This window comes from Mesorhizobium sp. M0701 (genome assembly GCF_040320365.1).
Taxonomy (GTDB): Bacteria; Pseudomonadota; Alphaproteobacteria; order Rhizobiales; family Rhizobiaceae; genus Mesorhizobium.
The window spans coordinates 173,015-228,959 of record NZ_JAMYPO010000003.1 but is presented as its reverse complement, the minus strand read 5'-3'; the positions used below and the strand labels follow the sequence as shown (position 1 = coordinate 228,959).

Annotated in this window: 56 protein-coding genes (2 of these 56 cut by a window edge); 34 read left to right on the top strand and 22 right to left on the bottom strand. The window is 62.7% G+C overall.

The window, feature by feature from the left end; genetic code table 11:
• The 3 genes from NKI24_RS04980 to NKI24_RS04970 all read left to right on the top strand — a co-directional run.
• Nucleotides 1–417, top strand: the 3' portion of a protein-coding gene (locus NKI24_RS04980; RefSeq protein ID WP_352743711.1) for a glucose 1-dehydrogenase. 333 nt of this gene lie to the left of the window's left edge; only the last 417 of its 750 coding nucleotides appear in the window; the start codon falls outside the window, past its left edge; it ends in the stop codon at nt 415–417.
• A 183-nt stretch (nt 418–600) separates the two neighbouring features.
• Nucleotides 601–1,509: a DUF930 domain-containing protein gene (locus tag NKI24_RS04975; protein WP_352451447.1), complete on the top strand. Its 909-nt coding sequence runs from the start codon at nt 601–603 to the stop codon at nt 1,507–1,509.
• A gap of 152 nt (nt 1,510–1,661) precedes the next feature.
• Entirely contained in the window at nt 1,662–2,462 is an 801-nt protein-coding gene (locus NKI24_RS04970) for a class I SAM-dependent methyltransferase (RefSeq protein ID WP_352451448.1), read from the top strand.
• A gap of 64 nt (nt 2,463–2,526) precedes the next feature.
• On the opposite strand, the gene NKI24_RS04965 is transcribed toward NKI24_RS04970, so the two are convergent.
• The 4 genes from NKI24_RS04965 to NKI24_RS04950 form a co-directional block, all read right to left on the bottom strand.
• On the bottom strand, nt 2,527–3,102 hold the full coding sequence (locus NKI24_RS04965; RefSeq protein ID WP_352451449.1) for a dihydrofolate reductase family protein: 576 nt from the start codon (nt 3,100–3,102) through the stop codon (nt 2,527–2,529).
• 101 nt (nt 3,103–3,203) lie between these two features.
• Nucleotides 3,204–3,734: an SRPBCC family protein gene (locus NKI24_RS04960; RefSeq protein ID WP_352743709.1), complete on the bottom strand. Its 531-nt coding sequence runs from the start codon at nt 3,732–3,734 to the stop codon at nt 3,204–3,206.
• Complete coding sequence (locus NKI24_RS04955; protein ID WP_352451502.1) at nt 3,731–4,120, bottom strand: ArsR/SmtB family transcription factor; 390 nt, start codon at nt 4,118–4,120, stop codon at nt 3,731–3,733. Before NKI24_RS04955 ends, NKI24_RS04960 begins: the two co-directional genes overlap by 4 nt.
• Before the next feature lie 145 nt (nt 4,121–4,265).
• Nucleotides 4,266–4,901 carry an ankyrin repeat domain-containing protein gene (locus tag NKI24_RS04950; RefSeq protein ID WP_352451451.1) on the bottom strand — a complete coding sequence of 212 codons (636 nt, stop codon included), beginning with the start codon at nt 4,899–4,901 and terminating at the stop codon, nt 4,266–4,268.
• 229 nt (nt 4,902–5,130) lie between these two features.
• Between NKI24_RS04950 and NKI24_RS04945 the strand changes: the two genes are divergently transcribed.
• The gene (locus NKI24_RS04945; protein WP_352451452.1) at nt 5,131–5,985 is read left to right on the top strand and encodes an aldo/keto reductase; all 855 of its coding nucleotides are present in this window, start codon (nt 5,131–5,133) and stop codon (nt 5,983–5,985) included.
• Nucleotides 5,986–6,090: 105 nt separating this feature from the next.
• On the opposite strand, the gene NKI24_RS04940 is transcribed toward NKI24_RS04945, so the two are convergent.
• Nucleotides 6,091–6,396: a hypothetical protein gene (locus NKI24_RS04940; protein WP_023677305.1), complete on the bottom strand. Its 306-nt coding sequence runs from the start codon at nt 6,394–6,396 to the stop codon at nt 6,091–6,093.
• Between the two features lie 236 nt (nt 6,397–6,632).
• Here NKI24_RS04940 and NKI24_RS04935 point away from each other — a divergent pair, with 236 nt between their 5' ends.
• From NKI24_RS04935 to NKI24_RS04885, 11 genes are all read left to right on the top strand, one after another.
• Complete coding sequence (locus tag NKI24_RS04935) at nt 6,633–7,925, top strand: Nramp family divalent metal transporter (RefSeq protein ID WP_352451453.1); 1,293 nt, start codon at nt 6,633–6,635, stop codon at nt 7,923–7,925.
• A 732-nt stretch (nt 7,926–8,657) separates the two neighbouring features.
• Complete coding sequence (gene msuE, locus NKI24_RS04930) at nt 8,658–9,215, top strand: FMN reductase (protein ID WP_023677302.1); 558 nt, start codon at nt 8,658–8,660, stop codon at nt 9,213–9,215.
• A gap of 52 nt (nt 9,216–9,267) precedes the next feature.
• Nucleotides 9,268–10,632 (top strand): LLM class flavin-dependent oxidoreductase, encoded by a 1,365-nt coding sequence (locus NKI24_RS04925; protein WP_352451454.1) that lies wholly within the window; start codon nt 9,268–9,270, stop codon nt 10,630–10,632.
• A 40-nt stretch (nt 10,633–10,672) separates the two neighbouring features.
• Entirely contained in the window at nt 10,673–11,521 is an 849-nt protein-coding gene (locus NKI24_RS04920) for an ABC transporter permease (RefSeq protein ID WP_352743705.1), read from the top strand.
• Nucleotides 11,522–11,579: 58 nt separating this feature from the next.
• The gene (locus NKI24_RS04915) at nt 11,580–12,578 is read left to right on the top strand and encodes an ABC transporter substrate-binding protein (RefSeq protein WP_352743703.1); all 999 of its coding nucleotides are present in this window, start codon (nt 11,580–11,582) and stop codon (nt 12,576–12,578) included.
• Between the two features lie 37 nt (nt 12,579–12,615).
• A complete protein-coding gene (locus NKI24_RS04910; protein WP_352451457.1) occupies nt 12,616–13,377 on the top strand; it encodes an ABC transporter ATP-binding protein in 762 nt (253 codons plus the stop codon).
• A gap of 88 nt (nt 13,378–13,465) precedes the next feature.
• Nucleotides 13,466–14,101 (top strand): BA14K family protein, encoded by a 636-nt coding sequence (locus NKI24_RS04905; RefSeq protein ID WP_352451458.1) that lies wholly within the window; start codon nt 13,466–13,468, stop codon nt 14,099–14,101.
• Nucleotides 14,102–14,229: 128 nt separating this feature from the next.
• Nucleotides 14,230–14,559, top strand: a complete 330-nt coding sequence (locus tag NKI24_RS04900) for a DUF2934 domain-containing protein (RefSeq protein WP_352451459.1) — start codon at nt 14,230–14,232, stop codon at nt 14,557–14,559.
• 3 nt (nt 14,560–14,562) lie between these two features.
• On the top strand, nt 14,563–14,712 hold the full coding sequence (locus NKI24_RS04895) for a hypothetical protein (protein WP_023677295.1): 150 nt from the start codon (nt 14,563–14,565) through the stop codon (nt 14,710–14,712).
• Between the two features lie 474 nt (nt 14,713–15,186).
• Nucleotides 15,187–15,984, top strand: a complete 798-nt coding sequence (locus NKI24_RS04890; RefSeq protein WP_352451460.1) for a helix-turn-helix domain-containing protein — start codon at nt 15,187–15,189, stop codon at nt 15,982–15,984.
• Nucleotides 15,959–17,494 (top strand): GNAT family N-acetyltransferase, encoded by a 1,536-nt coding sequence (locus NKI24_RS04885; protein ID WP_352743699.1) that lies wholly within the window; start codon nt 15,959–15,961, stop codon nt 17,492–17,494. The genes NKI24_RS04890 and NKI24_RS04885 overlap by 26 nt, the downstream gene beginning before the upstream one ends.
• 147 nt (nt 17,495–17,641) lie before the next feature.
• On the opposite strand, the gene NKI24_RS04880 is transcribed toward NKI24_RS04885, so the two are convergent.
• Entirely contained in the window at nt 17,642–17,821 is a 180-nt protein-coding gene (locus NKI24_RS04880) for a hypothetical protein (protein ID WP_352451462.1), read from the bottom strand.
• 136 nt (nt 17,822–17,957) lie between these two features.
• Here NKI24_RS04880 and NKI24_RS04875 point away from each other — a divergent pair, with 136 nt between their 5' ends.
• Complete coding sequence (locus NKI24_RS04875; protein WP_352451463.1) at nt 17,958–18,218, top strand: hypothetical protein; 261 nt, start codon at nt 17,958–17,960, stop codon at nt 18,216–18,218.
• Between the two features lie 3 nt (nt 18,219–18,221).
• A complete protein-coding gene (locus NKI24_RS04870; protein WP_352451464.1) occupies nt 18,222–18,482 on the top strand; it encodes a hypothetical protein in 261 nt (86 codons plus the stop codon).
• Here the strand turns inward: NKI24_RS04870 and NKI24_RS04865 are convergent.
• The 7 genes from NKI24_RS04865 to NKI24_RS04835 form a co-directional block, all read right to left on the bottom strand.
• Nucleotides 18,479–19,183 (bottom strand): SOS response-associated peptidase, encoded by a 705-nt coding sequence (locus tag NKI24_RS04865; RefSeq protein WP_352451465.1) that lies wholly within the window; start codon nt 19,181–19,183, stop codon nt 18,479–18,481. The two genes, NKI24_RS04870 and NKI24_RS04865, sit on opposite strands and share 4 nt — an antisense overlap.
• Before the next feature lie 111 nt (nt 19,184–19,294).
• A complete protein-coding gene (locus NKI24_RS04860) occupies nt 19,295–19,513 on the bottom strand; it encodes a hypothetical protein (RefSeq protein WP_292659780.1) in 219 nt (72 codons plus the stop codon).
• Between the two features lie 1,062 nt (nt 19,514–20,575).
• Nucleotides 20,576–22,363 (bottom strand): ABC transporter ATP-binding protein, encoded by a 1,788-nt coding sequence (locus NKI24_RS04855; protein ID WP_502901434.1) that lies wholly within the window; start codon nt 22,361–22,363, stop codon nt 20,576–20,578.
• A gap of 9 nt (nt 22,364–22,372) precedes the next feature.
• Nucleotides 22,373–23,401 carry a glycosyltransferase family 2 protein gene (locus NKI24_RS04850; RefSeq protein ID WP_502901433.1) on the bottom strand — a complete coding sequence of 343 codons (1,029 nt, stop codon included), beginning with the start codon at nt 23,399–23,401 and terminating at the stop codon, nt 22,373–22,375.
• 6 nt (nt 23,402–23,407) lie between these two features.
• On the bottom strand, nt 23,408–24,514 hold the full coding sequence (locus NKI24_RS04845; protein WP_352743696.1) for a glycosyltransferase family 2 protein: 1,107 nt from the start codon (nt 24,512–24,514) through the stop codon (nt 23,408–23,410).
• Nucleotides 24,515–24,516: 2 nt separating this feature from the next.
• Nucleotides 24,517–25,713 (bottom strand): acyltransferase family protein, encoded by a 1,197-nt coding sequence (locus NKI24_RS04840; RefSeq protein ID WP_352743694.1) that lies wholly within the window; start codon nt 25,711–25,713, stop codon nt 24,517–24,519.
• A 433-nt stretch (nt 25,714–26,146) separates the two neighbouring features.
• Complete coding sequence (locus tag NKI24_RS04835; protein ID WP_352451469.1) at nt 26,147–27,553, bottom strand: MFS transporter; 1,407 nt, start codon at nt 27,551–27,553, stop codon at nt 26,147–26,149.
• Nucleotides 27,554–27,754: 201 nt separating this feature from the next.
• On the opposite strand from NKI24_RS04835, the gene NKI24_RS04830 reads away from it, so the two are divergent.
• The gene (locus tag NKI24_RS04830; RefSeq protein ID WP_352743692.1) at nt 27,755–28,657 is read left to right on the top strand and encodes a sigma-70 family RNA polymerase sigma factor; all 903 of its coding nucleotides are present in this window, start codon (nt 27,755–27,757) and stop codon (nt 28,655–28,657) included.
• Between the two features lie 97 nt (nt 28,658–28,754).
• On the opposite strand, the gene NKI24_RS04825 is transcribed toward NKI24_RS04830, so the two are convergent.
• A complete protein-coding gene (locus NKI24_RS04825) occupies nt 28,755–29,957 on the bottom strand; it encodes an MFS transporter (RefSeq protein WP_352743691.1) in 1,203 nt (400 codons plus the stop codon).
• A gap of 216 nt (nt 29,958–30,173) precedes the next feature.
• On the opposite strand from NKI24_RS04825, the gene NKI24_RS04820 reads away from it, so the two are divergent.
• Nucleotides 30,174–30,602 (top strand): VOC family protein, encoded by a 429-nt coding sequence (locus NKI24_RS04820; RefSeq protein WP_352743689.1) that lies wholly within the window; start codon nt 30,174–30,176, stop codon nt 30,600–30,602.
• A gap of 92 nt (nt 30,603–30,694) precedes the next feature.
• Here NKI24_RS04820 and NKI24_RS04815 read toward each other — a convergent pair whose 3' ends face one another.
• Nucleotides 30,695–31,588, bottom strand: a complete 894-nt coding sequence (locus NKI24_RS04815; protein ID WP_352743687.1) for a LysR family transcriptional regulator — start codon at nt 31,586–31,588, stop codon at nt 30,695–30,697.
• Between the two features lie 97 nt (nt 31,589–31,685).
• Between NKI24_RS04815 and NKI24_RS04810 the strand changes: the two genes are divergently transcribed.
• Together NKI24_RS04810 and NKI24_RS04805 are read left to right on the top strand one after the other, a co-directional pair.
• On the top strand, nt 31,686–32,435 hold the full coding sequence (locus NKI24_RS04810) for an SDR family NAD(P)-dependent oxidoreductase (protein WP_352451474.1): 750 nt from the start codon (nt 31,686–31,688) through the stop codon (nt 32,433–32,435).
• 161 nt (nt 32,436–32,596) lie between these two features.
• Nucleotides 32,597–32,980 carry a YybH family protein gene (locus NKI24_RS04805; RefSeq protein WP_352451475.1) on the top strand — a complete coding sequence of 128 codons (384 nt, stop codon included), beginning with the start codon at nt 32,597–32,599 and terminating at the stop codon, nt 32,978–32,980.
• Between the two features lie 69 nt (nt 32,981–33,049).
• On the opposite strand, the gene NKI24_RS04800 is transcribed toward NKI24_RS04805, so the two are convergent.
• Nucleotides 33,050–33,511, bottom strand: coding sequence for an Lrp/AsnC family transcriptional regulator (locus tag NKI24_RS04800; protein WP_126105586.1), 462 nt, complete (start codon nt 33,509–33,511; stop codon nt 33,050–33,052).
• A 155-nt stretch (nt 33,512–33,666) separates the two neighbouring features.
• Here NKI24_RS04800 and NKI24_RS04795 point away from each other — a divergent pair, with 155 nt between their 5' ends.
• Nucleotides 33,667–34,674, top strand: coding sequence for an ornithine cyclodeaminase family protein (locus NKI24_RS04795; protein WP_352743684.1), 1,008 nt, complete (start codon nt 33,667–33,669; stop codon nt 34,672–34,674).
• Between the two features lie 80 nt (nt 34,675–34,754).
• Here NKI24_RS04795 and NKI24_RS04790 read toward each other — a convergent pair whose 3' ends face one another.
• Nucleotides 34,755–35,687, bottom strand: coding sequence for a dimethylarginine dimethylaminohydrolase family protein (locus tag NKI24_RS04790; protein WP_352743682.1), 933 nt, complete (start codon nt 35,685–35,687; stop codon nt 34,755–34,757).
• Between the two features lie 39 nt (nt 35,688–35,726).
• Nucleotides 35,727–37,319, bottom strand: coding sequence for a zinc-binding metallopeptidase family protein (locus NKI24_RS04785; RefSeq protein ID WP_352743796.1), 1,593 nt, complete (start codon nt 37,317–37,319; stop codon nt 35,727–35,729).
• A 75-nt stretch (nt 37,320–37,394) separates the two neighbouring features.
• On the opposite strand from NKI24_RS04785, the gene NKI24_RS04780 reads away from it, so the two are divergent.
• From NKI24_RS04780 to NKI24_RS04755, 6 genes are all read left to right on the top strand, one after another.
• Nucleotides 37,395–38,282: a LysR substrate-binding domain-containing protein gene (locus NKI24_RS04780; RefSeq protein ID WP_023677271.1), complete on the top strand. Its 888-nt coding sequence runs from the start codon at nt 37,395–37,397 to the stop codon at nt 38,280–38,282.
• A gap of 124 nt (nt 38,283–38,406) precedes the next feature.
• Nucleotides 38,407–39,501: an ABC transporter ATP-binding protein gene (locus NKI24_RS04775; protein WP_352743680.1), complete on the top strand. Its 1,095-nt coding sequence runs from the start codon at nt 38,407–38,409 to the stop codon at nt 39,499–39,501.
• A gap of 67 nt (nt 39,502–39,568) precedes the next feature.
• Nucleotides 39,569–40,684, top strand: a complete 1,116-nt coding sequence (locus NKI24_RS04770; RefSeq protein WP_352679059.1) for an ABC transporter substrate-binding protein — start codon at nt 39,569–39,571, stop codon at nt 40,682–40,684.
• Nucleotides 40,685–40,701: 17 nt separating this feature from the next.
• The gene (locus tag NKI24_RS04765; RefSeq protein ID WP_352685249.1) at nt 40,702–41,535 is read left to right on the top strand and encodes an ABC transporter permease; all 834 of its coding nucleotides are present in this window, start codon (nt 40,702–40,704) and stop codon (nt 41,533–41,535) included.
• A gap of 4 nt (nt 41,536–41,539) precedes the next feature.
• Nucleotides 41,540–42,346, top strand: coding sequence for an ABC transporter permease (locus tag NKI24_RS04760; RefSeq protein ID WP_352743677.1), 807 nt, complete (start codon nt 41,540–41,542; stop codon nt 42,344–42,346).
• 89 nt (nt 42,347–42,435) lie between these two features.
• The gene (locus NKI24_RS04755; RefSeq protein ID WP_352451481.1) at nt 42,436–42,723 is read left to right on the top strand and encodes a DUF982 domain-containing protein; all 288 of its coding nucleotides are present in this window, start codon (nt 42,436–42,438) and stop codon (nt 42,721–42,723) included.
• A 43-nt stretch (nt 42,724–42,766) separates the two neighbouring features.
• Here NKI24_RS04755 and NKI24_RS04750 read toward each other — a convergent pair whose 3' ends face one another.
• The 3 genes from NKI24_RS04750 to NKI24_RS04740 all read right to left on the bottom strand — a co-directional run bounded on the left by NKI24_RS04750 (nt 42,767) and on the right by NKI24_RS04740 (nt 46,049).
• Complete coding sequence (locus tag NKI24_RS04750; RefSeq protein ID WP_352451482.1) at nt 42,767–43,075, bottom strand: HigA family addiction module antitoxin; 309 nt, start codon at nt 43,073–43,075, stop codon at nt 42,767–42,769.
• Between the two features lie 115 nt (nt 43,076–43,190).
• Nucleotides 43,191–44,249, bottom strand: coding sequence for a glycosyltransferase family 2 protein (locus NKI24_RS04745; protein ID WP_352743674.1), 1,059 nt, complete (start codon nt 44,247–44,249; stop codon nt 43,191–43,193).
• A 468-nt stretch (nt 44,250–44,717) separates the two neighbouring features.
• The gene (locus tag NKI24_RS04740; protein ID WP_031211944.1) at nt 44,718–46,049 is read right to left on the bottom strand and encodes a dicarboxylate/amino acid:cation symporter; all 1,332 of its coding nucleotides are present in this window, start codon (nt 46,047–46,049) and stop codon (nt 44,718–44,720) included.
• A gap of 223 nt (nt 46,050–46,272) precedes the next feature.
• Here NKI24_RS04740 and NKI24_RS04735 point away from each other — a divergent pair, with 223 nt between their 5' ends.
• The gene (locus tag NKI24_RS04735) at nt 46,273–48,147 is read left to right on the top strand and encodes a sensor histidine kinase (protein WP_352743672.1); all 1,875 of its coding nucleotides are present in this window, start codon (nt 46,273–46,275) and stop codon (nt 48,145–48,147) included.
• Nucleotides 48,148–48,153: 6 nt separating this feature from the next.
• Nucleotides 48,154–49,509 (top strand): sigma-54-dependent transcriptional regulator, encoded by a 1,356-nt coding sequence (locus tag NKI24_RS04730; RefSeq protein WP_352451485.1) that lies wholly within the window; start codon nt 48,154–48,156, stop codon nt 49,507–49,509.
• Between the two features lie 30 nt (nt 49,510–49,539).
• On the opposite strand, the gene NKI24_RS04725 is transcribed toward NKI24_RS04730, so the two are convergent.
• Nucleotides 49,540–50,283, bottom strand: coding sequence for a 2OG-Fe(II) oxygenase (locus NKI24_RS04725; protein WP_352743670.1), 744 nt, complete (start codon nt 50,281–50,283; stop codon nt 49,540–49,542).
• 235 nt (nt 50,284–50,518) lie between these two features.
• Between NKI24_RS04725 and NKI24_RS04720 the strand changes: the two genes are divergently transcribed.
• The 4 genes from NKI24_RS04720 to NKI24_RS04705 all read left to right on the top strand — a co-directional run.
• Nucleotides 50,519–52,510: a tetratricopeptide repeat protein gene (locus tag NKI24_RS04720; protein WP_352743668.1), complete on the top strand. Its 1,992-nt coding sequence runs from the start codon at nt 50,519–50,521 to the stop codon at nt 52,508–52,510.
• A 197-nt stretch (nt 52,511–52,707) separates the two neighbouring features.
• Nucleotides 52,708–54,321 (top strand): tetratricopeptide repeat protein, encoded by a 1,614-nt coding sequence (locus NKI24_RS04715; RefSeq protein WP_352743665.1) that lies wholly within the window; start codon nt 52,708–52,710, stop codon nt 54,319–54,321.
• 163 nt (nt 54,322–54,484) lie between these two features.
• Nucleotides 54,485–55,177 (top strand): acyltransferase family protein, encoded by a 693-nt coding sequence (locus NKI24_RS04710; protein WP_352743663.1) that lies wholly within the window; start codon nt 54,485–54,487, stop codon nt 55,175–55,177.
• A 376-nt stretch (nt 55,178–55,553) separates the two neighbouring features.
• Nucleotides 55,554–55,945 carry the 5' portion of an Lrp/AsnC family transcriptional regulator gene (locus NKI24_RS04705; protein WP_023677254.1) on the top strand. Its footprint extends 112 nt past the window's final position, so only the first 392 of its 504 coding nucleotides appear in the window; its start codon is at nt 55,554–55,556; the stop codon falls past the right edge of the window.

Genomic DNA, 55,945 nt, shown 5'->3' with positions numbered 1-55,945 from the left:
AATCTGTCGGCTTGCTTCCGCATGATGCGCGACGCGGTGCGCCTGATGCTGCCAAGCAAGTTCGGGCGCATAATAAACACCGGATCGGTCGCAGCGATCCTTGGCCGTCCCACCATTCACGCCTATGTGGCGGCAAAGGCGGGGCTGCACGGGCTGACACGCTCCACTGCCGCTGAGCTGGGCCGTCACGGCATCACCGTCAACGCGATCGCCCCCGGCTATTTCGCCACCGAGCTCAACACCGCACTTATGCGCGACGAGGCCTTCACCAAATGGGTCGAGGCACGAACCCCCGCGGGCCGCTGGGCCCAGCCTGAGGAGCTCGGCGGAGCCGTGGTGTTTCTCGCCTCCGACGCTGCCGCTTACGTCAACGGGCACGTGCTCGCGGTTGACGGCGGGCTATCGGTTTCCCTGTGATTTCAACCGGTGACACCGTGCCGGCAGGGCGTGCCTGCTAGCCGCCTGAAATGACGACTTGCTGCATCCGCTGCTGGCCCGGTCCCCTGCACGGACGCCGACGCCAGACGATTGGATGACGCGCCGTATTGCAGCCGCCGACTTTCGATTCGCAACGGGTTATTTCGACGTCCGGCGGCATCGATGCTTGATGCCGCCAATATTTCATTCCACACACCGGTCACGATGAGAGACGACATACGGGATCAGCGCCGGGTATTCGGGTGGGCCTTGCCTGCCTCCGCGGTCGTGCATTTGCTCGCCGCCGCGCTTCTTTTGTCCGCACTGCCGCTGTCGCCCCCGCAGCCGCAGAAGGAGCAGGCCATCGCAGTGGATATCGTGCCGCCGCCTAAACCGCCGGAAAAAACCAAACCTCCTTCCCCCGCTGAACCGCCCAAGCCGGAAAAGCAGCCGGAAGCCAAGGTCGAGACGCCGACGAGCCGTGAGGTCACCGCGCAGAGACCTGTCTTCCAATTCGGTGAGAAGGACGCCGGTCCTCGCAAGTCTCTGGACGGCAACAGTGCGGAGGATGGTTCGGAACAATCGCTAGCGCCGCAAGTTCCCAGTAACCAGGATCTTGCACAGCCACCTGCCGTGACAGCGGTCGAGGGGAAAGACCAGGCTCCGTCGCCTGGCGCATCCGCGCCGCCTAAGCCCAAGCCAGCGAACGTCAAGGAGCAAAAACCCTTGAAGCTTCAGCAAGCCAAGACGTTGTTCTCGGAAGCAGCAACCGGTGATCCGATAGCGACAAGCGCAATGGGCAATATACCCCGCCCCGTGCGGATCGGTCAGCTCTGCCTCACGGAATTGCGCGAACAGTTGCGCCGCGCCTCGCCCCCCTATTTTCCCGACCTCTTGCGTTCATTCAGGCTGAAGGAAGGCACTATCATGCAAGTTCCCAGGACCGCCTTCCGTGCCAACGGGCAGTGGTACGATTTGAGCTATCGTTGCGAGGTCGATCCGGACGCGACGAAAGTCATTTCCTTCGCCTTCCGTGTCGGAGATCCGGTGCCGCGCAGCGAATGGAAGCGCCGCGGGCTACCCGCCGAATAGGTGGTCGAGGCCACGGAGGCTGGCTGGCCGGCGCCATCAAATCCGGCCGGCGATGTCTTCGCGCGCTCCGGGCTGCCGAACCAACACGCGCGAAAAGTGGCTTTCGTCAGCGGCCGCCGAAGTCTAGCATACGGCTTTGGGAGGAGGCTTCGATGACTTCAAGTTTCAACGTTCATCATGCTGCCGGCTATGAGCAGCTCATGGGCCGCTGGAGCCAAAGACTCGCGCCGCTGTTCATCGACTTCGTGGGGCTTGCCGACGGCGAAAACATCCTCGACGTCGGTTGCGGTACCGGCAGCCTGACCTTCGCGCTCGTCAAGGCCGCTGACCTCGGCGAGGTCGCGGCGATCGACTTTTCGGCCGTTTTCGTCGAGGAGGCAATCCGGCGCAACACCGATCCGCGGATAAAAATCCGTCAGGCGGATGCCTGCGCCCTGCCCTTTGAGGATGGCGCGTTCGACCGTGCCCTGGCCCTGCTCGTGCTCCATTTCGTGCCCGAAGCCGGCAAGGCAGTCGCCGAGATGCGCCGCGTCGTGCGGCCGGGCGGCGTCGTCGCGGCGACGGTATGGGACCATCTCGGCGGCATGCCGGGGATGCGCATGATGATCGACACGGTGGCGGTGCTCAGTGAAGGCGGACGCCAGCTGCGTGCCCGCTATTGCACGCAGCCGATGATGCAGCCGGGTGAAATGAAACGGACCTTTGTCGAACAGGGTCTCCGCGACGTTACGGAAACCGAGTTGATGATCCGCATGAACTACCAAAATTTCGATGATTACTGGGCGCCGATTGCCGCCGGCGAAGGGCCGCTCGGCAAATATGTGGCCGCGCTCGACCCGGAAGAGCGGGCGCGCACCGACGCCGCCATGCGCGACGCTTACGAGGCCGGCCGGCCCGACGGCCCGAGGTCCTTTGCCAATGTCGCCTGGGCCTGCCGCGGCGTCGTTGCCTGACGTTGGCGCTAATGCATGCCGCGCAAAAAGCGCATCGCATGAGGCCGATCGAACGCGACGCGCTTTAGCCGATCCCGTAGACCAGCCCGACGCGGCCGTCCGAAAGCTGTTCGACCTTGCGCAGTTCGAGCCCACGACGATTTTTCGCCGTCCCAAACAGCGCCTTTCCGTCACCGGCGAGCAGCGGATAGACGATCAGCCTGAGTTCATCGACCAGCCCGGCATCGATAAGGCTCGCGGTAATTCGGGCGCCGCCCATAAGGTAGATGTCCTTGCCGGGCTGCTGTTTCAGCGCAGCGATATCCTCGAAATTCCGCACGAAGCGCGTCTTTGGCCAGGCCGCCGAAGTCATTGTGTTCGACAGCACATAATGCGGCGTCTGCGCGGCGAAGCTGGCCCATTCGAGCTCGGCCGGCTTCGGTAACTTGCCGGTCATCGGCAGCGGCTTGTCGGGCTCGTTCTGGATGGCGCTCCAGTAGCGCTCGTAGCCGGCATACATGACGCTGCCAAGCAGGCAAGCGTCGATTTGCGGCGTCAGGCCGTATTCGTCCGACCACGCGTCGACCCAATCGGCATAACCCTCGGGCCCCTCCATCTTGCCGTCGACGGAAATTTTCATTCCAGCGATCAATTTGCGCATGACTTCCTCCATCAGGCTTGCCGGATGCAAGCACGTTTCATCGTTTCAGCGTTGCTTCGTGTTGCTGGCGGCGACCTCAGGGATGGCCGCCGCGAGTTACATCAGGCCGGCAGGCGGCGGTCGTATTCTTCCCGCAGGCGGCTCCAGCCGTCCCAGAACGAGGTCGGCGTCTTGCCCGCCAGGCGGGCGGCCAGCAGGTCGAGGTGTATGTGCCAGCCGGCCGTGATGTTGAGCTGGATTGCACGTTCCGGCAGGCGGCGATGAACGACGGTGAGCAGCACATCGTTACCCTTCGCCTCCAGCAAGAAGGAGACGCCGGTGTTTCCCCATGTGATGGAAAGCTTGCGCGGCGGATCGAGTTCGGTGATCCGGCCCTCCATCCGATGCTCTTCGGGAAAGCCCGCGGGGCGCTGGCCAGGCGGGTCCGTCAGCTCGTCGTTACGCCAGACCAATTCGAACGAGCTGCCGGCCTTCATTTCCATCTGGCCCGCGGCCATCCATTGCCGGCGCAAGTCACTCTCGGTGAGATAGGCCCAGACGCGCTCGATGGGGCCGGGCAAGAGGCGCTGGATGGTGAACGTGGCGGGCTCGCTCAGCTCGCCATAGGCGTCGATGGTTCTCATCTGGCTCATTGCTCGTCTCCTTCTTTCGGGTTGGGCGATTTCCTGGACTTATCCTGGGCTTTGCGTGCGTCCTCTTCGCGAAGAAGGCGTTCGAGAACATCGAGACGACCGGTCCAGAAGCGCTCGTAGAAGCTGAGCCACTGATGGGCGCTGGCCAGCGGTCCAGGGGCTAGTCGGCACAGATGCGTGCGGCCCCTCACCTCTCGACGAATAAGCCCTGCGTTCTCCAGCGCCTTGATGTGCTTGGAGGCCGCCGCGAGCGACATCGCGAAGGGTTCCGCCAGCTGGCTTACCGTTTTCTCGCCATCGGCGAGATCGCGAAGCATGTGCCGCCGGGTGGCGTCGCCAAGGGCGTGAAAAACCGCGTCCATCTGGGGTGTCTCTAATTCAACCATGTAGTTGAATATAGACGCATGCATTGAGATAGTCAACCGTTTGGTTGAATAATTTATGTGAAGCGCCGCGGGGCCGTTTGCGCCGTCGAACGTGTCGACGTGACGGGAGATACGGACGCGCCCCGCGACAGTAAGGGCGAGGCCCTTATTTGCCGTCGAAGAAACTGTGGATCGCGGCTTCCAGCTTTTCGATAAGCTGAGGGTTGTGGCAGCTGCCAGCCCAGATCAGGGCGTTTAGCCTCATCTCTTTGTTGATAAAGCTCACTTTCCCAGAATCCAGCAGGTATTCCGCGATCTCGTAGTGCCGCCCCTTGATAGCCTCGATGAGCGCGTTGTTTCTCCCTGTCTTGTCGGTCAGATTTACTTCCGCGCCATTCTCCACGAGCAACTTGACGACTTCGAGATGCCCGTTCTTCGCCGCCTCGATAAGAGCCGTTCTGCCGTAGTAGTCAGCTCGCGCGTTGATCTCTATTTGGGGGTGTCTCACGAGGACTGCGATACACGCGTAATGTCCCTTGGCCGACGCAAGGCTCAAGGGCGTGCTCTTCCACTTGTTTCTGGCATTCACGTCGATTTCCGGGTCTTCGATCAGCGCCTCCACCACAGCTGTGCGGCCATTGAGGGCTGAAAGGTGAAGTGCAGACCAGCCGCCGTCGTCCGACTGATTGATGTCGGCGCCAGCCGCCAATTCCGATCGAACCGCCTCCGCATCGCCTTGTTCTGCCGCGACCAGCAGGGGCGACCAGTCTCTTGCCCCTTCGGCTTCCAAGCTGTTGGTCAACGCAGTCGCCTCCTCGGATAGTCCACAGAATACCACAGAATCCGCGATAGTGGGGTCGTCCTGTATAGAGTTCCCTGGAGTCCGTGGGTCACAGAGAGCTGTCGGCCCGAAGCGGAGGATCAGCGCTTCACGTCCGTCTCCTCACATTCTCCTGATATCGACTGGCTTTGGCGGCCATTCAGACTAGATAGAGCCTGCGCCGGGCGGAACGATGCAGAAGGACCTGAACATGCCTGAACAGATTACCCTGAATAGACCTGAACAAATCAGATTGAACGACGGCTCCGCCATTCCGCAAATCGGCCTCGGCGTGTGGCAGGTCGATCCAGCCATCACCGCCAAGGTGGTGCGCTGGGGAATCGAGGCCGGCTACAGGCTGATCGACACCGCCGAAGGCTATCAGAACGAGGAAGGTGTCGGGCAGGCGATCCGCTCGGCCGGCGTGCCGAGAAGCGAGTTGTTCATCACCTCGAAACTGCGCAACGGCGCGCATCAGCGCGACGCCGCCTTGCGCGCCTTCGACGAGACGATGAGCAAGCTCGGCATCGAACAGATCGACCTGTTCCTGATCCACTGGCCGGTGCCCAGCCAGGACAGATATGTCGAGGCCTGGAAGACGCTGATCGAACTCAGGCAATCAGGCCGGATCAAGTCGATCGGCGTTTCGAACTTCAACCAGGACCACCTCGAACGGATCATCGGCGAGACCGGCGTCACGCCGACCGTCAACCAGATCGAGCTCCACCCCCGCTTCCAGCAGCGTGACAAACGTGAATTCCACGACAGGCACAACATCCGCATCGAGAGCTGGAGCCCACTGGGCAGCGGCCGGCTGTTGAGCGATCCGACGCTTGAAAGCATCGCCAGGAAACACGGCAAGTCGGTGGCGCAGACGATCGTCAGGTGGCACCTTCAGGAAGGGCTGATCGTCATTCCAAAGTCGATCCACCAGGACCGCATCGCCGCCAATTTCGATGTCTTCGATTTCGAGTTGGAAGCGAAGGACCTCGAGCTTATCCGGGGCATGGATTCGCCCGACGGCCGCACCGGCCCGAACCCCGCTACAGCCGCATTCCTGTTCTGAGGGCCGACAGTGAAGCTGCCAATCTCCCCCCTTGTGGGGGAGATGTCCGGCAGGACAGAGGGGGGCGCTGTCCCGGCAGCGATCAAAACGACCCTTCCCGCTAGCTCATATCCCCGAGCCATCCACCAGCGGCACATCTTCGCCCTCCCAGGGGCTCGGCATCGATCCCTTGCTGAGATTGGCCGACGGCAGCGGCATCCAGCACTTCAGTTCGGGTTCGGCATATTCGACGATGCGTCCTGGAGACGAGTCGGAGGCGCGCCAGCCTTCGCTGCCGAACTGATCGGCGCGGGCCCAGTAAGCCATGTCGACCTCGGCCGGACCCTGTTCGGACGGCCGAACCGTGACAAGGATTCTGCTGCCGTCCCTTGGCGCGCTCGACATGTGGCGCCACTGACCGGGCTCGTCCATTGCATTTCCTCCTGCGATCTTCGCCTCGAACGGATAGTCGCTTCGCGTTCGGAAGCGGTCAACCCGAACTTTTTTGCCTGAGACAAAACCCCTGTCCGGTCGTCGCGGAACAAGTCATGGCACGCCGGGTTTGGGCAAGTTGTTGAAGGAAGCAAAATGAGACCAGCGCCGCGACCGATCCTTACCATTATTGCATGGCAGGCCGCGTCTTTCGTTCGCAACCCGGTCCGGTCGCAATGAGGCAGGCCGGTTCCGATCATTCCATCCCACCGAAGGAGGGCAAGGGCGGCATAGGACGAGCGCTCGGCCTCGGCCTGATAACAGGGGCGGCCGACGACGATTGTTCCGCTATAGGCACCTATGCCAGTGCCGGCGCCCGTTTCGGACCCGACCTGCTCTGGACGGCTCCGGTGACGTTGCCGATGATGTACGCGGTCGTCTACCTGTCGTCGAAGCTCGGCCAGGTGTCGGGGCGCGGATTGTTCCACGTCATCAAGGACTTCTACCCGCGGTGGCTGCTCTGGTCGGTGCTGTTGGGTGTGCTCGTCGGCAACACCATCGAGGCAGCGGCCGATCTTGGTGGAATGGCGGCGGCGATCAACATATTCGTGCCGCTTCCCATTCCGCTGATCGTGCTGTTCGTCGCCGCCCTCATCTTCGCCCTCCAGGTCTTCGGCTCCTATACTTTGATCCGCAACATCTTTCGCTGGCTGGCGTTGGCGCTGCTCGCCTATGTCGGTGCCGCCATTCTGGCCAAACCGGACGCCGCGGCGGTGCTGCGCGGAACGCTGCTTCCAAGGATCGAATTCAACCGCGAGTTCCTGTCGATCCTGGTCGCCATCATCGGCACCACGCTGTCCGCCTATCTCTACACGTGGCAGTCCAATGAGGAGGTCGAGGAGGAGATTGCCCAGGGGCGAACGACGCTCAGGCAAAGGAAGGGCGCCACCGCCGGCGAACTCCGCCGCTCGCGCCGGGACATCCTCATAGGCATGACGTTTTCAAATCTCATCATGTATTTCATCATCCTGTCGACGGGTGCTACGCTCTACAAGGCGGGCCACCACGATATCGACACGGCAGCGCAAGCGGCGGAGGCGCTGCGCCCGCTAGCCGGCCAGGCCGCAAGCGTCCTGTTCGCCGCTGGCGTGATCGGCGTCGGTTTCCTCGCGGTTCCTGTCATGACCGCCGGCGCTGCCTATGACGTGGCGCAAGCCATCGGCTGGAAAAACAGCCTGCACGCCCGGGCTCGAGAGGCACCCAAATTTTATCTCGCCATCGGATTTTTTACGGCGATCGCCGCCGGCCTCAACTTCCTCGGCTTCAATCCGATGAAGGCGCTGGTCTGGTCCGGCATCGTTCAGGGCTTCTCGACGCCGCCCTTGTTGCTGCTCATCATGCTGATGACGAACAGCCGCAGGATCATGGGGGAGCAGGTGAACAGCCGCAGCACCAACATACTCGGTTGGGCAACGACCGCCGCCATCTTCTCGGCGACGATCGGCCTGGTGGCCACCTGGTTCATGTAAATCCGGCAGGACAAGGGACGCCGCTAGTTGGATTACCCGTTCCCGCTTGCGGATTGCCCCAGCTTTGCCGGCCTTGGAAACTCCACAACATCTCCCACCGGCCGCTTGTATTGCGCTGCGACAATTGCATCGATCAGGAGATCCAGAGCCGCACGAGCCGTGCGGCTCGTCTCGTCCTCGCCGCTCAAATAGTGGCAGGCTCGTTCAAGGTGCAGGTGTGCGGCGGCAAAGTCGCTTGTCATAGGCATCTCCCTGTTGCCCGCCCGCCGGCAAGATGACCGCCTCGATTTAGCCAAAAGCAAATATCCACAGCCGGATTTGAATCAAATTGACCTGACTCACTGCATGCCGCGGAGCCGCTCCAGCGCCGTGGCCTGTGCCTCGCTTGCATCCTCCCCGAGGACCGCTAGGCCGTCGAGGATTGTGGTATCGGGACATAGTTCCTCGACGTCGCGCCGAGAGCGTCCGAGGGCGACTTGCCTTATATGTCCGGCCGGCTTCATGCGCTCTGTCCGACGCGCTGCGCCATCGCGGCTGAAGGCGCTGTGGCGGGTTTTCAGCGCGCTGCGGCGCATTGAATGAACCAATTGCAGGCGATGTGCCGCAAACTCCGTTCGCCCAATGCGCTACTTTTGAAATTTTCTCACTCTCTTAATTCTACAAACTCTCTAGATTTAACATAGATCGCTAGACCCAAGATCCTAAAATAGAGCGCTTGAGAGGGAGCCAGGAATGTCGAAAAAGCTCGTGGTGGGGCTGTCGGGCAACTTGACCCGGCCATCGAAGACCAAGGCGTTCGTCAGCCACATTGTCGGGCAGGCCGCCGAAAGCATCGGCGCGGCCTCGGCCGTCTTCGACATCGAGGATCTCGGCGCGTCCCTGCCGCAGGCAAGGCGCCTCGGCGACCTCGACCCCGCGGCGCGCAACATCGTCGAACGGCTGCTGGGCGCCGACATCCTGGTGGCCGGCTCGCCGACTTTCAAAGGCAGCTATACCGGGCTTTTTAAGCACTTCTTCGACCTGCTCGATCCGTCATCGCTGAGGGGCAAGCCCGTCATCCTCGCCGCGACCGGCGGCGGCGAGCGCCATTCGCTGATCGTCGAGCACCAGCTGCGGCCGCTGTTCGGCTTCTTCGAGGCGCTGACCGTACCGACCGCGATCTACGCCTCCGACAAGGACTTTGCCAATGGTGTTCTGGTGTCGGAAGCCATCCACGCCCGCGCCCGGCAGGCGGTCGCCGAGGCATGCCGGGTAACCGGGGTGCCCTACGGCGTCGGCCTTGCCGCCTGAACGCACCACTGACCCGAGATCCCCTTTCCGATCCGTCCAGGAGCACGCCGCGATGACCAGATCCACCAAATCCAGGCAAATCAAACTGGGCGCTTTCCTGCCCGGCGGCGGACAACATATCGCCGCCTGGCGCCACCCCGAGGCGCCGGCCGACGGCGCCACCAATTTCGAGTTCCACAAGCAGCTCGCCCTGATCGCCGAGCGCGGCCTGTTCGATGCCTATTTCCTCGCCGACAATCTGACGGTCGGGCTCGGCGCCCGCGAAGGCGGCAACGCCAAGATCGCTGGCTTCGAGCCAGTGACGCTGTTTGCTGCGCTGGCGCCGCTCACTACGCATCTCGGCTTCATCGCTACCGCCTCGACCACCTACGAGGAGCCCTACACGCTCGCCCGCAAATTCGCCTCGCTCGATCATCTGTCGAATGGCCGCGCCGGCTGGAACGTCGTCACCTCGGCCGGCGACGAAACAGCGCGCAACTTCAATCGCGAGACGCAGCCTGCCCACGCCGAGCGCTATGCCCGCGCGCATGAGCATGTCGAGACGGTCAAGGCGCTGTGGGACAGCTGGGAGGACGATGCCTTCATCCGCGACAAGAAATCGGGGCGCTTCTACGACAAGGACAAGCTCCACGACATCGACCACAAGGGCGCGCATTTCAGCGTGAAAGGGCCGCTCAACGTGCCGCGCCCGGTGCAGGGGCACCCGGTCGTGGTGCAGGCGGGGCAATCGGAAGACGGTCGCAAGCTCGCCGCCCACTCGGCGGAAGTCATCTTCACCGCCCATCAGAACCTGGCGTCGGGGCAGGAATTCTATCGCGATATCAAGGCGCGCGTGACGGCCGTCGGCCGCGATCCCGAGCAGGTGCTGATCATGCCGGGCGTGGCACCCTTCGTCGGCCGCACCGAAGAAGAAGCGCGCGCCAAGTACCAGCAACTGAACGATCTCATCCTGCCCGAAGACGGCGTCGCCCTGCTCAACGGGCTGGCCGGCCAGACGCTCGACATCACCGGCTATCCGCTCGATGGACCGCTGCCGCCGAGCAAGGAGACCGAAGGCATGAAGAGCCGCCAGGCGCTGATCCGCCAGATTGCCGACGAGCACAACTTCACCATCCGACAGCTCTACCAATGGGTGGCAACGGCCCGCGGCCATTATACCGTCATCGGCAGCGCCACGCAGGTCGCCGATCAGCTGGAGGAATGGTTCGGCAACGAAGCCGCCGACGGCTTCAACATCCTGCCGCCCTGGCTGCCCGGCGGGCTCGACGACTTCGTCGAGCTGGTGATTCCCGAGCTGCAGCGCCGCGGCCTGTTCCGCACCGCCTATGAAGGCAGGACGTTGCGCGAGAACCTCGGCCTCAGGCGGCCGGAAAACCCCTGGACCGCCGCCCGCTCGGCGGTGCTGGCCGCCGAATAATCCCGAGAAGCCCGATATTTTCCAAGCAGGAGGCAACACGATGACCTTGCAGCACATCGAACAGGCCGCCAGCCTCGGCACGCCTGACAGCACGACAAGCCTCGGCACGGACTTCCTGCGCCTCGGTGGCCGGGCGGGCATCCGCTTCCTGTCGCGCTACGGCGTCCTCATCGCTTTCCTCGCAATCTGGCAAGTGTCGAGCAGCGCGGGCTGGGTCAACGCGGCCGTGCTGCCGCCGATCGACATGATTGTCGCGGCACTTTGGAAGGGGCTGGTCGGCGGCACTCTGCTCAGCGACATCGCCATCAGCCTGCAGCGCGCCGGTCTCGCTTTCGCGGCCGCCGTGCTGGTCGCCATCCCGCTTGGCCTGTTCATGGGTCAGGTGCGCACGGTCGAGACCGCGCTCGATCCCATCCTGCAGGTCTTCCGCCAGACCTCGGCGCTGGCGCTCTATCCCGTCTTTATCCTGCTGCTTGGGCTCGGCGAAGCGTCCAAGGTATTCGTCATCTTCTGGGCGACGCTGTTCCCGCTGCTGCTCAACACCATCGGCGGCGTCAAGCAAGTCGATCCGAAACTGCTGGAGATGGCCCGCGTCCATGGTGCCAGGCAGCTCACCGTCTTCCGTCGCGTCGTGCTGCCCGGCGCCGTGCCGTCGATCTTCGTCGGACTGAGGCTCAGCGCCACCACGGCGCTGCTGCTGTTGATCGCTTCCGAAATGATCGGCGCCAACAAGGGCATCGGCTTCCAGGTGATGAACGCGCAATACAATTTCCAGATCCCGCTGATGTTTGCGGCAATCGTCATCCTCGCCGGCCTCGGCCTGATTGCAAACCAGGCGCTGGTCAGCCTGCAGCGCCGGCTCTGCCGCTGGAGCAATTCCGTCGACTGACCACCCGCCCTTACCAATCTCAACCAGGCCAGAACTCAAATCAGGAAAGACCCGGACCATGAAAATCTCCCGCCGTTCCCTGCTTGCTGGCGCGCCCTTCGCCGCCGGCGTTCTCACCGCCGGCCTGCCGCGCTTCGCCTTTGCCGAAGCGGCACCCGTCAATTTCCGCTCACTCGCCAGCCGTGGCAGCATCTCTCCGCATGAGTTGGCCGCCGAGCTCGGCTATTTCAAAGGCCTCGGTATCGAGGTCGAGAATGTCGGCTATTCCGGCGGCGGCCCGGAATCATTGTTTGCGCTGGCCTCCGGCAGCGTCGATATCGGCTCGGCTGCAACCGCAGCCGTGATCAACTCGATCTCCGGCGGCAACGACTTCGTCGCCGCCTATCCGAGCAACGGCATCAACAGCAAGGTGCGTAGCGTCTTCTACGTGCTGGACGACAGCCCGATCAAATCGATCGCCGACATCGCCGGCAAGACCATCGCCGTCAACACGCTCGGCGCCCATCTCGACTACACCGTGCGCGAGGCGCTGCACAGCGTCGGCCTGCCGCCGGATGCCGCCAATCTCGTCGTCGTGCCCGGACCGCAGCTCGAACAGACCTTGCGCTCCCGTCAGGTCGACATCGCGGCGCTCGGCTACTGGCAGGCGACGTTTGCCGGCGCCCTCGTGGACAACGGCGGCGTGCGTGGCGTGTTCAACGACACCGACGTGCTGGGCGAGCTGGCCGGCGGCTTCGTCGTGCTCAGGCGCGACTTCATCGCCGCGCATCCCGACGCCGCCCGCAATTTCGTCGAACAATCGGCGCGCGCCTCCGACTGGTCGCTGCAGAACCCCGACGAAGCGCGCAAGGTGCTGGCAAATATCCTCGACAAGCGCGGCGAGAACGGCGAGCTGGCGCGTTACTGGACCGGCTTCGGCCTGCGCCAGGGGGCCAAGGCGACGGACCGCGACATCGACTTCTGGGTCAGCGTGCTCGAGCGCGACGGCCGCCTGCCAAAGGGCAAGCTGAAGGCAGCGGACATCCTCTACCGGCCGGGCGAAACCAAGACCAACTGACAAAAGCAACCGACCAACCAGTTGGGAGACGCGCGCGATGAGCAGCACAAGCGGCGGTCAGGTCAGCATACGCGACCTGTCCAAATCGTTCAGCATCAGTGGGCGCTCGCTCGCCGTGTTGAGGACCCTCAACCTCGACATCCGCTCGGGCGAATGCCTTGTCATCGTCGGCGCCAGCGGATCGGGCAAGACCACGCTGCTGCGCATACTTGCCGGGCTGGAGGCCGCCGACAGCGGCGGCGTCGCTATCGACGGCAAGCCGGTGCACGGCGTCGGCGCCGAGCGTGCGGTGATTTTCCAGGAGCCGCGCCTGCTGCCCTGGCTGACCGTGCTCGGCAATGTCGCCTTCGGTCTCGAAGTGCGCGGCGTGCCGAAGGCGGCGGCCGAGGAAAGGGCGCACTTCTATATCGCGCTGGTCGGCCTCGCCGAATTCAGCGATGCCTTTCCCCGGCAGCTATCGGGCGGCATGGCACAGCGCGTCGGCATCGCCCGCGCCTTGACCGTGCAGCCCGAAATCCTGCTGCTCGACGAGCCGCTGGGCGCGCTCGACGCGATGACCAAGATCGGCATGCAGGAGGAACTGGCGCGCATCTGGAGCGAGGAGAACGTCACCATGGTGATGGTGACGCACGACCTCGAGGAAGCGATCTACCTTGCCGACCGGGTACTGATCCTGCCCAAGGAGAAAGGCGGCGCGGCGCGGCTGATCGACATCGACCTGCCCCGCCCGCGCGAGCGCAGCGAAAGCCGCTTCGTACGTTACCGCGAGGAACTGCTGCGCGAATTCGGCCTGCACTGAAAGCCGCCTAAGATCCCCGCCCCGCGCTTTCCTGGAACCGGATTCCCCGCCCCCGCATTTCCTTAACCGGGAGGCGAAGGAGCGCGGCATGAAAGCCTTGTTCGCAATCTTTGGCGGCTTCGTGCTGACGCTTGCCGTATTCGCCAGCGGCCTCGCCTTCGCCACCTGGCTTCTAATAGCCAAGCCGGTACGGCCGGCCGCCCCGGTCTCCAGCGTCGCCGAACTGTGGACCAGGGACCCGCGACCGGTGAACCCGGCCTCGCAGCGCCTCGAGCGCCTCCCGGCCCGCCCGGTCCCCGTTCGCACCTCGGAAGTCGATCGCACCTCGAAACCCGCCGATGCCGCCGCAGCGTCGACAACCGACATCACCGCGACCGGCTCTATCCAGCCACCAGCGGAAGAGCAGCAGACGCTGCCCGCCGCTCATGTCGAATGGTGCGCCAGCCGCTACCGCTCCTACAGGCCGGACGACAACCACTACACATCCTACAGCGGACAACAGCGCCCCTGCATCTCGCCCTATCTCGGCGCCGCCGATGACGGCAGCTATTTCGAGGCGAGCGATAGGTCGTCGGTGGAGGGCTACCCGCCATCGGATGAACCCGGCGCCGCCGAGCTCTCATTCGACCACGTGCAATACTGCTTCAGCCGCTACCGGTCATATCGACCGGAGGACAACAGCTATCAGCCGTATTCGGGCGGGCCGCGCAGGCAGTGCGAGTAGGCAGGCCGTGGGGTGGCTGGCGGCCGCAGTGCATAGCGCCTTGCGCGACCCCACCCAACGATCACGCAGATTTCTTGGATCGTTCGGGTTGGCGCGGCGTTCATCCGATATCCAAAGGAGAAATCAACATGGGCGACGACCGGGAAGACAAGATTCGTGAGCGCGCATACCAGATCTGGGAACGCGAAGGCGGGATCGATGGCGATCCCGAGCGGCACTGGCACCGGGCCGAGGCCGAGATCGACAGGGAGGCGGCCCTGCCACTGACGGCAGGCGATGCCCTGCCGGAAACCCGCGAGGTCGCGAGCTCCGACGTTTTGACGGTGGAGGCCCTGGCGGTGCGCACCGGCATATCGGGCGAACAGGCGCAGGAGCTGATCGACAGGCTGGGAAACGACAGGGCGGCTATCGAACAAGCCGCGCGCAACCTTAAGGGGAAGCAGCGGCTCGGGGAGTGACAGATGATCAGAAAACTCAAAGACGGAAAATACCGCCTCTATTCGCGCAAGAAGGACGAAAAGACCGGCAAGCGCCGCAATCTCGGCACCTTCGATACCCGCGAGGCCGCCGAAAAGCACGAACGCGAGGTGCAGTATTTCAAGAGGCATTGAGGGGGCGTTGGTGCCCGCCAGCCAGTCGCGCGGCATGCCCCTGGCGGAACCTGAATTCCAGCTCGTAAGAAGCCGTCGCGAAGCCGCTACAGCGTTATCAGGCGATCGGCTGGCCTAATAGGGCGATGCCGTGCAGTGGGCAAAGTTCGGCCTGCGTGGGCTGCGATTGCGACGTCGGCGCCTTAAGGCTTGGCTGTTCTGCCCTGGCAACGGCAACGCTGTTCCCCTTCGCCAGCCAGCTTATCGCTCTGTCGCTCAACGCAGTCGCTCCGACGATCACGACAGTGGCCGAAAGCTGATGCTCGAACCACACTCATTTCAGTTGCGGCGTGCCTCCCAGTTTTGATCTCGAGGCATTTCGACTTGATCCATGTGCATGACCTCAGTCTGGTCAGGCGGGACTATGCCGGCGCGAATGTCTCCGGCGATATACAATAATTCCTTATAGGGAATATACCTGCTATCATTATACCCATGAATCAGAGAGACAATATTGCATCGAAAGATGGCACCTTCGTCGATGCAGTTCGCGTCGGCAGCGGCGAGGCTGGCCGTGTAGTTGGCATATCACTGAAAACCTTGCGGCAGGCTCTCGGACTGACCCAATTGGAGCTTGCACAACGGTTGGGCGTAGGCCAAGCCGCCGTCTCGAAAATCGAACAGCGGGGCGATGTTCAGATTTCTTCCCTTCAACGATATGTCGAAGCATTGGGCGCGCGCTTGCGTATCGATGCTGTCTTCCCAGCTGTGTCCGACGCTCTCGCCGATACCTTGAGAGCATACCAAGATGATCATGACCAATATGTATTGCCGATCTTCGACGATGACCTCAGGTCGCGTCGCGATCTTGTTCTAAGTATTAAACCCGAGTACTCCAAAAAGATTCTGGTCGGCAAGAAAACAGTCGAACTTCGGCGCAGGTTTCCATTAGCTACCCCTCGAGGAACTGTCGCTTATATCTATTCGACGTCGCCAGTGCGCGCGCTTGTTGGCGCCGCTGAAATCCGTGGTATCGAACGGTTGCCGATCAAAACCCTGTGGCAACGCCATGGCAGGTCGGCCTCGATTCGTAAGGCCGATTTCGACTCCTATTTTGGGGGGCTGGATGAAGGCTACGCTCTGACGATGGTGAAGCCACGGCTGTTTTCTCGGCCCCTCGATTTAGCGGAATTGAGGGAGCGATTTGGGTTTAAGGCACCGCAGTCATTTTTGTACGCAAAGCCCAGTCTGCAAAGAGCGCTCCAGAATGAGCCGTCAAACTTATCTAATTGATACTAATGTCATAATTTTTCTAGAAGATAACAGAACGGTCGAACCGGCCTTCGCTGCGTTCACTAGTCTCGCCGCCAAGCATAAAGTGGACATATTTGTCCATGAGGCCGCGCGAGATGATATTGGCCGGGACACTGATGCAAGGCGCCGCCGTATCTCCCTAAGCAAGCTCGACAAGTTCCAGACGCAAGTTAAGGTTCGCGGTCTGACAGCCGCACAGCTTCAAGCCGAATTCGGCTCTTTGCCGCGCCCGAATGACGTGGTCGATGCAACGCTGCTACATGCCCTAGCCATTAGGGCTGCCGACTTTGTTGTTACGCAGGACCGTGGGTTCCATGATCGTGCGCGTCGTCATTCGCCCGAGCTCGGACGTCGAGTACTCTTTGTGGCAGATGCCGTGCAGCTGCTCCGTACAACCTTCGAGCCTGTCGAGGCTCCAGTCCGATATGTCGAAGAGGTTTCAGCCCATTCCATCCCGCTCACTGACACGATTTTCGATAGCCTGCGCGAAGACTATAAAGACTTCGATGCTTGGTGGACCGAGAAATGCGTCAAACAGCACCGTCCATGCTGGATCGTAGACGATGGCGGCGTGGCCGGCATTCTCGTACGGAAAGATGAAATCGGCGCGGATACAGATGCAACCCAAAAAGCTGCGAAGATCCTGAAGATTTGCACGTTCAAAGTCCGGCCGGAGAAACGCGGCTTCAAGATCGGTGAGCTGTTGCTCAAAAAGGCTTTCTGGTTCGCCCAGCGGAATCGTTACAATCTCATCTATGTCACGACCTTTGAGACCCAACCCACTCTGATCGATCTCCTGGAATATTTTGGGTTCCAGCATACCGCAACAAAGGAAGATGAGGAGCGGATCTACGAGAAAATGCTGTCGCCTGCTGCACTCCCACCCGTTCCCAGCCAAAGCAGCTTTGACACACACCGCCTGAACTATCCTCGCTTTGTGGTTACTGAGGAGACCGAGGCCTTCGGGATCCCGATACAAGAAGCCTACCACGACGTTCTTTATCCGGACCTTCGCCAGCTTGTGCAGTTTGAATTGTTCGATCCACAAGGCCGCGGTGGAGGCCCCAAACGACCTGGAAACACCATCCGCAAGGTCTATCTTTGCCGCGCGCCGTCCAACCTGGGTGCCCCTGGGGCACTGCTAATGTTCTACAAGGGAAAATCCGACCTCAAGCCATCACAGGCGATTACGGCAATTGGCATTTTGGAAGATATGAGGCTCGCGGAATCGACCCGCGATCTTTTATTGATGACTGGTGGTCGCTCCGTCTACAGCGAGAAGGACCTTGAGGCTTGGCAGGCGACGCCAACGCGTCCCGTTAAGGTGATTAATTATCTCCTAGCCGCATACATGGAGCCCGCAATCCCGATCGCTCGGCTCAGACAGATGGGAGTCTTTGGTGCCCATCCTCCACAGTCGATCTTTCGGATCACGACAGCAAAGTTACGACAGCTGTTGGCCGGTCGTGATCTCGGATTCACGCCATGACAAACCGACGCGTTGTCATCGCTTTGCGGCTAGTGACGCATCATGCGCAAAACCGGTACAGCTTAAATGGCCTGGCCGGCGGCTAGGATACCGCCTCTTTGATTAGGAGTCATAACGGCGCTTGGGTTCTGGCCCACTCTCCACTCCTCAGCGCACCGCCCGGCGCCGGCCCTCCACCGTATCAAGCCGTTCCTGCAAATGCCCATTCAGCACAATCATCTCCTTGAGCGCCTTCACCGCATCGCCCTGGTGCTGGGCAATGAACTTGTCGGCGATGGCCTGCAGGGCTGCCTCCTGGCGGCTGTCCAGCCTCACGATGTGGTCCATGACGACGGCTCCGATCGTTCCTGTTGAAATTGAACAAAACGGGAACAAAAACGTCAAGAGCGAATTGACTCTGCGAGGAATGCCTTCCTATTTGTCAGTAGGCGGGGCGGTTGCTCACAAATCGAGGAGAGCCGCGATGGGCAGACGAAAAAGCCGGTTCGACAGGCTGTCGGCGAGGGATGCGGAGGCGATCATCAGGGACACTTTGAGCCTGCGCCGGACGGTGCTGTCGTCGCAGCTGCATCTGAAGGCGCATGGCGAGCTGTTCTGGCAGCTTTGCGGGTTTGTCGAGAAATTGCACGAGGTGCTGGCCAGCGTCGCGGAGAAGGAGCCCGATTATCGGATGGCGGAGCTTGGCCTGCTTCCGCTGCCCGAGGATTACTCGACCCGGAAATGAGCCATGGCCGGGCCGATGGACAGCGTTGGGCGTGCCGCCAAGGCCAACATGCTGCTCATCGTGGAGTGCGGCCATTGCTACCACGTCGGACGCTTCAGGGCGAATGACGTGGCCCAGGTGGTGGGCTGGAGCAAGCCGCTGGAAGCGATCAGGTTCAGGTGCAAGCGATGCAGCCGCAAGGACACGACGGTGAAGACGCAGTTCATCGACCAGGATCATCCGCCCAAGGGCTACATCTGGGTGCTGCAGAAGTTCAAGCGCTAAAACAACGAGCCTTGCACCGGCGTCTGCTGCGGAAACTTGATCTGCGTCGCCGGCTTATCGACGATCACCAGCGCATCATCGGGCGCCGTGCGCTGCAGGTGCCTTGCCTCGGACCATGGCGCGGTGAGCCAGGCCTCGGTTTCTTCCGGCGTGGTCAGGATCACCGGCATTGCCTTTTCGTGGATCGGCGCGATCAGCGCGTTGGGCTGGGTCGTCATGAAGCCATAGACCTGGTGATCGGCGGGGCCGTCCTTCACCTTGCGAAGGCCATGCCAGCGCGTCCACAGGCCGGCAAAGAAGAACAGCGGGCGGTCCTCGCCGAGTGCAAACCAGTAGTTGCGCTGGATGCCGGTCTCGGGGTCCTTGTCGCCGGGCGTCGGGCTGGGCTCGGCAAAGCTGGTGACGGGCACCACGCAGCGGTTCTCAATGCCGAGATATTGCTGCCAATGGCCGTATTGCGGATTGCGGATATTGGTGGTGCCATAGTCGGCCTTGCCCTTCACCCGCTCCAGTGGCGTCGGCATGCCCCACAGCAGATTGGCCAATTCGCGTTCGCCGTCCGGCGTGTTGCGCACCACAGGGCCGGGCTGGTTGGGATAGATATCGATGGAGGGTTCGAGATTGCCGAGGATGTCGCGCAAGGCGCGGGTCCACTGGCGGATGGCCTCCTGGCTGGTCGTGATGTTGTAGAGATTGCACATTTCAGGCCGTTCCCGGATGCTCAGGCATCTTGTTGGAAACGGCCTGGAATTTCCAGCGCTGTGCGTCGGGTTGCTGACACGGCAGGCCGTGTCAGCAATGGTTTGTGAGACCTACCGCGCCGATTGTCTCATAGCTTGTGCGGCGACTGCCGCGAGAAAAGCCCTCGCCGCGGCATCGCAGGCCGCTCGAGACGGGCCTTTGGCGAAAAGAAGAAGCTCGGCGGCTCGAATGTTGAGCCCGTGCTTCCTTGCGAATGTGGCTAGATCGTAAGGCTTGTTGTCGTAAGGTTCGTCGTCGTAGTCGATCGTCAGATCGTAGTTTTCTTTCATTTTCTTCCTCCCTTTAGCGATCTCCCCCCTCCTGTCGCTAACGCAAAATTAACGTCGATGGCGGCGGGCGAGTCCACCAATCAGAGATTGTGTAAAAAACGTACGAGCTCGCATGCTCGCCCTCGCAACGGGCCTGCGAGCAATCGCCGCGGACCGGACCGGTCGAAAGTGCCGATTATGATGGCAATGTTGGAAAGGCTGCCACGGCCTGGTGCTACGGGGTGTCCGCGACGCCTAGCGTGCCTAAATAGCCGGCATTTTCATCTTCCAGGCCCCGGTCCGCAGCCGGCCTCGTTGGGTCCGGCTAAAGGATAAATCCGGCTAATAACACCGTAAGGAGTAGTGACAGCGGAACGGCCGCAAGACACCAGATCTCCAACGTGTTGTTTTGCAGCGGGTCCATCATCAGCCTCACTTTTTGGTTTGTCATTGTGACACTAACGGTTGATCGGAGGTAGCGGTTCCAAGCGACGCCGTTCATAGAGCGCTGCCTGTGCTGCATATTAGCAACAGCTTGACGACCGCTGCGTACCGCTTGGACAACTTCACTGGCGCCGGTGGATGCGTATTCCCTCGGCATCAGTCGTGCGGGGATCGATCGCCGCCCATGATCAGCGCCGAGCCGGTCATGCCCCGGAACCCAATGGCTGCATCTATCTCCGGCCGAAGTTTCGCTACCACCGAACCGATCCGATGTTCACTCCAGCCAGCGATGCGCGTTTACAGGGACCTAAGTCTGACCTGCCTGCGCAATGGTCTTGTGTAGGGCCGGCGTCGGGAACAACTGCGCCCGTCTTCAGTTGATGGCGTCACCTCCTCGAGGAGACATCGGCGCAGAATCAGTCCCTTCATGCGCTGATTAGGGTCCGTCTGCCATTGCTGGATTTGGCAGGCGGACCCTTGGTTCTGTACGCTCCAGATGGAAAGCGGGTAAGCTCGGGATCACTCATCATCCCAGAAATCCCGTAGAGACGTATGGCGGAGGTCTTCCTCGCCCCTGAGATGCTTGACCTGAATTGACATCCGAGACGACCTCCCAGCGCGCACGCAGCGGGGTCGCCCTCAGCCTTCCAGCGCCTCGTGCTGGTAAAGCTCGTCCATGCTGAGCGTCGCAAGTGCGGCGAACGGCGCCTGCTTTTTCACGCGGCCGTGGCTCAGGATCACGACGTCGTCGCAGAACGAGATGGTGCTGCGATGATGGCTGATGACAATGGTGGTGCGGCGGCCGGCGCGCGACTTGAGCGTCTCGACGATTGCCGCTTCCGACAGGCCGTCCACCGCATTGGTGGCTTCGTCGAGGATGAGGATGTCGGGATCGCGCACCAGGGCCCTGGCCAGCGCGATCCGCTGCCGCTGTCCCGCCGAGAGATTGACGCCACGATAGCCGACGACCGTCCAATAACCCTGCGGCAGTTGCTCGATGAAGTCATGCGCTTCGGCCAGCCTTGCGGCGCGCTCGGCGTCGTTGGCCGAGGCGGTGTCCTGGCCATAGATTATGTTGTCGAAAATCGTGCCGTCGACCAGCTCCAGCTCCTGGCTGGCAAGCGCGATATGTTTTCGCCATTGGCCGGGGTCAATATGGTCCAGAGGCGATCCATCAACGAGAATCCTGCCGCTATTCGGTTCGACGAAGCGGCACAAAAGATTGACGATCGTCGTCTTACCGGCGCCCGACCGGCCGATCAGCGCGGTCGAGCGGCCGCTGCGGAGGTCGAAGCTCGCCGCATGCAGCACCACCGCGCGCTGTTCCGAACCAGAATAGGTAAAGGTGACGTCCTCGAACTTGATGCCTTGGCTGAGCCCAGGGAACGCTGCGCTGCCTTGCGGCGGCGCGGGCTTGCCGGATGGGTCCAGCATCCACGTCACCTCTTCAAGCGATCCGCTCAGGCCTTGCAGCTGGCTCCAGGCCATTTGCAGCGACCGCATATAGGGCTGCAGCCTGTAGAGCAGGATGACGAAGGCGACGATCAGCGGGAAGGAAACATTGGCGAACCAGGCGCCGATCACCACCGCCAGGAACAGCATGGCGTGCAGAACCTCGGTCAGCGGCGGCAAAGCTCCCTGACGCGTCAAAAGCACGAACGCCGCCCGGCGCACCGCATCCGATGCCTGGTCGAATGCCGCCTTCTCGCGTTGCTCCTGGCCAAAAATGCGGATCAGCCGCCCGGCATGCACCAGATGCAGCATCTGCGATGCGAGCTGGCTGTTGCGGGAGGCGACGCTGCGGCTCGGCGCCTTCAGATTGGCCGACAGCATGGCGTGCGCGACCTGGACGAGGGCCAGCCCCAGCGTGACCAGCAGCGTCATTTGCCACGACAGAAGCAGCAGGAAGGCCAATAGGATGATTGCGGCCGATGCATTGACGATTGCCCCCAACGTGATCTGGATGGCATCCGAGGCCCGCCAGGATTCGTTGGAGATGATGTTGAGCAGCCGTCCGGGGCTTTGCTGTAGGAAGAACGGGTAGCCCACCCGCAGCAGCTGCTCCGACAGCGCGCTGCGGATCGAATGGCTTGCCTTGCCATAGATAAAGGTGGTCAGCAGCGTGTTGGCAAAGGCGAACAGATTCTTCAGCACGATCGAGCCGAGAATGGCGACCGAAATGACGATCAGCCGGTCGCGCTCGCTCAAGCTCGATCCGACATGCTGGAAGACGGCGGAGAAGCCAGCCATGCCGGTCTGCCCCTGTTGCCCCATGATTATGTTCAGCAACGGGATAATCAGGCCGATGCCGAAGCCTTCAAGCGCGGCGCTGAGCAGCCCGAGCACCACCACGGCCGGAAGCAGGCGCAACTGCTTTCTCCCCAGCGCGCGGCGCAGCATCGGCAGGCTGGGCGGCATCAGTCGCATGATGGCCGATCACCTTGCCTCGGCATTTGCCTGTTGCTCCTGTCGCATTTGCGCCGGCTGCGGCGATTTCGCCAGCAAAAGCACCGCGAACTTGGCCGCGCCGAGCAAATTCATGCCGACGATCGGCCAGTGCGACAGCTTGAGTTCACGGTCGAACAGAGGGCCTTTCACCAGTTCGCGCAAGGCCGCCCTCATCGACCAGTAGCAATGGCGAAGCAGCCACGGCGCGTGGCGGATATGTTTCAGGCAAAGCCCGCCATTGCCCATGCTGTAGTCGCGGTGCAGCTTCTCGATGGCCTTGCGGTCGCGCCGGCCGTGATGGTGATAGATAGTCATGTCGGGCACGTATTCGACCGGGATCCCAAGTAGCACCGCCCGCACTAGATAGTCCGTATCCTCTGCGGAGCGCAGCGGGCCGCCGGCGCCGAACCGTTCGTCGAAACGGCCGATGCGGGTGGCAACATCGCGGTGCATCGTCATGTTGCAGCCAAGCACGAAGCCGCCGGGATGGACGTCTGGGGTAAGCCGCGCGCGCACCGGCGACCGCTTTATGGTGAACGGCAGGTCGCGGGGGTCGCCGATCTCGACCCGCCCACCGCGGATGACCCGTTCGCCGGCCGCATAGTGCCGCTGCAGATCGCGCAAATAATCCTTGTGGACAGCGCAATCATCGTCGACGAAGACCAGCACGCGGCCCCGCGCGCGCTCCAGCCCGGCGTTGCGCGCGGCCGCCAATCCGGGTCGCGGCTCGCGAATGGCCGTGAACGGAATGTCAGAAAGTTCGGCTATGCCGGCCAGCCGCTCTGCTGTGCAGTCGGTCGAGCCATTGTCGACAACCACCAGTTCGGCAGAGAAGGCGGCGTAGGCGCGGCACGCGGCCTGGATCGACTTTATGCAAGGCTCGAGCACGTTGACGCGGTCGCGTGTGCAGACAATGAAGCTGACCTCCGGTGCCGGCCCGTGCTGCGGCCGGGGCGACATGGCCGCCGGCACCGTCGAGCGGCCGCGCTGCTGGAGCTGATGGGATTTGACGAACATGCGCTGCTAGCTCAACTGGTTCGAAGGCAAAACCGCCGCGGCCGGCACGGACTGCAGATACCGCGACAAGGCATCCACCTGCCTGGTGACCGACATCGAGGCGAGACTGAAGCGCGGCGCGAAGGCACCGGTGCGAAACACGTACTGCTCGCGCCGCCGGATGAGTTTCCATTTCGCCGTCCGCGTCAGGAATTCGTGCATCAGCAGCGGCTGCCTTTCCCCCGATATCAGCTGGTAGAGGAAATAGAACAGGTTCAGCGTGCCGGCCTGGTAGCTCGGCCTCGTCTCGGCCGGCAGTGCGGAAATCCTTTCTTCCAGCGCAAGGATCCATTCGGCGGCACGGCGAACCGTGTCCATCGACAGGACCTCACCGATGTCGCGGAGGCCCTGCGTCTCTTGTGCGAGCCCTTCGCGCTCGAGGTTCTCGGCGACGATCTTCAAATGGGTCCTGCGCATTTCGCGCTTGTGCCTGTTGGTCACGCTGTCGTCATGGATACGATAGGCGATCAGGCTTTCGGGGATCATGGCCGCCGGGTAGCGGTCGGTCAGCCGCCTGAACAGGTCGAAATCCTCGGCATGCTTGTATCTGGTATCGTAATATAGAACATCTTCTTCTATGACCTTCCTGTTGTAGACGACCGTGGAATGCATGAAGATCGTGAAGAACATCGACAGTATTCGCAGGATATTGTCCTGGAATATCGGATCGGGCGAACCCCTGACGATGCGGTTGCCGAGCAAGGTATCGAAACCCGCGCCGCATAGAGCCAGGTCAGGCTGCTGGTTGAACAGCGCGACCTGCCGCGACAGGCGCTGGGGATAGGCGATGTCGTCGGCGTCCATCCTGGCGACCACATCGCCGCGCGCCACGGCCAGGCCTTCGTTCAAAGTTGCGATCAGGCCACGGTTTTCGCGTGAGATGATCGAGATGCGATTGTCGGCCTGGCGGTATTTCTGCAGGATCTGCAGCGAGTTGTCGGTCGAGCCGTCATCGATGGCGATGATCTCCAGACGCTCGTAATCCTGGCGCAGGACGCTGCCCAGCGCAGCGGCGAGATAAGGTCCCGCATTGTAGATCGGCAGCAGAACGGAAACCAAGGGAGCAGCAGCCATGATCAGCTCCGATCGGTTCGGTGCAGCTTGCGCGGCAAGGGTGACGTGCCACCATCAAGTGGCCTGCCCGGATATGCTCCCGCCGCGAGCCATCCGGCATTGCCCACGTCCATGCCTGCCGAGATGGCGCCGCGGCCTTTTCCAGCAACATAGGGGAAGTGGCGCTTGAGGCTGTTGAGCGGCTTTTCGAAAAGCAGCCACGAAACCGAAGCCAGCATGAGCGTCGCAGTTCCCGCGACCAGGAACCGCCCCGGCCCTTGCTCCGAGACGTTGAGCGGGATCCAGGGCTGGGACTTAACGACCAACGCCAGCACTATCGGATGGTAGAGATAGACGCCGTAGCTGATGCAGCCAAGGCCAAGCAGCGGCGGCAGTTCGAGAAGTTTTCCGATATAGCCGCCAACCCCTGTCGAACAGCTTGCAACGATGACCACCAGCGGTACGAGAGGCAGTATCTGCAACAGCAGCCAGAGGCCCCATTCCTGCACCGGATTTGCCGGCGCCGGCGCAAACCACTGCAGAACGAAAAACGCCACCGCGAGCCCCGGCCAGCCATTTCGAAGCCATTGCGGCAAGCCGGCTGTTCTTGACCGGTAGGCGGCGAGCAGCGCGCCTGACGCCAGTGCATCCATCGACGCCGGCGGCAGCAGGTCGCGCGCCAAACCAGGCGTTCCAGCGATCGGCCAATAAAACCGATAGGCCAGCGACAGCACGATAACGCCGATGCAGATCGCTTCGAGGCGCTGGCGCGGCGCCAGCAGGACGATCAGCGGCCAGGCGATATAGAACTGCTCCTCGATGCTCAGGCTCCAGAAATGGCAGAGCAGCCAGGGCGTCCATTCATTCTGCGCCGCGTACCAGAAATTCGACAGATAGAACGCATGCCAGGCCAGCGATCCTCTGGACTGCTCCAGGTCCACCAGCCAGACGAAACCCAGCACGGCGAAATAAGGCGGGAATATCCGCAGCGCCCGCCTGATATAGAAGGATTTCAGCGCCGGTCCGGTTTCGAATTCGGCGGTCGAGCGGGCTTCGAGCAGCAGGCGGGTGATCAGAAAGCCGCTCAGCACGAAGAACAGACGCACGCCGATATGGCCCCAGAACGAGGACCCTCCAGCCGCGAAGAAATGGGAATACAGCACCATCGTCACGGCGATGGCCCTCAGCGCGTCCAATTGGGTGTCGCGCGCATTTCCCATTAGTGACGTACGCCGGCGGGACGGCGAAACTGCCAATCGGTCAATATAGCGGCTTCGTTCACGGCGCATTCCAATCGGAAGCGCCCCCCTTGCGCAGAATAGGACCACCATTGTGCAACGCAACACAAAAAGTTGACACATTTGAAACAGGAACGTGAGGCACGGCTAATAAAAGCCAAAAAACAGCAGGAACCAGCCCGAATTGTCCATTTTTGACGATTTTCTCGCACTGCCTTGGCCCGCCGATATCGGCGGCAGGGTGCTGCGATGCAGCATGTTCGCCGCCATCACGGGCGCGCAAGATCTGGGTCTGGACACAGATGCCCCCCACAGGACCGGCCGGCAACCGACGCTCGGCGACCTTTTTGCTGCGCTGGCGCGGCTGCTGTTAACGCGACAACAGTGGAGCAAGCGCGAGCTTCCCACTCCCGAGTTACGCCTCCTTGTTGGCATTCGCGAGCGCCACTGTGCGACGCTCCGGGAGCCCCATTCCGACGAGCGCACCGGCGAGCGAGAGCAGAGCGGAGACGTCGATTGCCGAGGTGAAGCCATCGCTGAACGCGTCGGTGGACGAGAAGCTTCCAGTGCCGGCGAACACCGCACCGGCGATCGCGATCCCGGATACGCCACCAAGGAAGCGGAATGTGTTGAACGTGCCGGCAGCCTTGCCGACCTCCGGCCGGGCGACCGCATTGAGAACCGCGTTCTGCGCGGCAGGCATGGCCATCGACACGCCGGCACCGGTAATGATCAGTGGGGCGACTAGCTGGATATAGGGCAGATCAGGTGCGGCGATCTGCGCCAGCCAGGCCATTCCAGCCGCTTGCAGGATCAGTCCGGCCACCACAAGCCAGCGCTCGCCGACGCGGTTGATCAGGCTGCCGGAGATCGGTGCGACCACGAAAAGCGTCGCGGTCCAGGGCAGCAATCCCATGCCGGCGCCGAACGGCCCACGGCTCTGGGCAAACTGCAGAAACTGCGGCAACAGGAATACGAGGCCGTACATGGCGGCGCAAAGCAGGAAGTTCGCCCCTACGCCCGAGGAGAACGCGTGCGCCCGAAAGAACCGCAAAGGCAGCATGGGCTCACGGGTACGCAGCTGCCAAAGGACGAACACGATGGCGAAAAGCAGCCCGGCCGTCAGCGCCGTCAGCACTTCAGAGCTGCTCCAGCCCACGATGTTGCCGCGCATGAGGCCCCAGACCACTCCGAATGCCGCCGCAGTTACCAGCACGACGCCGAGGACATCGATAACCGTGCCCGGCCCGTGACTCTCCGGAATCCGACGCAGCACCAGCGGGATGAGAACGATGCCGACCGGCACATTGAGCCAGAAGATCCAGTGCCAGGAGAGGCCTTCGGAAATCGCACCGCCCGCCATCGGGCCGATGATCAGGGCCAGGCCGGTGATGCTGCTGAAGATACCCAGCGCCTTGCCTCGTTCCTCCGGAGGAAAAGCGACGCTCAGCAGCGCCATTGCCAGCGGCATGACCATTGCGGCACCTGCGCCCTGGACCGCACGGGCCGCAATCAGCAATCCGGCATTGCCAGCGAGCGCGCAGGCAACCGACGCTGCGACGAACAGCGCCAACCCGGCAACGAGCGTACGGCGGCGGCCGAACCGGTCACCGAGCGCAGCCCCGGTCATGAGCAGGACGGCAAAACTCAAATTATAGGCGTTCATCGTCCATTGCAGCGTCTCCAGCGAGGCATCGAGCTCGACCCGCATCGTGCTCAATGCCGTCGCCACAACCATCGCATCGAGAACGACCATCAAGGAGCCTATCGACGTGAGGGCGAGAACCCAGACCTTCGTTGATCCCGCACTTTGCTTGCTCATGACTATGGCGCCTCCGGCTTGAACAAAGGGCCCGCCAGGTTACGGGCCCGTGATCCAGAGACGCGTAGGAACCATCAAAGGATTCCAGCAAGAGAAAGTTTTTTCGACCGAATCCTTTTGCCATCGTCGAGCGTCTATAAGACGCTGCGCCCGATGACGGGCGCCTGCCTGGGAGATACGCATGAAATTGATCCTTGTGCGATGACCGGATCCGCAACCGGCACCCCAGAAGGACGGGAGCCATTTGATCGGCTGCTCGGCGAATTGCGGCCGAAACTGCACCGCTATTGTGCCCGCATGACCGGTTCGGTGATCGATGCCGAGGATGTCGTCCAGGAAGCTACGGTCAAGGCCCTTGAGGCGTTCCCCGGGACCGGGCCGATAGCCAATGTCGAGGGCTGGCTGTTTCGCATCGCGCACAATGCAGCGCTCGACCACCTGCGCCGTCGCGCCAGGGTGGATGCCGCGCATGCCGTCGAGGATATCGACACGATACCTGACCCCGGCATATCGGCCGAGGGTCGGCACACTGCAGCCGCAAGCCTGCAGACCTTCATGCGCCTGCCCGCGGCGCAGCGCAGCAGCGTCATCCTCATGGATGTGCTCGGCTATACGATCGAAGAGATCGGCAACATTATCGACAGCAGCGTTCCGGCGGTGAAAGCCGCACTGCATCGCGGCCGTCTGCGCCTGCGCGAGGTCGCCGGCGAGCCTGACGATAGGCCCGTGCCGTTGTTGGCCGAGCCGGAGCGGGCGCGTCTGGCAGCCTATGTAGAGCGGTTCAACGCCCGCGACTTCGATGCGATCCGCGACATGCTGGCCGAGGACGTCCGGCTTGACCTCGTCAACCGGCTCCGGGCGAGTGGTCGCACGAAAGTGGGCCGGTACTTCCACAATTACGCGGGTATCCACGATTGGCGGCTGCTTCCAGGCCTGGTGGATCGGCAGCCAGCCATTCTTGTGATTGATCCGGACGACTCGGCCGGAGGGCTAAAATACTTTATCCTGCTGGAATGGGCCGGCGACAGATTGGCGAGAATTCGCGATTTCCGCTATGCGCGCTACACGCTTGATGGCGCCGAGGTGATGCCTCTGCGGGCATAGCAATTCGCGTTTCATAATGCCGAACAAACACTGCCAGCTATTTTTGGATCGCGGCCGCTTGCCATCCAAGCGGCCGCCCTTTTCCACCGATCGTGCTTTAAGCCGGTTGCAACTCCCTGCGCGGCAGCGGCGGGAAGGCGATCGCAATCGCCATCGCGCCAAGCCCGACAAGGGCCGAGCCGATGAACAGCCAGGAATAGCTGGCATAGGCATCGAACACCATGCCGCCGGCGAGCGGGCCGAAAGCCATGCCGAGGCTGGACAGCATGGTTACTGCACCGAACACCGTGCCGAGGATGCGCTGGCCGAAATATTCGCGCGCCAGCACCGCATAGAGCGGCATGACGCCGCCATAGGTGGCGCCGAAGATGACGGCGAGCGTGTAGAATTGACCAAGCTCGCTGACCGCCAGATAGGCGGCGATAACCACGGCCTGTATGGCCAGCCCGGTGATCAGCACCGGTTTAACGCCCAACCGATCGGCAAGCACGCCGTAAAGCAGCCGGCCACCCAGCCCTGCCAGGCCCTCGATGCTGTAGATGCTGACCGCCGCCATCGGCGCTATGCCGCACAGCATCGCATAGCTCACCATGTGGAAGATCGGCCCGGAATGCGCCGCGCAGCAGGCAAAGAAGGTCAGTCCCAACACGATGAATTGCGGCGAGCGCAGCGCCTGCGCAACCGTCATGCCGGCACCCTCGGCCGCAACGCTTGGGGCAGCGCCGTCGGCAGCGGGCTTGGGCGGCTGGCGCACCAGAAGCGCGGCCGGCAGTAGCAGCACCCACGCGGTTATGCCGATGTCGAACATCGCGGTGCGCCAGTCGTAGGCCGAAATCAGCCAGCGGGCGAAGGGCGAGATGGTCATCGGCGCCACGCCCATGCCGGCCGAGACCAGCGAGACGGCGAGGCTGCGGTTCGTGTCGAACCAGGCGGAGGTCAGCGCGATCATCGGCGCGAAAAAGGCGCTTGCCGCGAGGCCGACGAGCACGCCGTAGGCCAACTGGAAAACGAGCAGCGAACCGGTGCGGCTGGCCAGGACCAGCGCCAGGCCGAGCAGCACGGCGCCGGTCATCACGACGATGCGGGCGCCAAAGCGGTCGTAAATGGCGCCCCAGGCGAAGCCGCCGAGGCCCATTACCAGGAAGTTCAGCGTCATCGCGCTCGATATGCCGGCGCGCGACCATTGTGTGTCGAGCGCCATCGGTTCGAGAAAGATCGCCAGCGAGAACATCGCCCCGAGGGCGACACAGGTCATCAGCGCGCCAGCCGCGACGATAACCCAACGATAGGGAAGGCTCATTTCACTTTTCTCCCATGCCGGAAGCGTTGATACGGCACGACCTTTTCGAGCTCCGCCGAGCCGCTTGCGTCCGAAGGACGTTGGACATGTCTTGAATCCGACAATCTGGTTGCATTTTTTATCCAGTCGGCGCGATGGCGCCATTCCACGGCTTTCTGGATTGACCGCGCACCATTCGAAGCTAGATTTCCAACCGGCGATCAGGAGCTGTCAAGCATGGCAAATCAGGAACTTCATCGCGGCCGTCTCATCGACCACCTCCAGTTGGTGGTCAGGGATCTCAAGGCCAGCCGTCGTTTCTACGAGGCGGTTCTCAACGTGCTCGGCATACCGATCGGTGGCGCCGGCAATGATTATTTCTGGGCCGACGAGCTGTTCATTTCCAGCCCCGACAGCCCGGCGGCCCTGGGAAAGCTGACCGGCCGCCACCACCTGGCCTTCCAGGCAAATGACCGCGCCATGGTCGACGCATTCTACAGGGCCGGCCTCGACGGCGGCGGCACCGACAATGGCGCGCCCGGCGAACGATCCTACCATCCCGGCTATTACGCCGCCTTCCTGCTCGACCCCGACGACAACAACATCGAGGCCGTCCACCACGGCGCCGCCAACCGCAGCGCCGATTCAGTGAAGATCACTTTCTAGCTTCGGGTAAGGGTGGTTCGCTTGCGCAAACGGCCGGCACGGTTGGTCTCTGCCAAAAGCTGGGTGTTTGCGTCATAGACCATGCGTCTGCCCTATCGCGTCAGCGCAGCCATTTGGCCTGCAAGGAAATCGACGAACAGCCGCGCCCGGACCGGCAGCTGTCGCCCGTACGCATGGACGATGTGCACCGGCATGGTCGGCATCGCCACCTCGGGCAGCATGCGGACCAGGCGGCCCGCGTCGAGATCGTCCTGCACCGCAAACTGCATGAGATGCGCGATGCCGGCGCCGGCAAGTGCCGCATTGCGGATGGCGCCGCCGTCATCGGTATCGAGCCGCCCATCCGGCACGATCATCGTACCGTCGGCAAACGTGACCGGATAAGGCCGGCCAGCCATCTGGTGGCGGACGAATTCATGGTCCCGTAAATCCTCGACCGATGCCGGACGGCCGCGCCGCTCGACATAGGCCGGTGAGGCCACCAGCATGATCGGCAGATTGGCGATCTTGCGCGCGACGAGCCCGGTGTCTGAGAGCGGCCCCATGCGCACCGCAACGTCATAGCCTTCGCGGATCAGATCGGCGTGACGGTCGGTGACGCTGAGCTCGACCTTCACTTCGCCGTGCTGCGCAAGGAACGCTTGCGCCCATGCCGCGATCAGGCCACGCCCAAGCTCGACCGGCGCTGTAACGCGCAGCAGGCCGCGCGCCGTATCGGCCATCTGGACGATGTCTTCGGCATCGTCCAGCGCCCTGAGCAGCGGCGCCACGCGCTCGTAGTAGGCGAGGCCTTCGCTGGTGAGCCCGAGCCGGCGCGTCGAGCGCTGGATCAGCCTGACGCCGAGCCGACGCTCGAGCCGCGCCACGCTTTTCGACACTGCCGACGGGCTGGAGCCGACCAGCCGGCTGGCGGCATGGAACGAGCCGGCATCGACTGTGCGGACGAAGGCGACGAGACCGGCGGTCTTTTCGAGGATGGTGGTCATTCCGGAATTCCAGGCACGAAAGAACGGATTGTGGGCACCATAATACGCGTTTCGATCATGATTAAATACCGCTCATCGTCAACAAAGGAGAGATTTGATGAGCAAGCTGAACGGCAAGGTCGCCATCGTCACCGGCGCCTCCAAGGGTATCGGTGCCGCCATCGCCAAGAGTCTTGCCACGGCCGGCGCCGCAGTGGTCGTCAACTACGCCTCGTCACGGGAAGGCGCCGACCGCGTCGTCGCCGAGATAGAGGACCGTGGCGGCCGTGCCGTCGCCGTCCAGGGCGACGTGTCGCAAGCGGCTGATGTGCGCCGCCTGTTCGAGGAGGCGAAATTGGAGTTTGGCGGGCTCGACATACTGGTCAACAATGCCGGAGTCTTCGCATTCGAGCCGCTGGAAGCGGTTACCGAGGCCGAGTTTCACCGCGAGTTCGACACCAATGTGTTGGGCATCATTCTGACCACGCAAGCAGCAGTGAAGCATTTTGGCGCGGGCGGCGGCAGCATCATCAACATAAGCTCGGTCGCCAGCCGCAATCCGCAACCGAACTCGCTCGTCTACGCCGCGACCAAAGGTGCGGTGGACACGATCACGCTGTCGATGTCGCGGGAGCTCGGCGAACGCAACATCCGCGTCAACGCCATCGCGCCCGGCGGCATCGATACCGAGGGCCTCGCGCGCATCGGCATCGTCGGCAGCGAATTCGAGAAGCAGATTATAGCCATGACGCCGCTCGGTCGCTTCGGCCTGCCCGACGACGTCGCCCGCGTCGCGGTGTTCCTCGCGTCCGACGAAGCGTCCTGGCTGACCGGCGAGCGCATCACCGCCTCCGGTGGCTGGCGATAGGCATGGAGGGCGCGGACCGCCGTTTTCACGGACCATGCCCCACGCAGCGCGACGTCGATAAAACACTGCAATCGATGACGGGTGCGATCCAAGCCCTATGTAGCAGCGAGGGAGGAGCGCCGTGCGCCATCGATGACGGCGAGAAGCCAGGGAGATAACGGATGACGGACGACGAAAGGGCAATCCGAAAGCTGGTCGAGACGTGGATGGATGCGAGCAAGCGTGGAGACATCGCGACCGTCCTCAGCTTGATGACGGACGACGCGATCTTCATGGTTCCCGGCCGGGAACCCTTCGACAAGGAGATCTTCGCGGCAGCCGCGCGGGAGACGGCCGGCGTTCATATCGACGGCACGAGCGATATCGTGGAACTACAGCTTCTCGGCAATTGGGCCTTCATCCGCAGCCGCATCAATATGACCGCGACCCCGCCGAATGGCGAGCCGGTCCATCGATCGGGATATGCGCTGACGCTCCTGCGCAAGGAGGCGGATGGTGAGTGGCGGCTCGCGCGCGACGCAAACCTGCTGACCGTGCAAGGCTAGAGCCGGTCTCCGGCATCTCTGCACCTGGGCGAAGATGCGATGCAGGTCGCTCTGATCCTCCTCCACTGATCACACCGGCAAGAGGGCGTTCGGCTTGACATCGGCGATGGAGGCGAAAGTGTGCGTTTCGCGCACGCCGGGCAGCGGCAGGATGACCCGCTGCAGGAAATCCTGGAACACCGCCATATCGGCGATCCGCGCCTTAACCAGATAATCGAAACCGCCAACCACCATATGGCACTCCAGAACCTCCGGAGCTTTCGCCACGGCTTCGGCGAAGCGGTCAAAGACATGCGGCGCCGTGTGGTCAAGCCGGACCTCGATGAACACCAGTGTTCCCCGGCCGACCTTGCGCGGATCAAGCACGGCCCTGACCGCGGTGATGAACCCGTCGCGGAACAGGCGCTTAACCCGCTGGCTGGTTCCGGTCGGAGACAGCCCGACACGCCCGGCAAGATCAAGCGTCGTCCGGCGTCCGTCTTCCTGGAGCAACCGGAGCAGGCTGCGGTCTATCTGGTCGAGGTCGCTCATTTCACAATCCACGCTATCTGAGGGATTTGCGTGTTGATTTCACGCAGAGATGCCGAAATCGACGTATTTCATAACATAAAACCTCGCAATAGCCTGCGCTTCCCTCACCGCTGAAAGCAAACGTGGTGAGCCGATTTCGAACACAGGAGTGCAGGATGACCAAGGAAGCGTTCAGCCCAGCCGGCAGGAGTGCGGCGGAAATCAGCAAGGGAGCGACCGAGATCCTGGTGCTGAGCGAAGCCGACGTGATGGAATGCATCGACCTCAGTCAGCTTCTCGATGTTCTGGAAGACGGCTTCAAGGCGCTGTCACAAGGCAAGGTCGTCAATCCACCCCGACCACAACTCGACATCCCCGGGGCCGGCTACAGCCTCGCCATGCCGGCCTGGATGGAGGGCATGAACCTGACCGTCAAGATCGTCAACGTCTTCGAAGGCAACCTGGCCAAGAACCTGCCCAGCCACCTCGCCACCATCAGCCTGTTCGATCCGCTGTCCGGCCTGCCGGTCTGTATCATGGACGGCACCTTCATAACCGCGGTGCGGACCTCCGGCTCCGCCGTGCTGTCGGTGCGCGCGCTTGCGTGCCGGGATGCCAGGATAGCGACCGTGGTGGGCGCCGGCGTGCAGGCCAACCAGCACCTGCATCTGTTGCCGCTGGTGCGCGACTTTGCCGAAATCCGTGTCGCTTCAAAGAGTTTCGACGATGCGGCAGCGCTTGCCCGGCTGCATCCGTCGGTGGTGGCGGTCGCCGACCTCGAGGCAGCAGTGCGCAGTTCCGACGTGGTGTGCCTGGCGACCCACTCCTACCAGCCGGTGATCGACGCAGGCTGGGTCCAGCCAGGCACGCATGTCTCGTCGGTCGGGGTGGCGCCGCCCGGCGGTGAAATGCCGATCGAGCTCATCGGCAGATCCAGTCTTTTTGTCGAAACCAGGGATGCATTCAAACCGACCCCGGTCGGATCTTGCGAGCTTGCCGGCTTCGACCCGGATTTCGGCATCGAGCTTGGCGCCATGCTGCTCGACCGCGCGCCGGGCCGCGTTTCGGATCAAGAGATCACCACCTACAAGGCGATGGGCATTGCGATGGAAGACATGGTCGCTGCCGACCTCGTCTATCGTTGCGCCCGGCGTCTGCGCAAGGGAAAGCTCATCGTGCTGTAGGCGCGCGCCGCGCGCCAGGCGGGATCGACGGTGCTGACAATGGCGCTTTCGCACAAGCGGCCGGGCTAAAGGCCGGCCCCTCAGGCCGGCTCGCGCTTCAGAGCCTGCGCCATGCAGTGAATGCCGCCGCCGGTCTTCGAGATCTCGCTCATGTCGATGGCCGCCACCTCGAAGCCGCGCGCCTTGAGCTGACCGATCAGCGTCTGGCTCGAGGTCGGCGCGATGACCCGGTCCTTGCCCAGCGACATGAAGTTGCAGCCGAGCGCCATCGTGTCCGGGAACGGCACGTCGATGATCTCGTGGCCCTTGCCCTTCAGCCAGTCGACGATGCCCGGCTCCGTGCAGGCGAGGCAGACAGCGGTCAGTTTTTCAGCGATCGGCACCACCATCAGGTCGATATGGACATAATATTCGTCGATGAAGGCGATCCGGGTCTCCCAGCCCTCCTTGTCGAACCAGGCCTGCACCTGGCGCGCGCCCTCCTCCTGCGTGCGGGCGCCGCCGCAGCCGATCAGCACCATGCCGTCCTCGATGACGTTGAAGTCGCCGCCTTCGAAGGTGCCGGCGGTGACCATGTCGTAGATCGGAATGCCGAGCCTCTCATAGGTGCGGATCGCCGCGTAGTTCTCGCCGCGCCGCCACCATTGCGACATGGCGGTGATGATGGCGCCGTACGGCGTCATGACGCTGGAATCGCGCGAATAGACCTGCATCGGCAGCTCCGGCGTTGGCTCGTGCCAGTGGGTGTTGACGCCGAAATGCTCATAGGCGGCGACCAGGTCCTTGTGCTGCGCCTGCGCGATCTGGACGTTGCACGGCGCCTCCCGCAGATGTTTGCGCGACAGCGAACTGGTCGAGAGATGACGCAGGAAATTCGGCGAGCCGAGCAGCACGTCGGTCAGCACGTCGGTCTCGTTGGCGAAGCCCCAGGCGGTCAGCGGCTTGGTTCCGCCGGCCGGGTTGCGGCGCTGCAGCGAAAACGGCTCGGTGACGATGCGGTCATGGACGGTCATGGGGTTTCTCCTCGTGAAGGGCGGCTTGGTTGATGTTGATCATGCGGCTTGGTTGCTTGGTATCCACCAATCCCGTCCGCGCGGGGTGGTGATGTATTCCGGCCAGCGAAATCCGATTGGCGGATCGTAGTCGCAGAGCGGCGCGATCCAGTTCGAGCCACCGATGCCGCCGCCGGTGCGGGTGACGAATTCATCCATCGCAGCGTCGCGCGCAGCCTCGTCTTCCAACAGGCGAAGTGCTGCCAGCGCGGCCGACTTTGCGGCGCAGATGACCATCGGGTCGATGGTGGCAGAAATGCCGCCCAGCGCATTCATCGCCCAGGACGGAAACGCGTGGCCGTTCTCGGATCGCAGCGCCGGCCGGGCGACGTAGAATCGTGCCGTCGGTGTATGCCACGACATGTCGGTGTAATCGTCGGAGGTGGAATTGAGCTGCGATGGCGGCAAGTCACGGCGCAGGATCGCCTCGGCATCCTGCGGTGCAATCAGCCGCTCCAGTTCGTCGATGAATGGTTCCTCGGTCGCCTCGCCCCCGGCATTGACCTGGACTTCGCGGGCGATCGCCTTGGCCGTCTCGTCCCAGCACGGGGGCCCGACCGCCGCCAGCGCGTCGAAGGCAATGCCGGCCATGACGTGATTGGCCAGCCCCGGCCGCGACTTCGACACCCAGTGCCGCTCATGGCGGCAGCCGCTCATCCTGGCTGCGGCTTCCGCATTGCGGTCGAGCACGGCGGTGACCTGCTCGGCCATGGCAAGCGTCGGCACGCGGATCATGTACTGGATCTCGGCCAGCCCGGCCGGCAGATTGTCGGCGGTCGCCTGGCCCGCCGTCAGGATCGCCTCGCTGATCGACCAGCCGCCCTGGTGCGGCAGCATGGAATCGCGTAGCGCCTTGGAGGCCATGTACATCATCATCAGCGCGTCGTTGGCGCCGGGCGCCCTGACCGCCGAATGCGCCTGCGGGATGGGCGCTGCGTCGCCTGCCGCCCTCGCCCAATGTTCCGGCTCGTCGCAGATGAAACGGTAGATCATCGCATAGGCCGCACCGCAATGCGTGTCCCAGCGCGCCGTGTTGCACAGCGGCAGCATATAAAAAGGATGGAAGGAGACCATGCCCGCCAGCCCATCGTAATAGCCCTTCGCGGCATGGATCGGCTTCGATCCCCTCACCTTCTCCGCCGGCTCGCCGGTGAAGCGCAGCGTGCCTGATATGCCGTGACGCTGCATCGCCGCCTTGGTCGCCAGCAGCCCGCCGAGGCTGGCAATACCGAGGCCGGAATGCGGATCGGTGTGGCCGCCGGCCTGTTCGCCCAGCCCCGGGCGCGGTCGCTTCACCGTCGCCGCATCCTGGCAATTGCCAGGCACCGCGTCGTACTCGGCATACATGCCGATGGTCGGGCCGGTCCCGTTGGTCCAGTGGGCGCAGAAGGCGGTCGGCATGCCGCCCGATCCTTCCTCGACCGAAAATCCTTCGTGTTTCAGATGCTCGACATACCAGGCGGCCGACTGGTATTCGCGCCAGGCGGTCTCGCCGAAATCGAAGATCGTCCGCGTCCACGCCGATAGCGACGGCTGGATGTCGTCCAGACAGGCAAGTGCGGTCGCTTGCGCGGAGGTCACCGGTTTCTCCATGGCGGAAAGAAAGCAGTGAAGCGCCCCGCCAAAAAGTGATATGTTTTCCCGGCTCATGCAAATTCGGTTCACCTCTTGAGAATTCCCTCGACGCAGGCGCTGCGCGCCCTCGACAGTTTTGCCCGCCACGGCAGCGTCTGGCGCGCCGCTGACGAACTGCATCTGACCCGCAGTGCCGTCAGTCATCAGTTGCGCCTGCTCGAACGCGATCTCGGCTTCGATCTGCTCGAACGTATCGGCAAGGGCGTGGCGCTGACGCCACGCGGCCAACGCTATGCCAGCGACGTGCGCAAGGCGCTGACGGTGCTGGGCGACGCGGTGACACGCCATGCCGGCACCGGCATCGGCGGCTCGTTCAGCGTCAGTTGTACGCCGGGTTTCGCCTCGCTGTTCCTGTGCACCCATATCGGCGAGTTCCGGCAGATGTACCCCGATGTCGCGCTGCGCATCCTGACGCCGCGCCGTCTCGACGACGTGAGCAATGCCGAGGCCGATGCCTTCATCGCCTTCGGCGTCGGCAATTGGCCGAACCGCGCGGTCGAGCTGTTGTGCGGGATCTCCTTTACGCCGCTGTGCAGCCCAACGCTGCTCAACAAGATCGGCGGCTTCTCCAAGCCGGCCGACGTGCTGCGCGCCAATCTCCTGCATCTCGGCGATACCGAGGACTGGGCGCGCTGGCTGGCGCTGTCCAAGGTCGAGAACCCCGACCCGGAAGGCGGCATCTTCTTTTCCGACATGAACCTGGTTTTTTCGGCGGCGATCGCCGGCCAGGGCATCGCCATGGGCGACGAGCTGACCAGCGGCCGGGCACTGAGCGAAGGCCGGCTGGTCCGCCCCTTCGACATAGCGATCAACTCCCCGCGCTCGTATTTTCTGGTTTCCGAGCACGCCAAGGCGGCGCATCCGGTGCTGGAGGCGTTTGGGCGGTGGCTGAGGTCGAAGCTGTCGGAGAACCAGCGTTAATCTCCCCCCTTGAGGGGGAGATTGGCGCATAGATGAATCAAATTTGCCGATCAGGCGAAAACTATTCGGTTGCGGTGAGCCGCCGCCCTGCCTACGATTTCGGCTACGCTAAGGAAAGGGCAGGATGCAGCAACCCGGCCGGGCCGCAGAGATCAAGGCAATCGGGATCGGCAAGAGCTTCGGCTCGTTCCGTGCGCTGGACGATCTGACGCTCGATATCGGCCGTGGCGAGTTCCTCACCCTGCTCGGCCCCTCCGGTTCCGGCAAGACCACCTTCCTGATGATCCTTGCCGGCTTCATTCAGCCGACCGACGGTCGCCTTTACAGCGACGGCGTCGACATCACCGAGCGGCCGGCCGAGCAGCGTGCCGCCGGCATGGTGTTCCAGGGCTATGCGCTGTTCCCGCATATGAGCGTCGAGGCCAACATCGCTTTTCCGCTCAAGGTGCGAAAGAAACCGGCGGCCGAGATCAAACGCCGCGTCGGCGAAATGATCGAGCGCGTCGGGCTCAAGGGTCACGAAAAGAAACTGCCGTCGCAATTGTCAGGTGGCCAGCAGCAGCGGGTCGCACTGGCGCGGGCGCTGGTGTTCGAGCCGGGCGTACTTTTGCTCGATGAGCCGTTTTCGGCACTCGACAAGAGCCTGCGCGGCCAGATGCAGGCCGAGATGAAGCGGTTGCACCAGGAGACCGGCACCACCTTCGTCTTCGTCACCCATGACCAGAGCGAGGCGCTGGCGTTGTCATCTCGCGTCGCCATCTTCAACCATGGCAAATTGCTGCAGGTCGGCGCGCCGGACGAGGTCTACGACCGGCCGGACAACCGCTTCGTCGCCGAGTTCCTGGGCGAGATCAACATGCTGCCGCTGAAGGGCGTGCGCCCGGCCGACAATGGCTCGACAGGCCTCTGCGAAGACCGCGCGATCAGCATGCGCTGCAGGGCCGAGAAGGTCCGTGGCGATGCCATCCTGGCGATCCGGCCGGAATACATGTCGATCGCCCGCGAAGCCGCGGCAGGCGAGAACGGCATTGCCGCGACTGCCGTCGCCTCGACCTATCTCGGCGCTGCGACGCGGCTCGATCTGACGACGCGGCAAGGCGCCAAGGTGACGGTCTCGGTGCCGAACGAGGTTGCCGCTTCCGCGCTCAGCAAGGGCAATTCCGTCTGGCTGACCTGGCCCGCGGAGAAAGGCTTCCTCCTTCCGGATGGAGAGCAATGACGATCGGCGTGGCGAATTCGCCAAGCTGACATTCAGGAAATACCAACGACAAAAAAGGGGAACTGACATGACAAACCAAACCAAGAAAAATTCCATCGAGGCGCTATCCGCCAGGGCAGTGCGCGGCGAGATCTCGCGCCGGCAGTTCACGCAGCTGGCCGCACTGGTGCTGGCCGGCACGCCGATGCTGCTGCGCTCGACCGGCGCCTTTGCTGCGGCGAAGGAACTGGTGCTGGTCAACTGGGGCGGCGACGCCATTACCGCCTATGACGCCGCTTATGGCCAGGCCTTCACCAAGGAGACCGGCATCACCGTCAAGATGGACGGCTCCGGCCCGACCGAAGGCGCGATCGCGGCGCAGTTCAAGAGCGGCGCGCCGACCTGGGATCTGGTCGACGTCGATCCGTTCTCGGCCATCACGCTCGGCGCCCAAGGCATGCTCGAGCCGATCGACTATGCGGTCGTCGACAAGAAGAAGATGCGGCCGGGATTCGGCTGGGAGTACGCTGCCTCGACCTATTTCTTCTCCTATGTCATCGCCTATGATGCCGAGAAATACGGCAGCCAGGCACCGACCGGCATGGCCGACTTCTTCGACGTGGCAAAATTCCCCGGCAAGCGTTCGCTCTACAAATGGGGCGTGTCGAGCTGGGAAGCGGCACTGCTCGCCGACGGCGTCGCGCCGGCCTCGCTCTACCCGCTCGACCTCAAGCGCGCGCATGACAAGATCGCCGCCTTCAAGGAAAACGTCGTCGCCTATTGGGGTGGCGGCGCCGAAAGCCAGAGCGTGCTGCTCAATGGCGAGGCCTCGATGGCGATCGTCTGGTCGACCCGGGCTTCCCTCATCGAGCAGGATTCCGGCGGCAAGATCAAGTTCATCTGGGACCAGGGCCTGATCTCGCCCGGCGCGCTCGCCGTGCTCAAGGGCAATCCCGGCGGCAAGGACGCGGCGATGAAGTTCATCGCAAGCACCCAGGACCCGGAGAAGGAACTCATCATGTTCGACAAGCTCGGCCAGGGTCCGGCCAACCCGGCCACCGATGCGCTGATCCCCGCCGACAAGAAGCGCATCAATCCGGTCGATCCCGAGAACATGAAGAAGCAGATCCCGCTCGACATGGATTGGTATGCCAAGAACTACGGGGCGGCACTCGACGAATACACGAAGATCATCTCCGCCTGATAAGCCGGGATAACCGGATGAGAGCATACCTCTCCGACAGGATGGGCGCGGCGCTGTTGATGGCGCCGCTGCTCCTCTTTCTTGTGCTGGCTTACGCCTGGCCATTCCTTGGCGTGGTTAAATGGAGTTTTACGCTGCCCACGCCGGGGCTGGGGCAATACAATGCGCTGCTCACGGATCAGTTGGTGCAGTCGGTTTTCATCCGCACGCTGCGTATCGCCGCGATCGTGACGATCGTTTCGGTCGCCGCCGCCTACGCCATCACCGTTGTCTGGGTGCGCGGCACGCCGGTGCAGCGCGTCGTGGCCGAGTTCTGCATCCTGGTGCCGTTCTGGATCTCGGTGCTGACGCGCGCCTTCGGCTGGGTGGCGCTTTTGTCCAATCGCGGCCTGATCAACACCTGGCTGCAGGCGGTCGGCTTCATCTCAGAGCCGCTGGCGCTGGTGCGCAACGAGTTCGGCGTTATCGTCGGGATGACGCATTTCCTCATTCCCTTCGCCGTGTTTCCGCTGGCCTCATCGATGCGCAGCCTCGACGACCGTGTGCTGCTGGCGGCGCGCGGCCTCGGCTCCAGCCGTATGCGCACCTTTTGGTCGGTATTCGTGCCGATGACCAGCTCCGGCATCATCGGCTCGGCGCTGATCGTCTTCGTCTTTTCGCTCGGCTTCTTCGTCACGCCGGCGATCCTCGGCGGCGGCCGCAGCGTGATGATCGCCGAGCTGATCTATCTCCGCATCTTCCAGAGCCCGGACTGGGGCCTGGGTGCGGCGATCAGCGTGGTGCTGGTGCTGTTCGTCGGCGCGCTGATGGCGCTGCTTTTCCGCTATATCAGACCCAAGCAATTGGTGTAGCGCGATGCCGACCTACCGCCCCGGTCCCGTCTCGCTGGTCCTCGCCGCCCTCGTCGCGCTGTTCCTGCTGCTGCCGCTGCTCGCCGTCATCCCGGTGTCGCTGACGCCGAGCCGCATGCTGGCGATGCCGTCGGGCGAATTGTCGCTGCGCCATTACCGGGCGCTGATCGAGGATCCGCGCTGGATCAGTTCGATCCTGCTCTCGATCAGGATCGGCATCGTCAGCAGCGCCTTTTCCACCGTGCTGGCGCTCTGCTTCAGCCTCGGCATCTGGATGTTCCAGCCGCGCTTCACGGCAGCATTGGTCGGTTTCGTGCTGCTGCCGATGGTGGTGCCGCCGGTGGTCTCGGCAATCACGCTCTACTTCCTGCTGACCTCGATCTCTGGCGTCAGCTCATTCTTCGGCTATGACACCTGGCTGGGTGTCGCCATGGCGCATGCGGTGATGACGGTGCCCTTCGCCACGGTGCTGATCCTGGTGTCGCTCAGCCAGCTCGACCGCCGCATCGACCTCGCCGCCCGCGGCCTCGGCGCCACCGTGTGGGAGCGCGCCACCCGCATCATCATGCCCAATATCAAGTTCGGCATCGTCACCGCGGCGTTGTTGTCCTTCGTGCTGTCCTGGGAAGAGATCGGCGTCACCCTGTTTATCACCTCGGTCAACGCCATCACGCTGCCGCGGCTAATGTGGATGGGCCTGCGCGACAACATCGACCCGGCGATCGCAGCGCTCTCGGTGATCCTGATCGTCATCACCGTGCTGGTGCTTGTGGCGCGAAGCGTCGTGGTCAGGCTGCGCGCAGCGCTGTAGACGCCGCCTCACGCCGAGGTGACTGGCGCGAATGAAACCTTGGGCTACGATTTTCGTTATAGATGGTTCAACAGGTCGAAGGCCCCGCCATGAACCAGGGATGGTTTGCCAAGCCGGTTGCGGTTGCGGTCGGCATCGTGGGAGATATCCGCAACATTTCCAACGCACGGCAGGCTGTCGCATTGCTGGAAGCCCACTGGCGTGACACCGGCAGCGCCAAACACGGGGTGGCACTGCGCACATGCCGCCGCGCCATGAGCGACGATCGCTGGACCGAAGCCGCCAGGAACGCGTTCATCGAGGCCGCGCGGGAAGCGCATGTCCTGGTCGAGCGAGCCGTCGAACCGCAGGACCGGTCCAGGCAGGCGGGACCGTGATCGATTTGTGAGAGCCTCGGTGGTTCGGCCGATCTATTGCATCTCAGGCAGCATGCAGCCTTGGAATGGCGCTGACGTCAACCTCGCGTTCCGCGTGCCACGCATCATAGGCGGCCTGCATCCTGAGCCAGATCGCGGCGCCGTCGCCGAACATCTTTCCAAGACGGGCAGCGACAGCCGGCGACACCGGCTTCTTTTCGCGGATGATGTCATAAAGCTGCTGGCGCGAGATTCCGAGCAGATTGGCGATCTCCACCTTGGTCTTTCCGGTTGCCGGGATAATGTCGTCAAGCAGCGCTCCAGGGTGGGATGGGCAGCGCTCCATCGGACGCATCGGCTCATAAGAGGTCATGGGCTGGTTGTCCTTTCGCTTGGGGCGCCACGTACCCATAATGATATTGTTCGAAATCTACCCGGGTTGCCAGACCTCCCAAAAACCTGGCGGAGTTGTGGCACAGCGCCACCCACTAACCCATGGCATGGCGGATTCTCTTGGACAGGCGGCTCAAAAATGCCGGCCTCGACGACGCATCAAGCTTCCACGACAGCACCGCGGTCGCCATTTTCCGCGGCAACACTCCGACCGACAGGAACCAGGCGGCAAGGATTGCACGCCGCCGCAGGGATGCGGTCATTTCGAGGCTGGCGACGGCGCCGGCCGCCCCGAGCGCCAGCCGGGAATCGTCGGCCACGGGATGTCGGTCTCTGTCCGCGCAAAGCGATGCCAGCCGCTCTTCCAGGTGGACCGGATCGTGGCGGACGGCATTCGACGGCACGATGGTCAGGCCGATCCCGGAAGCCTGGTCCGACAGCGCCTGCATGCGGCGGAAATCGTGAGTTACCCGCCAGCGTGCCCGCTCGGCGAGCTTTTCACCGAAGACTGAATGGTTGGCGCCATGGATCCGGTAGGCGCCGAGGCATTCGTCGATCGATTGGACATGCCCGTACATCGGCGCCAGCGTTGCCAGATAGCCGTCGGCGCCCTGGCGGAACTCCGGCTCCGGTATCGGCATGATCGATTCGAGCGTTGCGCGGTCAAAGGCGAGCCCGCTGGTCACGGTCGTCTGATAGCGGCCCTTGTGCAGGAGTTTCGGCATGACGTCGCCGCTGTCGAAAGCCAGTTCGGGCGGCGGAAAGACATCCTTGATGCGTTGCCCCTCGTCGACGATATGCAGTCTGGACTGGACCTGGGCGGTTGCCTCGTCCCAGGTTTCGACAATGGTAGAGACGGCGGTTGGATAAAGATAATCGTCGGCGTCGAGGAACAGGACGATCTTGCCCGAGCTCGCCGCGAAGCCGGTGTTGAATGCCGCCGCGTGTCCGCCATTTTGCGCTCGCGGGCATGCGAGTATCTCATCGCGATAGGATTCCATGATTGTCGTGGAATTGTCCTGCGATGCATCGTCCACGACGATGACTTCGACATCGGCGTAGTCTTGCTCGAGGGCGCTGTCGATGCTGCGTTTGAGGAACCGCGCATAGTTGTAGTTCGGGATGATGATGGATACCGGAATGACAGGCTGCATCGCGTTTGACCTCGCATCTTGCTTTGGTTCGGCAAAGGCCCTCATGGGCCTGCCCCTCTTCAAGTGGCCCTCTTCAGGCGCGACGAGTTCCCCTCAGAAAAGCTTGCGCTTTCCACCAGGAGACGGGTCACGTTTCGCTTGCGACTTCGCAGTGAGGCCGCCATTGCCTTCGAGGGCTGCCGCCATAGTCAGAACGCGGTCGGCAGCAAAAGCTCCGACGTTCGGCCAAGGTGATGTCGCAACCGAGCCCGACGGAAATGTCTCGCCTCGCAATCAGGTCGGGAGCGAAGCGGACGGGTGCCCTGAAGGCATGGCGGATACTGGCCTGCAAATGCGGCTGGAACAAGCCCCGCGTCGAAAATAGGGCCACTTCAGGTTGCGTTTCAGGCGGCATGCCGCGACCGCCGGCCCTTTTGCCCCGGAGCCGGTGAACCGCCTCCGGGGCTTATGACCATGCAGCCTAAACAGTCAGGCGGCCTGCAAACCCGGCAGCGACAGGTCGACTTCCTCCGGCAAGTCGCCGGCCATGGCGGCGGCAAACTTCGTCTGGTCGAGTTCTCCCTCCCAGCGTGCCACCACGACCGTCGCTACCGCATTGCCGATGAAGTTGGTCAGCGCCCGGCACTCCGACATGAAGCGGTCGACGCCGAGGATCAGCGCCATGCCGGCGACCGGCACCGTAGGGACGACCGAAAGCGTCGCCGCCAGGGTGATGAAGCCAGCGCCGGTGATGCCGGCGGCACCCTTGGAGCTCAGCATGGCGACGGCGAGCAGCAGGATCTGGTCGCCGTAGGTGAGTGGCGTGTCGGTCGCCTGCGCGATGAACAGCGCCGCCAGCGTCATGTAGATGTTGGTGCCGTCGAGGTTGAAGGAATAGCCGGTCGGGATAACCAGACCGACCACCGAGCGGTTGCAGCCGGCGCGCTCCATCTTGGCCATGAGGCCTGGCAATGCCGCTTCCGAGGACGAGGTGCCGAGCACCAGCAGCAGCTCTTCCTTGATATAGCGGATCAGCGCCAGGATCGAGAAGCCGTTGTAGCGGGCAACCGCGCCGAGCACCACCAGCACGAACAGCAGCGCGGTCAAGTAGAACGTGCCGATCAGCATGGCGAGATTGGCGATCGAGCCGATGCCGTATTTGCCGATCGTGAAGGCCATGGCGCCAAACGCGCCGATCGGTGCGGCCTTCATCAGGATGGCGACGAGGCGGAAGATCGGCGTGGTCAGCGCCTGCAGGAAATCGACAACCGGACGGCCGCGATCGCCGACCAACGCCAGGGCGACGCCGAACAGCACCGAGAAGAACAGCACCTGCAGGATGTCGCCCTGCGCGAAGGCGCCGGTGATGGTGTCAGGGATGATGTTCATCAGGAACCCGACGATGGTTGTGTCGTGCGCCTTCTCGGCATACGCCGCCACCTTGGCGGTATCGAGCGTCGCTGGATTGATGTGCATGCCGGCGCCGGGCTGGACGACATTGGAGACGACCAGGCCGACGACCAGCGCCAGCGTCGAGAACACCAGGAAATAGATCATCGCCTTGCCGGCGACGCGGCCGACCTTCTGCAGGTCGGAAACACCGGCGATGCCGGTCGCCACCGTCAGGAAGATCACCGGCGCGATCACCATCTTCACCAGCTTGATGAAAGCATCGCCGAACGGCTTCATCGCCTCGCCGGTTTCGGGATAGAAATGGCCGAGCAGCACGCCGGCGGCGATCGCCGCCAGCACCTGCACATAAAGATGCCGGTATAAGGGAAGTTTGCCGCGCGGCTCGGCGGCAGCGATTGCTGTCTGCATGACGTCCTCCATGGCGCCCCGATCGAAAGCTCGACTCCCCGGGGCAGTTGTTTTGAGACCAGCAGCCTCGCGACTGCTGAATTCGTGTTTGCAACAGCCGTGCCAGATACGCAGAAGAGTGCTTCAGCATTGATTTTATTGAGCATTCGCAAACGTCCGCACTGCCGGACGCATGGCCAAGTGCGACTCTCCGCATAGGTCGAATTGCGTTTTGTGCGAGTTCATGCACAAATGGGCGATGCTGCAACGCCCCGCCGGTGCCTTGTCTTCGACGCCCGAGCAACTCGCCAGGCGGGCGCGCCGAGCCTGGCTGCTGTTTGCGGCCGTCGCCCTGCTGATCGTCACCGCAGCGCTCTACGGCGCCGGCCTCTACGGCCGCACCGCCGAGGTCGAGACCCTGGCGGCGCAGGGGCGTACCGACGCCAACCTGAAGGTCGCGCTGCTGCGCGCCGTGCTCGAAAGCCCGCGTGCCCTGCCCCTGCTTTTGTCCGCAGACCAGCAAGTGCGTGACGCGCTGACGCAGAAAAATGCCGCGGCAATCGATGTGCTGAACCGCAAGCTCGAGGGGCTGGTCTCCGGCACCAAGGCGTCGGTGCTCTATGTCATCGGCACCGATGGACTGGCGATCGCCTCCAGCAACTGGCGCGAGCCGATCAGCTTCGTCGGCAACGACTACCGTTTCCGCGATTATTTCTCCGGCGCGATGCAGGCCGGAACCGCCGAGTATTTTGCGCTCGGCAATGTCAGCAAGCGTCCCGGCCTCTACATTTCGCGCCGCGTCGGCGACACAGACGCACCGCTCGGCGTCGTCGTCGTCAAGATGGAGTTCGACCAGCTCGAAGCCGACTGGCGCGAGGCGAATCGCCCGGCTTATGTCAGCGACGAGAATGGCGTCGTGCTGATCACCAGCGTGCCGTCCTGGCGTTTCATGACAACCGCACCGCTGGCCGCACCCAAGCAAGCCGCGATCCGCGACAGCCAACAGTTCGGCGACGCGCCGCTTGTGCCGTTGCCGATCATGCACGCGCAGGCGCTCAGCCCGGATGTGTCGATCGTCCACGCAGTAACGCCCGGCGGCAGCGACGCGGAGTATCTCAGCCTTTCAACACCGATCCCTTCGACCCCCTGGCGGCTCGACTATCTGATCCCGGCTGAAGCGCCGATCGCCGCCGCCGTCCGCGAAATGCGGCTTCTTGCGCTCGGCGTCGTCGTCCCGCTGCTCGGCCTTGCCGCGTATCTGTTGTGGCGCCGGCAGTCGGCGCAGATGCGGATTGCCGCCGAACAGGCAGCCCGCACCGAACTCGAACGCCGCGTCGTCGAACGGACCGAGGATTTGAGCCGCGCCCGCGACCGGCTGCAGGCCGAGATAACAGGCCACCGCAGCACGGAAGCCAAGCTCCAAATCGTGCAGCAGGATCTGGTCCAGGCCAACCGCCTCGCCATCCTCGGCCAGGTCGCTGCCGGCGTCGCCCATGAGATCAACCAGCCGGTCGCCACCATCCGCGCCTATGCCGACAATGCCCGCACCTTCCTCGACCGCAAGCAGACCGGGCCGGCCGAGGAAAACCTCGGCGCTATCGCAGCCCTTACCGAACGCATCGGCTCAATCACCGAGGAGTTGAAGGCATTTGCCCGCAAGGGCCGCACCGCCGCCGAGCCTGTCGAATTACGTGGTGTTATCGAAGGCGCCGTCATGCTCTTGAGAAGCCGCTTTGCCGGCCGGCTCGACGCGTTGGTCATCGACCTGCCGCCGCCGAGCCTCAAGGTCATGGGCAATCGGGTGCGGCTCGAACAGGTGCTGATCAACCTCTTCCAGAACGCGCTCGAAGCACTCGACGGCCGCGACGACGCTCATGTGCAGGTGTCGGTCGAGGAGACCGCGGACGGCGTGACGGTCGGCGTGTCCGATAACGGACCGGGCATTCCACCCGCGATCCTCAAATCGCTGTTCACGCCGTTCAACACCTCCAAGGAAAAAGGCCTTGGCCTTGGCCTCGTCATCTCGAAGGACATCGTCGCCGATTATGGCGGCCGCATCGAGGTTTCGAGCGACGACAGCGGCACCCGCTTCACCATTCATCTCCAGACAGCAGCGTAAGCCATCATGACGAACGACAATGCCGCGCCGGTGATCCTGATCGACGACGACCGCGATCTCCTCAAGGCCACCGTGCAGACGCTGGAGCTTGCCGGCTTCTCGGTCTCGGCCTTTGCGGCGGCGGCCGAGGCGCTGGCCGGGCTCGACGCCGGTTTTGCCGGCGTCGTGGTGTCGGATATCCGCATGCCTCAGATCGACGGCTTGCAGCTTTTCAACCGCATCCTGCGGCTGGATACCGACATTCCCGTCATCCTCGTCACCGGACATGGCGACATCGCCATGGCCGTCAAGGCGATCAAGGACGGCGCCTACGACTTCATCACCAAGCCCTTCGCCGCCGACCGGTTGGTACAGAGCGTGCGCCGCGCAGCGGAAAAGCGCCGCCTGGTGATGGAGAACCGGGCCTTGCGCGAGGCGGCCGGAGAGGCGCAGGACGGCCTGCCGCTGATCGGCCAGACGCCGGCGATGGACAGGCTGCGCCGCACACTACGCCAGATCGCCGACACCGACGTCGATGTGCTGGTGACCGGCGAGACCGGCTCCGGCAAGGAGGTGGTGGCAAGCCTTCTGCATCGCTGGAGCCGCCGCGCCAAGGGCAATTTCGTCGCGCTGAATTGCGGCACGCTGCCGGAGACCGTCATCGAAAGCGAATTGTTCGGCCATGAGGCCGGCGCCTTCACCGGCGCGCAGAAGAAACGGATCGGCCGCATCGAGCACGCCAGCGGCGGCACGCTGTTCCTCGACGAGATCGAAAGCATGCCGGTCTCGACACAGGTGCAGATGCTGCGCGTGCTGGAGATGCGCGAGGTCACCCCGCTCGGCACCAACGAGGTGCGGCCGGTCGACCTGCGCGTCGTCGCCGCCGCCAAGGTCGACCTCGGCGATCCGCGCCAGCGCGGCACGTTTCGCGAGGATCTCTATTACCGGCTCAACGTGGTGACGATCTCGATCCCGCCGCTGCGCGAGCGCCGCGACGATGTCGCCCTGCTGTTCTTCTATTTCGCCGAGCGCGCCGCCGCCCGTTTCCACCGCCAGGTGCCGGCAGTGCCGGCTTCGGTGCATCGCCATCTGAGCGACCATGACTGGCCGGGCAATGTGCGCGAACTGGCGCATTTCGCCGAGCGGTTCGTGCTTGGGTTGGAGGAAGGCGCCGAAGCACAACCCCCTGCCCCGACCCAATCGAACACCGCCATGAAGCTGCCGGAGCGGCTGGAGCGCTACGAGGCCGACATCATCCGCGAGACGCTTGGCCGCAACGACGGAGACGTCAGGCGCACGATCGAAGCGCTGGGGATTCCGCGCAAGACCTTCTACGACAAGCTCCAGCGCCACGGCATCGTGCGCAGCGATTTTTCCAGGTAACCGCCGCCGGGCCTCGACCGGGCGGCTCGGTTACTTGGCGTCGTGGAAGATGATACCGACAGTGTGGCGCATGCCGGAGCGAAGCCGGCTGACGCCGTGCCTGAGATTGACGCGGTAATTGCCCTTGCTGCCCTGGACCGGACGATTGTGGACCGCGAAGGCGACTGCATCGCCCTGGCGCAGCGGCACCACCTCGGCGCGGCTTTGCATGCGCGGACGCTGCTCGGTCAGCACGAACTCGCCGCCGGTGAAATCCTTGCCTGGTTCGGACAACAGGATCGCGACCTGCAACGGGAACGCCAGATCGCCGTAGAGATCCTGGTGCAGGCAGTTGAAGTCGCCGTTAACGTATTGCAGCAGGAGCGGCGTCGGCCGCGTCTGGCCCTGCTCGTGGCATTGCCTGAGGAACGCGGCGTGTTCGTCGGGATAGCGCTGCGCGATACCCATGCGCTGGTTCCAGTCGTTGGCGACCGCGGCCAGGCGCGGATAGAGCGCGATGCGCAAGCCGCCGATCAAGTCGGGCAAGGGATAGCGGAAATACCGGTACTCGCCCTTGCCGAAGCCATGCCGCGCCATATGGACATGGCTGCGGAAATGGCTCTCGTCCGAATAAAGTCCGGCAATCTGCCGGCACTCCTGCGGCGTCAGCAGCTTTTCCATCACCGCGCAGCCATAGCCGCTCAGCTCATCGGCCAGCGTCCGCCAATCATATCCGGCAACGCGCACCTCCGCCGATTTCACCGCCGCTTTCGCGCCTATCGAATCGATGGTCATGGCTTCGCCTCCTGTGGCTTCTCTGTCATTGAGATGGGTGAAACGGCGCGCGCGGACCACCCGTTTCTTGCCGGGTGAGCTCGTTAGCGATTGTCTCGGGGATTTCGTTGAATACAATGCAGCTGGGCTTGCCGCGATGGGGGGCGAATTGATCCGACGGGTTCGACAAAGGGACGGGGCAGTCCGGCAATTCCTCGTTTGCCTCGTCGCGATGCTGGTCTCGGCGCTCCCGGCCTTGTCCGCCAGCAGCGACTGCGTCAGCGACGACGAGGTCGAGGCCAGCACGCGGATCGCCGCCTGCACGCGCATGATCGAGGATCCCACGGAGCCTGTGGCCAACCGCGCGACTGCCTACTACAAGCGCGGCGAGGCACGGGCATCACAAGGCGACTACGACCGTGCGATTGCCGATTTGGGCCAGGCGATCGACCTCGATTCGAAATTCGCCGGTGCTTACTATGCCAGAGGCGCCACAATGGTCGAGGAGGGCGAAAATGATCGCGCCATCGCCGATTTTGGCCAGGTGATCAGCCTCGACCCGACAAACCCCGAGGCGTACAACAGCCGAGGTGTCGCCTGGGAGCACAAGGGCGACTACGACCGCGCCATTACAGACTATGGTCAGGCCATCAGCCTCGACCCGAAGCATTCCGATGCCCACAGCAACCGGGGCAACGCCTGGGCAGACAAGGGCGACTACGATCGTGCCATCGCCGACTACGACCAGGCAATCAGCCTCGATCCTAAAAATGCGGGAGCCTACAACAACCGTGGCGTTGCCTGGAAACAGAAGGGCGAATACGACCGAGCCATCGCCGACTACGAACAGGCGATCAGTCTGGATGCGAAAGACGCCAAAGCCTACAGCAATCGTGGTGCTGTCTGGGTACTAAAAGGCGACTATGACCGAGCCATTGCCGACTACGCTAAGGCGATCGGCCTCGATCCTCGCGATGTCGATGCCTATCAAAGTCGAGGCATCGACTGGGCACGCAAGGGCGACTACGACCGCGCCATCGCCGATTACGACCAAGCGATCAGCCTCGACTCGAAAGACGCCAGCACCTACTACAACAGAGGCGTGGCTTGGTCGCACAAGGGCGACTACGACCGCGCCATCGCGGATTATGACCAAGCAATCGGCCTCAATCCTCAGGACGCTAGTGCTTACAACAATCGAGGCGTTGCCTGGAAACACAAGGGCGATTACGACCGCGCTATCGCGGATTATGACCAAGCGATCGGCCTCGATTCCCGGGACGCCACCGCTTACAACAACCGTGGCATTGCCTGGAAGAAGAAGGGTGACGACGACCACGCTATCGCCGACTACACGCAGGCAATCAGCCTCTACCCAAAAAACGTTAATGCCTGGTACAACCGGGGCCTCGTCTGGTCTGACAAGGGCGACTATGATGGCGCCATCGCCGACTTCAGCCAGGCAATCACGCTCGATCCTAAAGACCCAACTGCCTACGACAACAGAGGCAATGCCTGGACACGCAAGGGCGACAATGACCGTGCCATCGCCGACTACGGCCAGGCGATCATGCTCGATCCAGTACATGCCAAAGCCTTCAGGTACCGAGGCCGGATCTGGCAAAAGAAGGGCGAGGACGACCGCGCCATCGCCGACTACGACAAGGCGATCAGCCTCGATCCGAAAGGTGCCCCTGGTTACGACGGCCGCGGCTTCGTCTGGTCGGCAAAGGGCGACTACGCCCGCGCGACCGCCGACTACGATCAGGCAATCAGCCTCGATCCGAAATATGCCTATGCCTATCTTGGCCGCGGCATTCTCTCCTTCTATTCGAGCGCGCTGGCCAAGGCGCAAGCCGATTTCGGACAGGCGGCCACGCTCAAGCCCGACAATGCCTATTTTGCGATCTGGCTGGAGATGACCGAGCGGCGCAGCGGTGCGGTGGGCCACTTGCAGGAAGCGACTGAAAAGCTCGATATGACCAAATGGCCGGCGCCAGCGGTTCGCATGCTGCTTGGAGAACTGACGCCGGCCGAGGTATCGGCGGCAGCCGACGACCCGGACCCGGCCAAGAAACGCGGCAATCTGTGCGAGGCGAACCTGTTCATAGCCGAGTTCGATCGGCTGCAACGACATGACGACGAAGCCTTGCGGCTCTACCGGGTCGCTGCCAGCGATTGCCCCGCGGAATATTACGAATACGTTGCGGCCAAGGCCGCTCTGCACGAGCTGGGCGTGGTTCCGTGAAGATAACTTCCGAGACATTTGATGATGCGAGGAGCGAATTGACCGGACCGGTTCGAGTGTGGCTCAAGCCTTCATGGTGGGCACTGGCCGCTGCAATCGTCCTGACGGTTTCGGCCCTGCCGGCGTTCGCGGCCAGCAGCGACTGCGTCAGCGATGACGAGGTCGAGGCAAGCACGCGGATCGCCGCCTGCACGCGCATGATCGAGGATGCGACAGAGCCCGTCGAAAACCGTGGTATTGCCTATTTCAAGCGCGGCAATACCCTAACGGAACGAGGCGACTATGACCGCGCCATTGCCGACTACAGCGCGTTCATCGGCATCGCCCCGACCGTCGCCAGCGGCTATTATAACCGGGGCATCAGCTGGGTCTTCAAGGGCGACTACGACAAGGGAATCGCCGATCTGGACAAGGCGATCAGCCTGGACCCGAAATATGGCGATGCCTACTACAACCGCGGCGTCGCGTGGACCTTCAAGGGCGAGAACGACCGGGCTTTGGCCGACTATGACAGGGCAATCAGCCTCAATCCGGGAGACGGCAGAAATTACCACAATCGCGGGCTGATCTGGTCACGCAAAGGCGACGACGACCGCGCGATAGCCGACTTCGATCGGGCCATCAGGCTCAACCCGAACGACGCCGGTTCCCTGAACGATCGAGCCGATGCGTTGACCAGCAAGGGCGATGAGGAGCGCGCGCTTGCCGACTATGACAAGGTGATCAGCCTCGATCCGAAAAACGCGCATGCCTACTACCGGCGCGGCAATGCCCGGCTGATGGCCGGCGATTTTGACGGCGCCATCGCCGACTACAGCCAAGTGATCAGCCTCGATCCGAACGATGAGAGCATCTGGTACAACAGAGGGGTGGCCTGGTCAGGCAAGAGCGACAATGACCGCGCCATCGCCGACTACGACAAGGCAATCAGCCTCGATCCGAAAGACCCCAACGCCTACTTCAATCGAGGTATCGCCTGGGCTGGCAAGGGAGACAATGATCGCGCCATCGCCGACTACGACCAGGTGATCAAGCTCGACCCGAAACAAGCCCTCGCATATAATAATCGGGGCTTGGCCTGGGTGGCAAAAGAGAACGATGTTCGCGCCTTCGCGGACTACAGCCACGCAATCGATATCGACCCAACACTTGCCATCGCCTACAGCAACCGAGGCTTTCTCTGGAACAACCGAGGTGAGTACGATCGGGCCATCGCCGAATACGACCGGGCGATTGGTCTCGATCCGAAAAATGCAAGAATTTACCACAACCGTGGCATTGCCTGGATGGGAAAGGCCGGCGATGGTCGCGCCATTGCTGACTTCGATCAGGCGATCCTGCTCGATCCGAATTATCCGTACAGCTACTCAAACAGGGGTGTTCTTTATTTCTATTCCGGCTCGCTGGCCAAGGCGCAGGCTGACTTTGAAAAGGCGGCCGCTCTCGAGCCCGACTACGCCTATTTTGCCATGTGGCTGGATATTGTTGAGCGACGCAACGGCGCGGCGAGCCATTTGCGGGAGGCAGCTTCCAAGCTCGACATGACGAAGTGGCCAGCGCCTGTGGTTCGAATGCTGCTTGGCGAAAAGACGCCCACCGCGACATTGAACGACGCCGATGACCCGGACCCAGCCAAGAAACACGGCAAGTTTTGCGAGATCGGTTTCTACGGCGCGGAACTCAGCCGGCTCAAAGGGCAACGCGATCAGGCCCTATGGCTTTACAGGCATACCATCAGCCATTGTCCAAAGAATTTTATCGAATACCGTGCCGCCAACGCTGCATTACGCGAGTTGGGTTTTTCGCCGTAACTCTGCCCGACGGATGTTCGTTTGCTAAGAAGACTAAGCCGAACAACACGATATAGGTGCATTCTGCCAGACTGATTCAGGCTGTGCCGCGTCCATATGTCAGGAGCCTTCGCCAGCGCGATTCACGCGCGTCGTTCCGTTCTATTGGGTTATGACCTTCCTCATGGTTGCCGCACTTTGGTTGTTTGCCGGTCGTGCAGTATCTCTTGAGCAGATCACCAATAGCCTGCTTTTCATACCCTACCTCGATACGGTCACAGGCTATGTCCAACCAGTGCTTGGCGTGGGTTGGACGCTCAATCTGGAAATCCTGTTTTACATTCTGTTCGCGGCGACTTTGGGTTTTGGCAGGTTGACGCAAATGGCCATGATCGGCGTTGTCTTTGCAATCGCCGTAGCGGCGAGCATCGTCTTCAAACCCGCCGCCGACACTGTGCTGTTTTTCTATACCACGCCAATCCTGTTTGAGTTCCTTGCCGGCATGGCGCTCGGCCACCTGGTCGGCAGACTGGCGCGTTTGCCTACCGTCCTGGGTGTCTCGGCGCTCGTGTTCGCCATCGTGTCCATGCTGGTGATGGTACTTGGCTTCAACTTGCCGCGAACCCTTGCTCAGGGAATCCCGGCCTTGATCCTTGTCGCCGGTTGCATCAGCCTGGAAAGCTACTTCCGGCTTTTTTGCTCCTCGCCTGCTGGCAAGGTTGGGCGATGCCTCCTACTCTCTCTATCTGACGCATCCTATCGTGCTGCTTGCGACCGCTCCTGTCGTTGCAAGCGTCAGCGTATCACCATGGCTTGCTGGCATGGTTATTGTCACCGCCTGCATTGCCGTCTCCCTGGCCAGCTACAGTTTTGTTGAAAAGCCGATTTTGGCCATTTCGCGGATGAGCCTTTCCGCCCGTCACGTGAAGGCATGAGTTGCGGCTGCGCTCCGCGGAACCACGCTGTCCCGCCAATCTTAGACCGGCGGCGCTGAACCTTCAAAAGATCCGGAAACAAAAACCCGCCTCGGGAGGACGGGTCGTTGGAGCCAAATTGGCACCATATCCAAATTAATAGCATAGCTGCCGGCACAAAGCAAGAACAAAATGTGGCGCACTCGACGAAAATTGCCGACAGGCACAGAGCCATGGCGGATGACATGGCTCTTGCCGTTGTTAAAAATCTCTCATAAGGTATTTTCATATCTGAAAGAAAATCCAATCGTTTCTTTCCTTTTATGAAAGCCTGAGCGTTTGCGGGAACATCTCGATCAGACCGACCGGCGACTGGTCAAGCTGCTGTCGCAGGACGCGCAGCTTGGCGTCAACCGCCTCGCCGAGAAGATGGCGATCTCGGTGCCGACGGTGCGCATGCGGCTGCGCAACCTGCTCGACCGCAACCTGCTCAAGATCGTCGGGCTGCTCAACCTGACCGAACGCCCCGAGCTGATCTCGGCCATCGTCGGCATCAATGCGCAGGGACGCGGCCGCGCCCGGGAACTGGCGCAGCGCATCTCCGAACTGCCTTTCGTGAACTCGGCCGCTGTCGTCACCGGGCGCTTCGACATCATCGTCGACGTAACCGTGGCCGGCGATGTTGCCGATCTCTACCGCGTCACCAGCGAGTTGATCCCCGGCGCTGGCGA

Bases quoted from the DNA above. Each gene is read 5' to 3' on its own strand.
- NKI24_RS04975 (WP_352451447.1), top strand. From the start codon at position 601: ATGCTTGATGCCGCCAATATTTCATTCCACACACCGGTCACGATGAGA.
- NKI24_RS04970 (WP_352451448.1), top strand. From the start codon at position 1,662: ATGACTTCAAGTTTCAACGTTCATCATGCTGCCGGCTATGAGCAGCTC.
- NKI24_RS04965 (WP_352451449.1), bottom strand. From the start codon at position 3,102: ATGCGCAAATTGATCGCTGGAATGAAAATTTCCGTCGACGGCAAGATG.
- NKI24_RS04960 (WP_352743709.1), bottom strand. From the start codon at position 3,734: ATGAGCCAGATGAGAACCATCGACGCCTATGGCGAGCTGAGCGAGCCC.
- NKI24_RS04955 (WP_352451502.1), bottom strand. From the start codon at position 4,120: ATGGTTGAATTAGAGACACCCCAGATGGACGCGGTTTTTCACGCCCTT.
- NKI24_RS04945 (WP_352451452.1), top strand. From the start codon at position 5,131: ATGCCTGAACAGATTACCCTGAATAGACCTGAACAAATCAGATTGAAC.
- NKI24_RS04940 (WP_023677305.1), bottom strand. From the start codon at position 6,396: ATGGACGAGCCCGGTCAGTGGCGCCACATGTCGAGCGCGCCAAGGGAC.
- NKI24_RS04935 (WP_352451453.1), top strand. From the start codon at position 6,633: ATGAGGCAGGCCGGTTCCGATCATTCCATCCCACCGAAGGAGGGCAAG.
- msuE (WP_023677302.1), top strand. From the start codon at position 8,658: ATGTCGAAAAAGCTCGTGGTGGGGCTGTCGGGCAACTTGACCCGGCCA.
- NKI24_RS04925 (WP_352451454.1), top strand. From the start codon at position 9,268: ATGACCAGATCCACCAAATCCAGGCAAATCAAACTGGGCGCTTTCCTG.
- NKI24_RS04920 (WP_352743705.1), top strand. From the start codon at position 10,673: ATGACCTTGCAGCACATCGAACAGGCCGCCAGCCTCGGCACGCCTGAC.
- NKI24_RS04915 (WP_352743703.1), top strand. From the start codon at position 11,580: ATGAAAATCTCCCGCCGTTCCCTGCTTGCTGGCGCGCCCTTCGCCGCC.
- NKI24_RS04910 (WP_352451457.1), top strand. From the start codon at position 12,616: ATGAGCAGCACAAGCGGCGGTCAGGTCAGCATACGCGACCTGTCCAAA.
- NKI24_RS04905 (WP_352451458.1), top strand. From the start codon at position 13,466: ATGAAAGCCTTGTTCGCAATCTTTGGCGGCTTCGTGCTGACGCTTGCC.
- NKI24_RS04900 (WP_352451459.1), top strand. From the start codon at position 14,230: ATGGGCGACGACCGGGAAGACAAGATTCGTGAGCGCGCATACCAGATC.
- NKI24_RS04895 (WP_023677295.1), top strand. From the start codon at position 14,563: ATGATCAGAAAACTCAAAGACGGAAAATACCGCCTCTATTCGCGCAAG.
- NKI24_RS04890 (WP_352451460.1), top strand. From the start codon at position 15,187: ATGAATCAGAGAGACAATATTGCATCGAAAGATGGCACCTTCGTCGAT.
- NKI24_RS04885 (WP_352743699.1), top strand. From the start codon at position 15,959: ATGAGCCGTCAAACTTATCTAATTGATACTAATGTCATAATTTTTCTA.
- NKI24_RS04880 (WP_352451462.1), bottom strand. From the start codon at position 17,821: ATGGACCACATCGTGAGGCTGGACAGCCGCCAGGAGGCAGCCCTGCAG.
- NKI24_RS04875 (WP_352451463.1), top strand. From the start codon at position 17,958: ATGGGCAGACGAAAAAGCCGGTTCGACAGGCTGTCGGCGAGGGATGCG.
- NKI24_RS04870 (WP_352451464.1), top strand. From the start codon at position 18,222: ATGGCCGGGCCGATGGACAGCGTTGGGCGTGCCGCCAAGGCCAACATG.
- NKI24_RS04865 (WP_352451465.1), bottom strand. From the start codon at position 19,183: ATGTGCAATCTCTACAACATCACGACCAGCCAGGAGGCCATCCGCCAG.
- NKI24_RS04860 (WP_292659780.1), bottom strand. From the start codon at position 19,513: ATGAAAGAAAACTACGATCTGACGATCGACTACGACGACGAACCTTAC.
- NKI24_RS04855 (WP_502901434.1), bottom strand. From the start codon at position 22,363: ATGCGACTGATGCCGCCCAGCCTGCCGATGCTGCGCCGCGCGCTGGGG.
- NKI24_RS04850 (WP_502901433.1), bottom strand. From the start codon at position 23,401: ATGTTCGTCAAATCCCATCAGCTCCAGCAGCGCGGCCGCTCGACGGTG.
- NKI24_RS04845 (WP_352743696.1), bottom strand. From the start codon at position 24,514: ATGGCTGCTGCTCCCTTGGTTTCCGTTCTGCTGCCGATCTACAATGCG.
- NKI24_RS04840 (WP_352743694.1), bottom strand. From the start codon at position 25,713: ATGGGAAATGCGCGCGACACCCAATTGGACGCGCTGAGGGCCATCGCC.
- NKI24_RS04835 (WP_352451469.1), bottom strand. From the start codon at position 27,553: ATGAGCAAGCAAAGTGCGGGATCAACGAAGGTCTGGGTTCTCGCCCTC.
- NKI24_RS04830 (WP_352743692.1), top strand. From the start codon at position 27,755: ATGACCGGATCCGCAACCGGCACCCCAGAAGGACGGGAGCCATTTGAT.
- NKI24_RS04825 (WP_352743691.1), bottom strand. From the start codon at position 29,957: ATGAGCCTTCCCTATCGTTGGGTTATCGTCGCGGCTGGCGCGCTGATG.
- NKI24_RS04820 (WP_352743689.1), top strand. From the start codon at position 30,174: ATGGCAAATCAGGAACTTCATCGCGGCCGTCTCATCGACCACCTCCAG.
- NKI24_RS04815 (WP_352743687.1), bottom strand. From the start codon at position 31,588: ATGACCACCATCCTCGAAAAGACCGCCGGTCTCGTCGCCTTCGTCCGC.
- NKI24_RS04810 (WP_352451474.1), top strand. From the start codon at position 31,686: ATGAGCAAGCTGAACGGCAAGGTCGCCATCGTCACCGGCGCCTCCAAG.
- NKI24_RS04805 (WP_352451475.1), top strand. From the start codon at position 32,597: ATGACGGACGACGAAAGGGCAATCCGAAAGCTGGTCGAGACGTGGATG.
- NKI24_RS04800 (WP_126105586.1), bottom strand. From the start codon at position 33,511: ATGAGCGACCTCGACCAGATAGACCGCAGCCTGCTCCGGTTGCTCCAG.
- NKI24_RS04795 (WP_352743684.1), top strand. From the start codon at position 33,667: ATGACCAAGGAAGCGTTCAGCCCAGCCGGCAGGAGTGCGGCGGAAATC.
- NKI24_RS04790 (WP_352743682.1), bottom strand. From the start codon at position 35,687: ATGACCGTCCATGACCGCATCGTCACCGAGCCGTTTTCGCTGCAGCGC.
- NKI24_RS04785 (WP_352743796.1), bottom strand. From the start codon at position 37,319: ATGGAGAAACCGGTGACCTCCGCGCAAGCGACCGCACTTGCCTGTCTG.
- NKI24_RS04775 (WP_352743680.1), top strand. From the start codon at position 38,407: ATGCAGCAACCCGGCCGGGCCGCAGAGATCAAGGCAATCGGGATCGGC.
- NKI24_RS04770 (WP_352679059.1), top strand. From the start codon at position 39,569: ATGACAAACCAAACCAAGAAAAATTCCATCGAGGCGCTATCCGCCAGG.
- NKI24_RS04765 (WP_352685249.1), top strand. From the start codon at position 40,702: ATGAGAGCATACCTCTCCGACAGGATGGGCGCGGCGCTGTTGATGGCG.
- NKI24_RS04760 (WP_352743677.1), top strand. From the start codon at position 41,540: ATGCCGACCTACCGCCCCGGTCCCGTCTCGCTGGTCCTCGCCGCCCTC.
- NKI24_RS04755 (WP_352451481.1), top strand. From the start codon at position 42,436: ATGAACCAGGGATGGTTTGCCAAGCCGGTTGCGGTTGCGGTCGGCATC.
- NKI24_RS04750 (WP_352451482.1), bottom strand. From the start codon at position 43,075: ATGACCTCTTATGAGCCGATGCGTCCGATGGAGCGCTGCCCATCCCAC.
- NKI24_RS04745 (WP_352743674.1), bottom strand. From the start codon at position 44,249: ATGCAGCCTGTCATTCCGGTATCCATCATCATCCCGAACTACAACTAT.
- NKI24_RS04740 (WP_031211944.1), bottom strand. From the start codon at position 46,049: ATGCAGACAGCAATCGCTGCCGCCGAGCCGCGCGGCAAACTTCCCTTA.
- NKI24_RS04735 (WP_352743672.1), top strand. From the start codon at position 46,273: ATGCACAAATGGGCGATGCTGCAACGCCCCGCCGGTGCCTTGTCTTCG.
- NKI24_RS04730 (WP_352451485.1), top strand. From the start codon at position 48,154: ATGACGAACGACAATGCCGCGCCGGTGATCCTGATCGACGACGACCGC.
- NKI24_RS04725 (WP_352743670.1), bottom strand. From the start codon at position 50,283: ATGACCATCGATTCGATAGGCGCGAAAGCGGCGGTGAAATCGGCGGAG.
- NKI24_RS04715 (WP_352743665.1), top strand. From the start codon at position 52,708: ATGATCGAGGATGCGACAGAGCCCGTCGAAAACCGTGGTATTGCCTAT.
- NKI24_RS04710 (WP_352743663.1), top strand. From the start codon at position 54,485: ATGGTTGCCGCACTTTGGTTGTTTGCCGGTCGTGCAGTATCTCTTGAG.